This window comes from Pseudoalteromonas sp. T1lg122, assembly GCF_002964825.1.
Classification (GTDB): Bacteria; Pseudomonadota; Gammaproteobacteria; order Enterobacterales; family Alteromonadaceae; genus Pseudoalteromonas; species Pseudoalteromonas gelatinilytica.
In genome coordinates, this window is the sequence record NZ_PQCG01000007.1 from 610,934 (window position 1) to 668,604 (window position 57,671).

At 41.0% G+C, this 57,671-nt stretch carries 52 protein-coding genes and 3 pseudogenes (1 of these 55 cut by a window edge); 32 read left to right on the forward strand and 23 right to left on the reverse strand.

The window, feature by feature from the left end; genetic code table 11:
* Window positions 1-318: pseudogene (locus C2M33_RS08210) on the forward strand (ribonuclease E); the annotation flags it as partial.
* 58 nt (window positions 319-376) lie between these two features.
* Here C2M33_RS08210 and C2M33_RS08215 read toward each other — a convergent pair.
* From C2M33_RS08215 to yejK, 12 genes are all read right to left on the reverse strand, one after another.
* Window positions 377-1,243, reverse strand: a complete 867-nt coding sequence (locus C2M33_RS08215) for a PhzF family phenazine biosynthesis protein (RefSeq protein WP_105174219.1) — start codon at window positions 1,241-1,243, stop codon at window positions 377-379.
* On the reverse strand, window positions 1,243-1,545 hold the full coding sequence (locus C2M33_RS21180; RefSeq protein WP_199776354.1) for a GNAT family N-acetyltransferase: 303 nt from the start codon (window positions 1,543-1,545) through the stop codon (window positions 1,243-1,245). Before C2M33_RS21180 ends, C2M33_RS08215 begins: the two co-directional genes overlap by 1 nt.
* On the reverse strand, window positions 1,545-1,754 hold the full coding sequence (locus C2M33_RS21185) for a hypothetical protein (RefSeq protein WP_199776355.1): 210 nt from the start codon (window positions 1,752-1,754) through the stop codon (window positions 1,545-1,547). Before C2M33_RS21185 ends, C2M33_RS21180 begins: the two co-directional genes overlap by 1 nt.
* A 21-nt stretch (window positions 1,755-1,775) precedes the next feature.
* Entirely contained in the window at window positions 1,776-1,940 is a 165-nt protein-coding gene (locus tag C2M33_RS21115; RefSeq protein WP_156503645.1) for a hypothetical protein, read from the reverse strand.
* Between the two features lie 105 nt (window positions 1,941-2,045).
* Window positions 2,046-2,498, reverse strand: coding sequence for a hypothetical protein (locus tag C2M33_RS08225; RefSeq protein WP_105174220.1), 453 nt, complete (start codon window positions 2,496-2,498; stop codon window positions 2,046-2,048).
* Between the two features lie 27 nt (window positions 2,499-2,525).
* The gene (locus C2M33_RS08230; RefSeq protein ID WP_105174221.1) at window positions 2,526-3,254 is read right to left on the reverse strand and encodes a hypothetical protein; all 729 of its coding nucleotides are present in this window, start codon (window positions 3,252-3,254) and stop codon (window positions 2,526-2,528) included.
* A 135-nt stretch (window positions 3,255-3,389) separates the two neighbouring features.
* Window positions 3,390-3,917: a tellurite resistance TerB family protein gene (locus C2M33_RS08235; RefSeq protein ID WP_105174222.1), complete on the reverse strand. Its 528-nt coding sequence runs from the start codon at window positions 3,915-3,917 to the stop codon at window positions 3,390-3,392.
* Between the two features lie 31 nt (window positions 3,918-3,948).
* Window positions 3,949-4,404 carry a DUF3291 domain-containing protein gene (locus C2M33_RS08240; RefSeq protein WP_105174223.1) on the reverse strand — a complete coding sequence of 152 codons (456 nt, stop codon included), beginning with the start codon at window positions 4,402-4,404 and terminating at the stop codon, window positions 3,949-3,951.
* Between the two features lie 179 nt (window positions 4,405-4,583).
* Entirely contained in the window at window positions 4,584-4,808 is a 225-nt protein-coding gene (locus C2M33_RS08245; protein ID WP_062565251.1) for a hypothetical protein, read from the reverse strand.
* Between the two features lie 87 nt (window positions 4,809-4,895).
* The gene (locus C2M33_RS08250) at window positions 4,896-5,240 is read right to left on the reverse strand and encodes a hypothetical protein (RefSeq protein ID WP_105174224.1); all 345 of its coding nucleotides are present in this window, start codon (window positions 5,238-5,240) and stop codon (window positions 4,896-4,898) included.
* A 138-nt stretch (window positions 5,241-5,378) separates the two neighbouring features.
* A complete protein-coding gene (locus tag C2M33_RS08255; RefSeq protein ID WP_105174225.1) occupies window positions 5,379-5,756 on the reverse strand; it encodes a hypothetical protein in 378 nt (125 codons plus the stop codon).
* Window positions 5,757-5,885: 129 nt separating this feature from the next.
* Window positions 5,886-6,902: a nucleoid-associated protein YejK gene (gene yejK, locus C2M33_RS08260; protein WP_063704888.1), complete on the reverse strand. Its 1,017-nt coding sequence runs from the start codon at window positions 6,900-6,902 to the stop codon at window positions 5,886-5,888.
* Window positions 6,903-6,965: 63 nt separating this feature from the next.
* On the opposite strand from yejK, the gene C2M33_RS08265 reads away from it, so the two are divergent.
* The 6 genes and pseudogenes from C2M33_RS08265 (at window position 6,966) to C2M33_RS08290 (ending at window position 12,636) form a co-directional block, all read left to right on the forward strand.
* Complete coding sequence (locus C2M33_RS08265; protein ID WP_036967930.1) at window positions 6,966-7,178, forward strand: DUF1414 domain-containing protein; 213 nt, start codon at window positions 6,966-6,968, stop codon at window positions 7,176-7,178.
* A 5-nt stretch (window positions 7,179-7,183) separates the two neighbouring features.
* Complete coding sequence (locus C2M33_RS08270; RefSeq protein WP_105174226.1) at window positions 7,184-8,677, forward strand: DUF3413 domain-containing protein; 1,494 nt, start codon at window positions 7,184-7,186, stop codon at window positions 8,675-8,677.
* 75 nt (window positions 8,678-8,752) lie between these two features.
* Window positions 8,753-9,232, forward strand: coding sequence for a DUF4124 domain-containing protein (locus C2M33_RS08275; protein ID WP_105174227.1), 480 nt, complete (start codon window positions 8,753-8,755; stop codon window positions 9,230-9,232).
* A gap of 96 nt (window positions 9,233-9,328) precedes the next feature.
* Window positions 9,329-11,053 carry a bifunctional isocitrate dehydrogenase kinase/phosphatase gene (gene aceK, locus C2M33_RS08280; RefSeq protein WP_105174228.1) on the forward strand — a complete coding sequence of 575 codons (1,725 nt, stop codon included), beginning with the start codon at window positions 9,329-9,331 and terminating at the stop codon, window positions 11,051-11,053.
* Between the two features lie 16 nt (window positions 11,054-11,069).
* Window positions 11,070-12,007, forward strand: a pseudogene (locus C2M33_RS08285) (LysR family transcriptional regulator).
* Between the two features lie 185 nt (window positions 12,008-12,192).
* Window positions 12,193-12,636 carry a ferritin-like domain-containing protein gene (locus tag C2M33_RS08290; RefSeq protein ID WP_063704876.1) on the forward strand — a complete coding sequence of 148 codons (444 nt, stop codon included), beginning with the start codon at window positions 12,193-12,195 and terminating at the stop codon, window positions 12,634-12,636.
* A 310-nt stretch (window positions 12,637-12,946) separates the two neighbouring features.
* Here C2M33_RS08290 and C2M33_RS08295 read toward each other — a convergent pair whose 3' ends face one another.
* The 3 genes from C2M33_RS08295 to C2M33_RS08305 form a co-directional block, all read right to left on the reverse strand.
* Window positions 12,947-13,576: an HNH endonuclease gene (locus C2M33_RS08295; protein WP_063704874.1), complete on the reverse strand. Its 630-nt coding sequence runs from the start codon at window positions 13,574-13,576 to the stop codon at window positions 12,947-12,949.
* Window positions 13,573-14,997, reverse strand: coding sequence for an AAA family ATPase (locus C2M33_RS08300; protein ID WP_063704871.1), 1,425 nt, complete (start codon window positions 14,995-14,997; stop codon window positions 13,573-13,575). Before C2M33_RS08300 ends, C2M33_RS08295 begins: the two co-directional genes overlap by 4 nt.
* Window positions 14,998-15,250: 253 nt before the next feature.
* Complete coding sequence (locus tag C2M33_RS08305) at window positions 15,251-16,228, reverse strand: catalase family peroxidase (protein WP_105174229.1); 978 nt, start codon at window positions 16,226-16,228, stop codon at window positions 15,251-15,253.
* 290 nt (window positions 16,229-16,518) lie between these two features.
* Between C2M33_RS08305 and C2M33_RS08310 the strand changes: the two genes are divergently transcribed.
* From C2M33_RS08310 to C2M33_RS08340, 7 genes are all read left to right on the forward strand, one after another.
* A complete protein-coding gene (locus C2M33_RS08310; protein WP_055021032.1) occupies window positions 16,519-16,917 on the forward strand; it encodes an ExbD/TolR family protein in 399 nt (132 codons plus the stop codon).
* Window positions 16,918-17,056: 139 nt separating this feature from the next.
* Window positions 17,057-19,870, forward strand: a complete 2,814-nt coding sequence (locus tag C2M33_RS08315; protein ID WP_105174230.1) for a TonB-dependent receptor — start codon at window positions 17,057-17,059, stop codon at window positions 19,868-19,870.
* A gap of 48 nt (window positions 19,871-19,918) precedes the next feature.
* On the forward strand, window positions 19,919-21,232 hold the full coding sequence (locus tag C2M33_RS08320) for a DUF5690 family protein (protein ID WP_105174231.1): 1,314 nt from the start codon (window positions 19,919-19,921) through the stop codon (window positions 21,230-21,232).
* Between the two features lie 11 nt (window positions 21,233-21,243).
* Window positions 21,244-22,053 carry a phosphonoacetaldehyde hydrolase gene (gene phnX, locus C2M33_RS08325; protein WP_105174232.1) on the forward strand — a complete coding sequence of 270 codons (810 nt, stop codon included), beginning with the start codon at window positions 21,244-21,246 and terminating at the stop codon, window positions 22,051-22,053.
* Window positions 22,053-23,447, forward strand: coding sequence for an FAD-dependent oxidoreductase (locus C2M33_RS08330; RefSeq protein WP_105174233.1), 1,395 nt, complete (start codon window positions 22,053-22,055; stop codon window positions 23,445-23,447). Before phnX ends, C2M33_RS08330 begins: the two co-directional genes overlap by 1 nt.
* A 10-nt stretch (window positions 23,448-23,457) precedes the next feature.
* Complete coding sequence (locus C2M33_RS08335) at window positions 23,458-24,018, forward strand: HD domain-containing protein (RefSeq protein ID WP_105174234.1); 561 nt, start codon at window positions 23,458-23,460, stop codon at window positions 24,016-24,018.
* A gap of 64 nt (window positions 24,019-24,082) precedes the next feature.
* Complete coding sequence (locus C2M33_RS08340; RefSeq protein WP_105174235.1) at window positions 24,083-24,769, forward strand: UTRA domain-containing protein; 687 nt, start codon at window positions 24,083-24,085, stop codon at window positions 24,767-24,769.
* A gap of 56 nt (window positions 24,770-24,825) precedes the next feature.
* On the opposite strand, the gene phnW is transcribed toward C2M33_RS08340, so the two are convergent.
* The 5 genes from phnW to C2M33_RS08365 form a co-directional block, all read right to left on the reverse strand.
* Entirely contained in the window at window positions 24,826-25,920 is a 1,095-nt protein-coding gene (gene phnW / locus C2M33_RS08345; RefSeq protein ID WP_105174236.1) for a 2-aminoethylphosphonate--pyruvate transaminase, read from the reverse strand.
* A 140-nt stretch (window positions 25,921-26,060) separates the two neighbouring features.
* Window positions 26,061-29,084 (reverse strand): TonB-dependent receptor plug domain-containing protein, encoded by a 3,024-nt coding sequence (locus C2M33_RS08350; RefSeq protein ID WP_063704853.1) that lies wholly within the window; start codon window positions 29,082-29,084, stop codon window positions 26,061-26,063.
* Between the two features lie 8 nt (window positions 29,085-29,092).
* Window positions 29,093-30,163, reverse strand: a complete 1,071-nt coding sequence (locus C2M33_RS08355; protein ID WP_105174237.1) for a FecR family protein — start codon at window positions 30,161-30,163, stop codon at window positions 29,093-29,095.
* Complete coding sequence (locus C2M33_RS08360) at window positions 30,160-30,714, reverse strand: RNA polymerase sigma factor (RefSeq protein WP_105174238.1); 555 nt, start codon at window positions 30,712-30,714, stop codon at window positions 30,160-30,162. The genes C2M33_RS08355 and C2M33_RS08360 overlap by 4 nt, the downstream gene beginning before the upstream one ends.
* 77 nt (window positions 30,715-30,791) lie before the next feature.
* Window positions 30,792-31,682: a LysR family transcriptional regulator gene (locus C2M33_RS08365; protein WP_105174239.1), complete on the reverse strand. Its 891-nt coding sequence runs from the start codon at window positions 31,680-31,682 to the stop codon at window positions 30,792-30,794.
* Window positions 31,683-31,786: 104 nt separating this feature from the next.
* Here C2M33_RS08365 and C2M33_RS08370 point away from each other — a divergent pair, with 104 nt between their 5' ends.
* From C2M33_RS08370 to C2M33_RS08415, 10 genes and pseudogenes are all read left to right on the forward strand, one after another.
* Window positions 31,787-32,440, forward strand: a complete 654-nt coding sequence (locus tag C2M33_RS08370) for a peroxiredoxin-like family protein (protein ID WP_105174240.1) — start codon at window positions 31,787-31,789, stop codon at window positions 32,438-32,440.
* A gap of 55 nt (window positions 32,441-32,495) precedes the next feature.
* A complete protein-coding gene (locus C2M33_RS08375; protein ID WP_105174354.1) occupies window positions 32,496-33,188 on the forward strand; it encodes a haloacid dehalogenase type II in 693 nt (230 codons plus the stop codon).
* Window positions 33,189-33,389: 201 nt separating this feature from the next.
* On the forward strand, window positions 33,390-34,595 hold the full coding sequence (locus C2M33_RS08380; RefSeq protein WP_063704843.1) for an efflux RND transporter periplasmic adaptor subunit: 1,206 nt from the start codon (window positions 33,390-33,392) through the stop codon (window positions 34,593-34,595).
* Window positions 34,596-34,609: 14 nt separating this feature from the next.
* Entirely contained in the window at window positions 34,610-37,783 is a 3,174-nt protein-coding gene (locus C2M33_RS08385) for an efflux RND transporter permease subunit (protein ID WP_063704841.1), read from the forward strand.
* A 105-nt stretch (window positions 37,784-37,888) separates the two neighbouring features.
* Complete coding sequence (locus C2M33_RS08390; protein WP_063704838.1) at window positions 37,889-38,482, forward strand: hypothetical protein; 594 nt, start codon at window positions 37,889-37,891, stop codon at window positions 38,480-38,482.
* A gap of 84 nt (window positions 38,483-38,566) precedes the next feature.
* A complete protein-coding gene (locus C2M33_RS08395; protein ID WP_105174241.1) occupies window positions 38,567-39,625 on the forward strand; it encodes an agmatine deiminase family protein in 1,059 nt (352 codons plus the stop codon).
* Window positions 39,618-40,511, forward strand: a complete 894-nt coding sequence (locus C2M33_RS08400) for a carbon-nitrogen hydrolase (protein ID WP_054553061.1) — start codon at window positions 39,618-39,620, stop codon at window positions 40,509-40,511. Before C2M33_RS08395 ends, C2M33_RS08400 begins: the two co-directional genes overlap by 8 nt.
* 29 nt (window positions 40,512-40,540) lie before the next feature.
* Window positions 40,541-44,014, forward strand: coding sequence for a transcription-repair coupling factor (gene mfd, locus C2M33_RS08405; RefSeq protein WP_105174242.1), 3,474 nt, complete (start codon window positions 40,541-40,543; stop codon window positions 44,012-44,014).
* Window positions 44,014-44,846: pseudogene (locus C2M33_RS08410) on the forward strand (CsiV family protein). The gene mfd and the pseudogene C2M33_RS08410 overlap by 1 nt, the downstream one beginning before the upstream one ends.
* A gap of 11 nt (window positions 44,847-44,857) precedes the next feature.
* On the forward strand, window positions 44,858-45,121 hold the full coding sequence (locus C2M33_RS08415) for a DUF3862 domain-containing protein (protein WP_063706142.1): 264 nt from the start codon (window positions 44,858-44,860) through the stop codon (window positions 45,119-45,121).
* Between the two features lie 98 nt (window positions 45,122-45,219).
* On the opposite strand, the gene C2M33_RS08420 is transcribed toward C2M33_RS08415, so the two are convergent.
* From C2M33_RS08420 to C2M33_RS08430, 3 genes are all read right to left on the reverse strand, one after another.
* Window positions 45,220-46,596: a hypothetical protein gene (locus C2M33_RS08420; RefSeq protein ID WP_105174243.1), complete on the reverse strand. Its 1,377-nt coding sequence runs from the start codon at window positions 46,594-46,596 to the stop codon at window positions 45,220-45,222.
* 108 nt (window positions 46,597-46,704) lie between these two features.
* Window positions 46,705-49,296 carry a TonB-dependent receptor plug domain-containing protein gene (locus C2M33_RS08425; RefSeq protein ID WP_105174244.1) on the reverse strand — a complete coding sequence of 864 codons (2,592 nt, stop codon included), beginning with the start codon at window positions 49,294-49,296 and terminating at the stop codon, window positions 46,705-46,707.
* Window positions 49,297-49,882: 586 nt separating this feature from the next.
* Entirely contained in the window at window positions 49,883-50,302 is a 420-nt protein-coding gene (locus C2M33_RS08430; RefSeq protein WP_105174245.1) for a hypothetical protein, read from the reverse strand.
* 345 nt (window positions 50,303-50,647) lie between these two features.
* Here C2M33_RS08430 and ccoN point away from each other — a divergent pair, with 345 nt between their 5' ends.
* From ccoN to C2M33_RS08470, 8 genes are all read left to right on the forward strand, one after another.
* On the forward strand, window positions 50,648-52,081 hold the full coding sequence (gene ccoN / locus C2M33_RS08435) for a cytochrome-c oxidase, cbb3-type subunit I (protein WP_063704817.1): 1,434 nt from the start codon (window positions 50,648-50,650) through the stop codon (window positions 52,079-52,081).
* A 12-nt stretch (window positions 52,082-52,093) separates the two neighbouring features.
* A complete protein-coding gene (ccoO, locus tag C2M33_RS08440) occupies window positions 52,094-52,768 on the forward strand; it encodes a cytochrome-c oxidase, cbb3-type subunit II (protein WP_105174246.1) in 675 nt (224 codons plus the stop codon).
* A 5-nt stretch (window positions 52,769-52,773) separates the two neighbouring features.
* Window positions 52,774-52,959: a cbb3-type cytochrome oxidase subunit 3 gene (locus C2M33_RS08445; protein ID WP_054561331.1), complete on the forward strand. Its 186-nt coding sequence runs from the start codon at window positions 52,774-52,776 to the stop codon at window positions 52,957-52,959.
* Window positions 52,956-53,921 (forward strand): cytochrome-c oxidase, cbb3-type subunit III, encoded by a 966-nt coding sequence (gene ccoP / locus C2M33_RS08450; protein ID WP_105174247.1) that lies wholly within the window; start codon window positions 52,956-52,958, stop codon window positions 53,919-53,921. The genes C2M33_RS08445 and ccoP overlap by 4 nt, the downstream gene beginning before the upstream one ends.
* A gap of 148 nt (window positions 53,922-54,069) precedes the next feature.
* Window positions 54,070-54,561: a FixH family protein gene (locus tag C2M33_RS08455; RefSeq protein WP_063704811.1), complete on the forward strand. Its 492-nt coding sequence runs from the start codon at window positions 54,070-54,072 to the stop codon at window positions 54,559-54,561.
* A gap of 9 nt (window positions 54,562-54,570) precedes the next feature.
* Window positions 54,571-56,946 carry a heavy metal translocating P-type ATPase gene (locus C2M33_RS08460; RefSeq protein ID WP_105174248.1) on the forward strand — a complete coding sequence of 792 codons (2,376 nt, stop codon included), beginning with the start codon at window positions 54,571-54,573 and terminating at the stop codon, window positions 56,944-56,946.
* A complete protein-coding gene (ccoS, locus tag C2M33_RS08465; RefSeq protein WP_054553052.1) occupies window positions 56,943-57,110 on the forward strand; it encodes a cbb3-type cytochrome oxidase assembly protein CcoS in 168 nt (55 codons plus the stop codon). The genes C2M33_RS08460 and ccoS overlap by 4 nt, the downstream gene beginning before the upstream one ends.
* Window positions 57,103-57,671, forward strand: partial view of a sulfite exporter TauE/SafE family protein gene (locus tag C2M33_RS08470; RefSeq protein ID WP_105174249.1) — the 5' portion only. It continues 103 nt past the right edge of the window; only the first 569 of its 672 coding nucleotides appear in the window; the start codon lies at window positions 57,103-57,105; the stop codon falls past the right edge of the window. Before ccoS ends, C2M33_RS08470 begins: the two co-directional genes overlap by 8 nt.

Consider the following 57,671-nt stretch of genomic DNA (forward strand, 5'->3'; position numbering starts at 1 on the left):
CAAGCTGAAGAGCCAGTGCAAGCTGAAGAGCCAGTGCAAGCTGAAGAGCCAGTGCAAGCTGAAGAGCCAGTGCAAGCTGAAAAGCCTGTTGCCGCTGTAGAACCTGCTAAAAATGAAAAAACAGTTTTAGTAAAAGGTTCAGCAAGCGCTGCGATGGCAAAACCAGCACCGGTTGCAGACAGTGAGCCAGAGCCAACACCAGCGGCTATGGCGCATGACAAGCGTACAGCTATTCCAGATAGCGGCCTTCGTGCAGGTTCAATTAAACCTGCTGGCAGAGCCCGTGCTGATATGGCAAAAACCTTAGCGGCTGATTAATTTAGTCGCTTAATAAAAAAGCCGCGTTTATAACGCGGCTTTTTTGTGTGTAATGCTTTTAAATAACAACCTGTTGAGTACCTAGGTGATTGGCATAGCCGCCCACAAGAACCTTATAAACACCCTGCTCATCCGAATAAACACTGGCAGAAATATGTGAACTGCATCCCATTGCTCGGCCTTGTTCAAACTTGAAATGTTTTTCTTGCTGTACAAATACGTGTTTTGATAAATAGCATGCAAGCGCACCACTGGCACTACCGGTTGCTGATTCTTCAGGTATTCCAACCAAAGGCGCAAAGTTACGACAACTCGCAGTAAGCTCACTTTGCTCTTCACATAATTCGAAGGCATGCACACCTATCACGTTATGCTGTAGGCAGAACTCGCTAAGCGCCACTTCATCGATAGTGATTTTATCTAAGTAGCCATTCGGCACAGCAACAATAATATCCGGCAATCCTGTAGTTATTACATCGATTGGCAAGCCTGTTTTTGCCAGTGTTGTTTCATCAAGCCCTAGTAAGCCTGCAAGGTCGTCATAAGCAAAGTTGCCAAGGTACTTTGGCAAGGCTTGCTCCATGGTAACTTGCCCATCTGCGGCAATTGTTACGCCTAACAAGCCCGCTTTTGTTCGCTGAGTGTAATAACCAGGGTTTAAGAAGCCCTGTTCAAAGAGCGTAGCAAACACCGCTAGGGTTGCGTGGCCACAAAAATCAACTTCTTCAGTTGTCGTAAAAAATGACACAGCAAAATCAACTTCATGATCTTGCGCAACAAATGCGGTTTCTGAAAAGCCAATTTCTTTTGCAATCGTCAGTTTTTCTGCGTTTGTGAGTTTATCTGCATTCAAAACGACACCTGCTGGGTTGCCCCCTGTATTATTTGCACTAAACGAGTTAACTAAAAATGCGGTTATTGTCATTATTGTATGCCTTGGTTTAAGTTAAATTTATAAAACAACATGCCATTTTCTTTAGATGCTTGCTCTTCAAAAGCTAACTTTTTTAAAAGCTTAATTGATGGTGTATTTGACTCATCAACACCTGCGATGAGCTTATGCCACTGTGACGAAGCGCCAACCAGATTGATAAAACCCTGCAATAACTCAAATGCAAGACCCTGCCCCCAATATTCCTCAGCTAACAAATAACCGATATGTGCATCATGCTTTTCGGTATAGATAAATAAAAGGCCAACAACTTCTTGTTGTTGAGATTGCAGCATTAGTAAACGGCACTCGTTAAGCATGTTAGCCAGCCACTTTTCGCAGCAGCAATAGAATCTATCCCCTGAAAATAACCAGGTAAGTTTGCAACTACAGCAGGGGTTAATATCGTTGGCAAGGCAATCGTTAATTGATGATGCTCAACCATTGACGAGCTTGCGTCTATTTCAATCACATTTAATCTTTTCGTAGTGAAAGATAAATTCATTTTTCATCACCCAGAAAAGCATTAGTTAAGCCATTTATTTGAAACAATTAAGATTGCAACACTAACGCTTATTACAGCAAATAAAAGACCGATAATCAGTTGCTGATATGCAATGAAAATCGAAAATCCAATAGCAGCACCGATACAAAAAATTAGCCCAGTATTAGCTTTGTTACGTTTTATCATGGTCGTGTCCCTTATTTAGCTGTTGCTTTATTCCTAGTACTCATTTTTTACATTACTTCTGCCCTGAATATCCATGTTGCTGCAAGGCAAAATTATTAAATGAAGTTACTTTTCTATGACCTCTAGTTCATCGTATTCATATTTAGAAATCTTTATTGCATAGGCTTTACTGCGCCACTTACTTCTCGACTCAGCGGATACATTTGCATGATCTAGCGTTGTTTTAATCATAAGTAAGAATGAATCATCATGTTCTACAAAACTAACGTATTGCCAGCCTTTGGATTTTGGTAATTCAAATAAGGCTGGAACTTCGTAAAGATCGCCTGTATTTACTGATATGAATAACCTAGCATTTGGGCAAGTTTGATATTCACCATCACATTCAGTCTGCGACTCCCAGCTTTGAATGACCCTAATTTGCGGGAAAGATTTATTCTTATAAAGCACTTCCATAGAAGAAAATATAAAGCTAAGTTCAGTATTAGACAGCTTCTGAACCGATTTAGCCTGACAGCTTGACGCAAGCATTAACAACACTAGAATCTTGTACTTCATATAATCAACCTTGTTATTCGGTATTCATTACTGTTTCGGTAAGTCAGGGTCGAGCTTCCCGCCTTCGTTGATATAAACGCTGTCCTTTATCAATTCCGACAAGTACTCAGCATAACCTTTTAACTCAGGATCAGTCACCGATTTCAATGCTGTTTCCAAATCGGCCCAGTAACTTACAGTTTTATTTTGCTCTGCAAACTGCTTTGAGTAGTTCGTCGCCAAATAAAGGTATTCAAGTCGTTTATATCCATCTAAATCTCCATTTAGGGCATGTTGAATCTCTTGAAATGCTCTAGCTCGATAGCTATTTGCCTTATTAAGGTTACCTAAAGACTGCTGCCAACGAGCAAGGATTCTTAGCAACTTATTTTTAAAAAATTCATCTTTTTCGCGAAGTGCGTATGTTTGCTCGAGCAAAGCTAACTTTTGCTCGAGAGTTGGCTTCGAAATGTGTTGAGACGCAAGAAATTCCGTTATTCTCTCAATTTCTGCGGGTTTAAGTTCGTCAAAATCACCAATTAAAGCTATAAAACCCGATGTCTCGCAAAACCAAATGCCATTTCTATCCGTATGCGGCCAAAACACCTGATCGTATTTTGATGGCCAGCTGTAAATATAACCACCATAGCTTGCAGGCTCAGCAACCGCACATTTTGCACCTTTAACGATTGGGTCATCTACTTCTACCTCTCCCCACGTTGTTGAGTTAGCAAAAGATGATAAAACCAATAAAGCCACTGATAACTTTTTTTTCATAAAAACTCTCTTATAAACATCTTTAAAAATTAGATATGTTGTTACATCTTCACGATATTCACTAGAACGTTTCAAAATCAGTTAAGGGGTTATAATTGTCATTTTAATTTTCTGCTGGTTGGTTTTATGGATGAATTACCACTTGCCTACGGCCTCCCGAGGACATGCATTTTTTATCTCTGTGACAAGTTTTCTTTGCTGAGCCGTCGGTTCACCTTCAACATTCGCTACCTCATCGACGAGATAACAAATTGAAGCTGCTTGCTCTTTTGTTACTTTATCTAAGCATCGCTCAATTACTTTGTGAGGTTTATCGTAAACGTCGCTAGTATGCCCTAATAAATGCGCACTTGAGCGTAATAAATCAGTTGCTTCTTTCATAGTTAAATGAAATTCGCTATTAAAAAGCGATAGGATTTTTTCTTTTTGTTCTTTACTCATTTCACCGTCTATTTTAGCCACTGCGACCATATATAACGCAGCTACATCCATGGGTGAATCTAACTTAAATGCAGGATTTAAATCATGGTGTTTTCTGAACTTGCGACGTCGGTGCCAGCTAAAAGGATTCAACCAACCAATATCTACCCCCCCTTCTTGAAGTCGATTCAGTAACACCAAAATGGTCACAACAATACCTAAAACACCTAATACAACATGCATAATTTTTCCTTATTTTTATTGCAGTCTATTGTTATTTATATTTTTTAAATTCTTCAACCGTAAAATTACTTTTAAATGTAAAAGCATAGGGTGTGTCGCCGTTATCTCGCAGATATTGCAACCTTTCTAATGCCTCTTGAGGTGTTGGAATATGGTTATCTTCAACCCACCATAAAACATAGCTATCTTCTGATAAGCGCTGAAACCATTCACCTTTCCTGCGCATGAAATCTCTGTGATGTGTGCGAAACATAAAATTTTTAAGATCTTCAACGCTTTCCCACACCGACATATTGATTATTATATTCGGATCATCAAACAATTTAATATTGGTGGCATCGCCTGATTCGTCTTTTAATCGCCATACAAAACCTACACTGTTTTCAGCAACGCCATTTATTAAATCAAGATTATCAACAAAATCTTTTATTTCTGGGGCATCTAATGGATATTTAGCAAGAGCGATATTCAGTTGGGCAAGTTTCATTTATGACTCTCCTTAGCCATCGGGGGAATTTGTACCTTTAATGTTTTAAAACTAAGCGATACTGAAGGAAAAGAAAAGCATTTTTACGCCTTCCACTATTCGAATTTTTATATTAACCATGCTTAAAACCATCAGTAGATGTTTTACTAAATCAATGATGGCAAATGGAACTACTTTATCTAATCTCCGCCACCGCAATCACCGCCGCCGTCAGAACATGAACTGTCTGATAAACTAAAGCTACTCCCAGTAGAGGAGCTTCCACTTGATGGCGATTTTCTAGAAATGCCTATCCCTAATAACAAAATACCCACGACCAAGGCTGGCCATGCAAAAGCTAAATGATGATCATTAAAAATATTAACAATACCAATCACAATTAAAAATATGGCTAAAACAATCATACTGAATATCCTTTTTCTATTTTGAAGCTAAGAAAACATCGTTGCTAATTTCTCTATAAAAGCAAAGAAAATATTAGAAGTAAATTTTTACTTTAGCTTAGGTAAATCGATTTGAAATTCTAAAGCTGTAAATTCATCTCTAGTGTAAGGCCCAAAAACAAACTCATTATGTTCTGCATATTTATGATCGTTCACTTTATCAATATAAAAGTAAGAACAGATATTTTCAGGGCAAGCCAAAACCGAAATGTATTTATCGTTTGACGCAATCAATTTAGGTTCATCTATACGTCCAATGAATGCACCTTCACCAAGCGAGTAGCCTAACTTTTTTGAGTTATCAGTAAAATAGACTTGATATGGAGGCTCTTCCCAAAGCGGTGAACAACCAAGAACAAGCAGTGATATGAATAATAGAAGTTTCTTTGTCATTATTATGCGAGCTAATTTTTGTTGTTATTTAACCAATCAAAAGACTTCTCTAAGAACGAATGAGCATCATCCAACACCAGTGTACCATGTGTTACAAGCTTCTTAGCGTGCCAACCTAACATGGTATTAAGATGGCTTTTAATCCGTAATCTCTTGGCATATAAGTTTGAACTTTGCTTTTTTAAAGCGACTCATAAAAGAGAATAAATAAATTAACTGACCATATTCATCCATTGTTGATTCTCTGTTAGATACACCAAGCCAATGCTGGTAAAAACCATCGAAGTCAGAATAAGCAATTTCTTTTGAGAACCCTTCTACTAGCCAACAATGAGCTACATCGACTAAATCAAGATTAATTGTTTGCCTTATACCTAAACCGAGCATTGCAAGCAATAATTTGAGCTCTTCTAAATTATTCAGGCATACAGATTCTTGCAACTCAAGCCGTGACTCTAAGTTATTTAACATATTAATATCTAAACTATTTGCCGCTACAAAACTATAGTAATGCAATGTTTCTTCCTTGTAGTAGTAATAATGTTTTAAAGTACCTAAAACTAAAAAGCCCAGCAACTGCTGGGCTATAAAAAGAGTATTTATCAGCTTATCGCTTAAAACTTAGAGCTTTAAGCTTAAGCAAGATTAACTTTCTTCTTGCTCCATAAAGCGCTGTAGCTGATCTTTAAGATTAGGTGGAATACCTTTGATCACAAGGGTATCGGTTGCTTCGTTATACATTACGCGCTCACCTAAGTGTTTACGTTCAAAGCTCACGCTAACACCGCCGCCCATACCTGAGAACTTCACCATGCTGGTAACTGTTTTCTTATCAACCGGGAACGACTCTTCTAAATCGTAGTTTTGTTCTTGGCAAAAACTTTCAAATGGGCTGTCGTCATTTTTCGATAAGGTTGCAGAAAGTTCTTTCACGTTGGCATCTTCGCCTGTAGTTACGCAATCATTACAATAATCAAATACTTGCTTACGTAGCTCGTCTTTCTCTGACTTGTCGTATTGTTGCTCAGATAAGTAGTCTTCTACGGCATTCAGCATAACTTGGCTTTGCTGTTTAGGGTCAATACCCTCTTCGCAGCCTAAAAAGTCTAAAAAGAAGTCTGCTACTTTACGACCCGCACGGCCTTTTATAAACGACACATAGCGATTATCTTCTGGTTGTGCATCCCACGCTGTTAAATCAACTCGTGCTGCTAATTGCATACGCGAAATATCTAAGTGACGTGATGACGCTAAATCAAGCTCAGAAGTAATAGAGTAATGCTCTTTAATATTGATCATTGCGATTAATAAATAGTCGCTGGCAACATATTGATAATGGCAAAAAACTAAATAACCCGTTTCGTTAAAGGCATACTTATTTAACTCTTCTTTTAATACATTCGTTGCTTGCTCTGTCATGTGCCAAAAGCCAAGTTCGTCGTTACGGTAGCTTTGCATAGCCGAAGCAACGATGCTGTTTTTCTCGCCGTTGAAAGCACAGTAACCTTTACCCGGTTTACCATTATAAGCATGGTGTAACTGCTCGATAAAAACGGCTACTTTATCATTAACAACCATCTCATCATTGCGTAAATGAATTTCTGTATCGTCATCTTTTTTGTCTACATAATGAACGACTAATTTTTTAACATCTATTGTCATCTTTGTTTTTCACGCCTCTGGTGTTAAAATACGGGAATATAACTCTTTTTATTGAACCAACTGATGCCTATCATATCAAAATATTCTAATGAGCAAGTAGAACAAATCGTTGATCAGCTGATTGATGTACTAACAGAGCACAAAGCGCCTGTTGATTTAAGCCTTATGTGTTTAGGAAATTCTATCACGCATATTTTAAAAGAGCATGTACCATCAGAGAAAAGACAAGCTGTTGCCGACAACTTTGCAAAAGCATTAGCACAGTCGGTTAAATAAGATTTATGAATTTATCGCAACAAAGTCAGTTTTCTTCAAAAGTAAGTCAGCTTTTAAGTTGGGGCCATTGGTTCACCTTTGCAAACATAGGTTTAGTGCTATTTATTAGCTTAAGCTACTTGGTTGCAGACAGTGCACCGACTACCTTCATGGGCTATGTATACATGCTCGTGACTTGGTTAAGTCACACCAGTTTTATTACTTTTATTGCCTTTGTTTTAACGATATTTCCATTAAGCTTAGTGTTTCCATACCCTCGGCACATCCGAGGGATGGCAGCTATAATCGCCACCCTTGGGGCGTCATTGTTAACACTTGATGCCTATGTGTATTTCAACTTGGGTTATCACTTAAATACATCTGCCCTGCCCGAAATTGTTTCTTTGTTATGGCATCGCTTAACAAGCTCACCTGCATTAACAACGATTTTAGCGGGCGGTATTGTGCTGCTAATTTTAGCGTTCCAATTATTAGTCAGTAATTACACGTGGCACCACCTAGCGCGCTTAAAGCAATATAAGTTCCCGCGTTATGCAACTAGCACTATTTTAGTGTGCTTTGCACTTAGCCACAGTATTCATATTTGGGCTGATGCGAATTTAAAATTTGATATCACAAAACAAGATAACGTTCTGCCTTTGTCATACCCTACAACGGCAAAAAGCTTATTAGCTAAAAACGATTTGCTTGATATCGAAAGTTATAAAGAAGCACACGATGTGAGGCTTGACCCACATAATATTGATTACTTAGCTCCCACTCCACTTGCTGAATGTAAAGCAGAGTCGAGTGCCACGATTGATATTTTAGTGTTTGAAAACAATGCAGCTCTTGAGCAATTTGTTGCTACTGAACCTGCGCTACGTAAAACTGATTTGTTCTTACAACCGGTTGAAGCCGAAGACACCTTATTTAGCATAGTGTATGGCCTACCAGCATTTTACAAAGCACCTATTTTAGATAAGCAGCAACTGCCTGTTTGGCTTGCAGATAATCGTTCAATTCAAATTAATGGCTTTGAACAATTTGAATTTATAAATAACGACGACGCAAATCCTGCTGTACGTCTTGTACGTGCAGACGCAACAACAAAAGCGCGCGGATCTGCCAATGCCGTGTTTGCCTTTAGCCTTGCTAAACAAAGCAACGGCATTGTTACAGCCTCGCGTTTATACAGCTCAGATAAAAAAGTTGTGCAAACCGAAGGCCTTATTCAGCCAAGCGATATTATCGCCACCAGCGTTGGCCATTATTTAGGCTGCAAAACCCTTGCTAAACAAAGCATGTTAGGCAGTAACTTATACAAGCGCCACGACGACACAGGTGTTAATTACTCGCAAAATGTGTTCATCGCATTTAAAAAAGACAGAATTACCCTGATTGATTCAGATGGTAACTTTAAAAACATTTCAGCAGCACAAGGCTTTGCCATTGAACAAGGGCTCGATATTCCGTTCTTAGTGCAAAGCATTAAAAAGCTGAAGCGATATACGCCCTAGCTCTTATTGATAAATCATTATTTCGAGCTAGCTTTAGATATTAGACACCTTATTTGATTAGGAGACACGGACGTCATGAAAGCCATAATCATTTATCTAATATCAATAGTTCTACTTTGTTTTACTAACACCTTAAACGCTGCCAGCACAGAATACTATAAATGTGTCACAGACAGAGGCACGGTATTTAGTGAGTTCCCCTGTGGTAGCCGTGCTACCAAACATAAAATTCAAGTAACCGACCCTGACTTACAAGCACCACAAAACTTTGTTAAAGAGCTCAACGAGCTTGAGCGTCAGCAAATTATCAGAAACCTCGAAGCTGAAATACGCAGCTATAAGTATCGTTTAGATATTTTAAGCCGCGAACGCGATAGAGCCCAATATCAACAAGAACAGCGCTTAAATCGAATTTTATCTGACAAAGAAGCTAAGCAAATTAGTAAAGACATCAACAAGCAACTTAAAGCGATTAATAAGCAATACGGGCGCGACGTTAAAAGCGTTAATAAAAAACTCGCAAATCTTGAGAAAAAACTCGCTCGCTATAATTAAATGCATTTTACTATTGGGTTTGAAGAATAAATAACATATTCTTAACACCAATAGAGTTATTGCTCTATGCCGTTATGATTGGCAGAAGGAGTTTATATGCAGCCACAACACATTGCAGAGTTAATTTTATCTGGGTTTCGCAATCACTATAAACTCTTTCAAGCGATTACCGCCAAAGCCCCCTCAGCGTTTGCACAGCGTGATTGGCAAAAGATTAATGAGATAAGTAAGCTAAGAATTAGCCATTACGATGATCGGGTTAACGAAACAATTGCCAAGCTCAAATCGCTCAACGAACAGCAAATTATTACCTTAGATCAAACCTGCTGGCTCGAAACCAAACAGCTCTATCAGCAATTTTTGCGTTTTCACCCTCAAGCAGAACTTGCCGAAACCTTTTACAACTCTGTTTTTTGTCGTTTATTCCACCGTCGCTATTTTCACAATGACTTTATCTTTGTCAAAGCCACACTTGCAGATGCGCCTGCACTGCCTATGGAGGCAGAGTACCGCAGTTATCACCCCGTTGTTGATGGTTTAAGACCGACCATACGCAAAATTATTAATCAGTTTGATTTTAAAGCGCCCTTTGTTGATTTAGAACGCGATATTCGTTTACTTGTTAAGGCGTTTTATAAACAAGCCCCCGACACACACCATCAAGCGTGGCAAATGCGCTTTGATATACTGCAAGCGCCGTTTTACCGTAACAAAGCCGCCTATATCGTTGGCCGCGTGGTGTCAGAAAGTGGCGTACAACCATTTATTATTGCGGTGTTACACCATGAAGACAAAGGGCTATACCTTGATGCCCTACTTACCAAATCATCGCAAATGCGGGTTATCTTTGGTTTTGCGCGTGCTTACTTCATGGTTGAAACCCATGCGCCATCTGCGTTAGTGCGCTTTTTAAATCAACTTATGCCAAATAAAACACTGGCTGAGCTATACAACGCAATAGGCTTTCATAAACAGGGTAAGACCGAGTTTTACCGAGAGTTTTTAAGTCATTTAGATCATTCAAACGATCAGCTCGTAATTGCCCCTGGTACACCGGGGATGGTGATGATGGTATTTACCCTGCCTTCGTTTGGCTATGTATTTAAAGTGATTAAAGACACCTTTGGTGAAAGCAAACCCTTTGGCCGTGATACCGTATTAAAACGCTACCAATTAGTAAAAAGCCATGACCGTGTTGGCCGCATGGCCGATACCATAGAGTATTCGAACGTCGTATTTCCACTGGCTCGATTTGATAGTAAATTGCTTGCAGAGTTACATAAAACGATTGGCTCTTCGATGATTATTGAAGGCGAATGGCTAATCATTAAGCATTTGTATATTGAAAGACGCATGACACCGTTAAATCTGTATCTTGAAAATGCCAGTGAGCAACAAGCGTTTGAGGCGATAGAAGAATACGGCCAAGCATTAAAAGAAATGATCGCCGTTAATATTTTCCCAGGCGACATGCTGTTAAAAAACTTTGGGGTAAGTAAACACAATCGCGTTATCTTTTATGACTATGATGAGGTTCAATACCTAACCGACATGAACTTTCGTGCCTTACCAAAAGCCAAGTCGTACGATGATTACTTAACCAATGAGCAAAGCTACTCTGTGGCACCACAAGATGTGTTTCCAGAGCAATTATGTACCTTTGTGACAGCAAACCCGGTGTATAAACAATATTTATTGAGTACACACCCAGAGCTTGAAGATCCAGCCTATTGGCGACAAGCACAATACAATTATAAGCAAGGTGTAGTTAGCCATATTTATCCATACCCTGCTGCACAACGATTTATCCATTATTGGTAAACACCAAGGACACACAATGAATATAAGTAAAATAGATTTAAACTTACTTGTTTACCTAGATACTTTACTAAGGGAATGTAATGTCACTAAAGCTGCTAACCAGCTAAGCATTACCCAACCTGCCATGAGTAATGGCCTAAAAAGACTCCGTAATTTATTTAACGACCCTATTTTAGTGCGTACCAGTGAAGGTATGGTACCAACGGAGCGTGCAAAAGAGCTTCAGCCGGTGATCCGCGGCATTTTAATGACCCTTGAAGAAACACTTGCCCCAAATCGCGAGTTTGAAGCATCACAAAGTAAACGTGTTTTTCGTATCATGGCCAGTGACTATGCAGCAAGTACCCTTGCCCCACGCTTGTTAAGTAAATTACACGAAGAAGCCCCCGATACCACACTCGATATTTTGACCCCCAGTGATGTCACCTTCCACGAGTTGAAAACGGTAAAGTGGATATGGCTATCAACCGCTTCGAAAACTTACCGCAATCGTTTCACTACAAACAGATTTGGAAAGACAGCTTTTGTTGCCTAGTAAAAGCAGATAACCCAATCATCAAAGAATTTAGCCTAGATAGCTATTTAAAAGCGCGCCATATTTGGGTAAGTAAAACCGGGTTTGGTGTAGGTGTGGGCATGGACCCTAAAGATGTGCAAAAACTAGGTTGGGTCGATGAGGCGCTCGCTCACTTTGGCAAACACCGTAATATTGCCACGTTTACTCGTAATTACCACGTAGCCATTCACTTAGCGAAAGAGCAAAACTTGGTTGCAACGCTGCCTTCAAAAGCGGCGAATATTTATTTAGACGATCCAGGCCTTAAAATTCTTGAGCCGCCATTCCCTATTCCGCCATTTGAGCTAGATATGATTTGGAGCCCGCTATTACATCGTGATGCAAGCCATATTTGGTTACGCCAAAAGGTTGCTGAAGTAGCCGAAGAGCTTAAGTAAGATTTTACCAACCAGATTGTAATTATTGCTGATAGGCCAAGCGTTAACTTAGCTTATCAGCATCCCCCTCCGGTTAAAAATCCATAACCGCATGAAATATAATAACTTTATATTTAAGTAATGAACTGGAATATGCTTTGCAAGTAACTTATTGCATTGTTTTTAATATTCAAAAAGAGGTCATTATGAATACTCATCAAGGACACGACGTTCATCATATTGCAGATATCATTCAAGTTATGAATAGCGGTATCGATTTTTATGAAAAAGCTCAGGAAAAAGTAACCGACCCAAGCATTATTGCCTTATTTCAACGCATGATAGATGCCCGCAAAGTCAGTATCGAGCGCTTACAGCCCTATGCTATTAATGAAACAGGCCACAGAGAAAATGGCTCTGATTTTGCTGTAGAAGCGCGTAAAGCCTATACATCGCTAATTACCAAACTCGGTGCCGACAAAAACGCCACCTATGTTAGCGAACTTGAAGAAGTTGAAGATAAAACACTAGCAGAAATCAAACATGCGCTAAAAAAACCACAACCCCATGATTGTGAAGCCGCGTTATCAAAAACCCTGCTGACAATTCAAAGTTGTCATGCTGAAATGAGTAAAATGAAAAAGCATTAAATTGTGAGAGTGCAAAGCCCAGTTAAGCTGGGCTTTTATCTGTTTATATGAACTGTTTATTTTTTATCTAGATTTAGCCTCTTGGTTGTAACTTCATTAGACATACAACTAGGAATTAATTTACCATTCGAAGTACGTTCTTTGCCGAAGTTCGGCTAAGTGCCAATTACTGTCCATCAAGCACAACTCGTTTTTGCCCCATTTCGTGCTGGAGAAAGTAAATGCGCCCCGTTTAACTTCAAGAGTTTTTCATAGATTTTTTAATACCAAACAACTTTTCGGATACAATCAGTTAAGAGTGCAACTCAGACTAACTTAGTGCGTTGATTTTGCCTTGTAACATTTCGATGGCAAGCTGTAAGTTTTCTTGTCTCTGGTCATCAGCAGCTAAACGCAATACAGCTTGGATGATTGGGTCAACCTGTGTTCGGCCTCCCTCTTCGTGGTAGCGTAACAACCCACACACTTCGATGGTTTTCCATCCTTTACCATGCTTGTCCCCCTTATACCTATAGGTTATTCCAGGCACCAGTGCGGTGATGTGGTCTTCGTACCTATCGTAGTGTGCATGGACGATAGTGTAATTCGATGACCGAGTGGGGAATTTGTTATAAGTAGGGGATTTGGTAATTAACGATGTACCTTTGTATCCATTACATTCTTTACAGGAGACACAGAGGTTCTCTGGGTGAAACATCCACTTATCAAAATTGTTTTTGTGCATGATATGTTCTAAATCCCAATCCCCACCATGCAAGGAAGGTTTGTGAACCTTACAATAAGCACAGCAATATTCTTGCTGTTCGATGTAATGTCGTTTCATTCTAGTTTTGAGTTCTGTCACCGCAGGATCCGCCCATTTTTCATTAGGGGATAAGTTTTTTTCCAACACGCTTGTGATGATCGCTTCGTCATCTTCGTTCAGAACAAAAGGGGTCATAGATACCCTCCTGCCAACAAAGTTGAGCGCATAATTCCCAGTAAGACTCTGACTTTATCGTGTTCTTCCAATTGAGATTCAAAGCTCAATAGCCAATTCGCAGTTATTAACGCTTCTTCGGAAGGGTTTTCTGTCTTACAGACAGAATCCAAGACCTCAATAATTTGAGTAATCAAATATTCATTGTTATTGCCTGGATTATGGAACAACGTCGCCAACTGATAATCTGCAGAGCGCTCTTTATGAGGGCGAGCATCAATTAACTTGCGATTAACCATATCGTACACGCAACTATTTGAAGCGGAGATGTCTGATACAATTAAGGGAGAGTGCGTTGCGATAAGAAAATGGCACCCTTGATAGCCTGAAAATGAGTCCCTAAGAATTTCTACAAACTTCTCTTGCCATTGCGGATGAAGGCTGATTTCAGGTTCATCGATGCAGATCAGTGCATCATCTTCTATAGAAGAAATAATACCCAAAAAGAGCAGGAACAAGCATTGCTCGCCAGAACTACGCTTAGCTAAGCCCGTCAGAGGTACATCTGATATATCAAGATCGTCTACATAATTTGAGGGACTTTTTGTGTGACGAACTGTCTCAAGATTTTCTAGCTCAATAAGTCCAGCCCTAAGCAGCGTTGAAACCACATGACGATCAATGTCAACGCCAGAAAAGATCTCTTCGTGTTTTCTTAAGTGTTTTAATGTAAAAACATTGCGATCTAAAGAAAGAAGGAATTCTGGTTCTTTGTAGATTTCTTCACAATATTGGATTAGCCCAAGGATTTCTTCTTGTTCATATTCTTCTAGGGCTTCCTTCAGTATCAGAGCTGTTTTTGGCTGTAATTGTTGGCCATTTTGCAAATTTGTAAAGTCATCGCTAGAAATAGCCACATTAAAACGCAAACGCAATAAACCACCAAAATCGAACTTATGCAGGAAATTTGTTAACGCAACAAGTTTTCTCGTTTCAAATTTTTCATTGCCCAATAATTGTTGAATTGCTTTCGACGCGATACGTGTTGAAGGTGCTTGAAATGGTGAATAAGGTTTAGAACCTACGTAGGCATAAAACCCGTTTTGTTGAATGTCCTTTTTGTTCTTCCATCTTTGTTGGAACTTTTCAAATTGACTCGTTGACGCTGCAATCAATTTTTTTGGTAAAGGAAGGCCGAACCTTTCTCCTAATAGACTCCACTGAGCAGAATATTCATTTACATCACGGACTGCTGTAGCTACGTTAGGCTTGTCGCTATTGAGCAACTGAGAGTACATTTCTTGATAATAAGCACAAGTATCAACTAATAGCTGCGTTTTTCCACACCCATTATTTCCTATTATTACAGTAAAAGCGTTCTCTTCAGTTGAGCCCAAATGCCAAAGCTCATGATTTGCGATGGTATTAACTCTGAATCCCATGTGATTATCCACACTATCCGATTGTATTAATATGGAATTTCTCACATATAAGTTAGTAAGTATAGTTGTTGAGGCATGTTGGCAGTCAATTTTACGTTAGCCATACTTCTAGTTATTCGTCATGAACTAAACTAGTAAAGTCGCTAACACGCTTTTGTCCAAAAACGAGTTTATCTTTCAGTCTGCTTCTCGCTCGTACACACCTGTCAGGTTTATTAATTCCTTTTAATCAGACCTGACAGATACTTAAGATTTATTGCCCCGTTAAACGCTTCGCAAATGAAATTGCATAGGCTGTTGAGCGTAATTTAAGTACTTTGTCATCACTTGGCATAAAGCCTTTAGACAACAGGTTTGGGTCATAATTTGTGAGGTCGCAACCTGATTCACCTGTCGATTCTATGGTGAGCTTTCCTAATTCAATTGTTTTGCGATCCGCAGGCCAGCGAACTGAAGGGTCAGTTAATGTATCACCCGGCTCAGCTAATTCAGCTTGAAAACGATAATGCACCTTCCCTTTTGCTAAATCTTCTTCAAGTCGCTTAGCCAGAAAAGATTTAGGGAAGGTTTTCATTTGCTCTTCTGTTAGCACCTGTTCTGGCTCTTCTGGCACCATGGTCCATCTAAAGGCATGTTTAGCGCCCTTTTCATCAACCATGTAAAAGGTATGCACACCAAAATAACGCGAAGACACATACGATGCTGGCGGGTTATGGCTTTGTAGCCAATTAAATTGCCCTAAGGTACTCGGGTTTTGCTCTCTGTATGCTTTTACTTTTGCAAAATCGATTTGCCCTGTTTTCTCGTCCGGTAATAAGGTACTTAGTAAACCGAAAAACGCTTCTGGGCTGTTGCCTGCAAATACTGGCGTACTTAGCCCTGCAATATTGTGTACATCACCATTTTCTAGCACAAACTGCACCCCCATTCCGCGTGGAGAACGTGATGTTTCATCAGCATTAGGGTTACCCCCGCCCATAGAAAAGCGAATATTTGCTTTTGACGGTGCGTTAAATAAAGGGCTAATTGAATACTGCTTTGCTGCTTGATTAGGTGTAAATGTGCCGACAGCGCACACCCCTTTGGCGTGACCTTTTCTGTAGCCTGGTTGTTTTCCTGACAGCTTTTCAAATAAATTAATAAAATCTTGCCCGTTTACTGATTGCTCAGCAAAACTTGCTGTCGGTAAAACAAGACACATTGCACAAACTAAAGACGTAACTTTTTTCATTTATCCATCCTTTAAACTTAGTTCCAACAAAAGTGACCAGATACACTTCGAAATGATTTCATCAAAGCTAATAAATATTTTTTACCAACAAAAACGCTACAAACATTTAATAAACTTAGAATATTTATTTAACTACCATTTTTTTAAAAGCTGCTAACTTTAAATTTAGGATCCTAAAAACTGCTGTGGCGCCCAGCATTTTAAAAATAATCCGTGGTATTAATCACGACTATGGCTAGTCCACTTAATCGTAAATTTTGTGGCTTGGTCAAAACAACAAGGACCTAATTATGGTGAAACAACATAAAAAAACCACTGCAAACGCTGATGTAGATATGACCCCTATGCTTGATATTGTGTTTATCTTGCTTATATTCTTTATCGTCACAACCTCGTTTGTTAAAGAGCGCGCTATTGAAGTGAATCGCCCTTTAGCAAAACCAAGCCTTGAAAACCCTAAAAAACAAGCGCAATTCACTATCACTGAAAACGACAGTATTTATTTTGCAAACCGGCTTATCACACCAGAGCAGATAATCGCTAACCTTGCGTTATTTGCCGCACAATTTGAAATGACCAATGTGCAAGTAACCGCAAGTGAGCAAAGCAGCCACAAAACCTTGGTCACCTTGCTTGATAAAATAAAACAATATCAAGATGTGCCAATTTCTATAAGCACGTCTTTATAACTTATCTCAAAGGGTCATTTGACCCTTTTTTAATATTAAAAATAAAAAACCGTCACATCTTTGTAAAAAAGCCTCTCTATGATTGTCTGCAGCAAATCTGGTCTAGTCCAGATTAATTTAAAAATAAGAGGCTCAACAGATGATTAAACGACGTACACTCAGCACAGCTGTTTTTTTGTGCAGCTACCCATTTTTATCAGCGCATAGCGCTTTTGCCACTGATGCAAAAATTAAAGGCTCTATCACAGATCATAGTAATCGCTTGCCAGGTGCTTTGGTTAAAGTCGTTGGCACAAATCAATCTACGGTGACTGATTATGACGGTAAGTTTGAGCTTGCTAAATTAGATGCAGGTCACTACCAACTTGAAGTTTCGTATATGGGTTATAGCAGCCAGATTGTTGATGTTGAGATAAGCAACAATGAGGTTAAATTACTCTCTCCTATTGTGATGGATAATTCAGCTAACACCATTGAAGAAGTCGTTGCTGTTGGTCAAATTCAACGTGGTGAAATGGCTGCGGCCAATAGCCAAAAAAATGCTAAAAATATTAAAAATGTAATTTCGGCTGATGGCATTGGTAAGTTGCCAGACCGTAACGCAGCTGAAGCAGTTCAACGCATTCCTGGTGTTTCTATAGAGCGCGATCAAGGCGAAGGCCGATTTGTTGCTGTTCGCGGCTTACCTGCCCAGTGGAGCTCTGCAACAATCAATGGCAACCGATTACCAACTGCAGAAGAAGAAACCACCAGCCGCGCCACTGCGTTTGACTTTTTCCCGAGTGAGCTTATTGAATTTGTTGAGGTATCAAAAGCATTAACGCCAGAAATGGAGGGAGATGCTATTGGTGGTAACGTTAACTTTATAACCAAAAAAGCACCTGATGATTTTGTATTTAATGCCAATTTAGCACTCGGTCAAAATGAACTAGCTGATGGAAATAACTACTCTGCCAACTTACTTTATGGCGATCGCATCTTAGATGACAAATTAGGTTTTTTAATTAACGCAACAGCTTGGCAACGGGACTGGGCAACAGATAACTTTGAGCCTCGTAGAGGAAATGATGGTTTAGGAATTTATCGTTTAGAGCTAAGAGATTACACCGGAACTCGTGAAACTTACGGTTTAAATGGTTCTGTTGAATACCAGCTAGAACAAGGCAGTATTAGTGCGAGTGCCATGTACGGCACACTAATCGACGATGAAACGCACTATAAGCATCGTATGCGTTTTGATAAAGACAGAGCAGAGCTACAACATATAAGAAATGAGCTCATAACAGAAATGACTGGCTTTGAGTTTGCTGGTGAGCATTTCTTTGGTTACGACAAAACATTAAATTGGTCTTTATCTAGCTATGAAAACGAATTTAGGTATGGCAACACGCCTAACAGCGAAGATAACAGTTATTTTGTAGTTCGATTTGACCAAAAAAATGTCGGTTACGAAGGCCTTGAAGACAGAGATACAGGCAAAAACTACGCTTATAACACGATTGATGGTGGCTCAGATCCATGGGACCAAATCAGCACTCATCTACCAAGTGGCTTTTCGTTTGATCCAAGCCAAATGGGCTTATCGTGGGTCGAACTATATAAAATTAAGGTGAATGAAAAAGATAAAATTGTTGCCGCTTTAGACTTTGAGTGGCAACTCAACAGCGACCTTATTGTTAAAGTAGGTGCAAAATACCGCGATAAAGAACGCGTTGCTAGGTTCAGCGATGAATTTTATGCATGGGATACTGAAAACTATGGCGCAGCCCCTACTCTGAGTGATTTTACATTAGCGGACCAACCGGGCCGAAGTGACTATTTAAGCGAGCTTTCTTACGATTATCAAAGTCAGTTTTCGCAAGTTGCAAGTACTGATGACTTAGCAAATTTTTGGAATAACAATAAAGGCAAGTTTGTCCTTGATAAGAGTGAATCTGCTTTAATCGAAAATGGTGGAGCACTTGGCAGAAACTTTGATGTTAATGAACAACATGCATCTTTATATGGTATGGCAACATATACCATTAACGCTAATTGGGAAATGCTAACAGGTCTTCGTTTAACTCAAACAGACACCGAAGTTGACGGTTATATTTACCTTGCAGATGAAGATAAAGTCGAAAGCGTTAAAGCAAACAATGACTACTTGTCTGTGTTACCTGCATTGCATTTAACCTACCACCCTAACAGCCAAACCAATTATCGACTTGCATTAACTCGCTCTTTTGCTCGTCCTGACTTTGGCTCATTAACGCCAGGGGCGACTTACTTAGAAGCAGACAACGAATTAACTTCTGGTAACCCAAATTTAGAGCCGACTTATTCAAATAATGTCGACTTAATGGCTGAATACTTCTTTGACCGCTTAGGGTTAGTTTCTCTGGGGGTATTTTATAAAGATATTACCGATCCTATTTTTCAAAGTAGCTCTATAGGAGAGTTCGGCAATAATACTGGGGTTAATATTATTCGCCCTGAAAATGGCGATAGTGCATGGCTTGCAGGCCTCGAGGTCGCGTTCAATCGTGATTTAGGGTTTATTACACCTGAACTAAATAACTTTGGCATCATGGCTAATGCAACATTCATGGATTCAGAAATGACGATTCCTGGTCGCGCAGACAAAGTCTCAATTCCTCGCCAAGCAGATAGTCTCTACAACTTTACGGTGTATTACGATAACACACATTTTGCAGCTCGATTAGCCGTTAACTTCAAAGGTGAATACATTGAAGAGCATGGCAGCAGCAAACAATTTGACAGCTATTATGGCGACAATACAAGCGTTGATTTTACGACGTCATATCAGCTTAACGAAAACGCATTAGTCTACCTCGAACTGAATAACTTAACCAACGAGCCTCTTAAATACTACCTAGGCGATGAAAGCCGTCCTCTACAAGTAGAGTACTACGGTGTACGCGGCATGGTTGGCTTTAATTATCAGTTCTAATCAGTCTTTGAGTTGTATGCGGGGCCATTGCCCCGCAAAGGATACCTAATGTTTTCACACCCTAATTGGCTTAAACGTGCCCAAGGAACCGGTTTTGTGTTATTTGCAGCCAGTGCTGCATTTCTCACTTACTTTTCTATGTACGCATTTCGTAAGCCATTCACTGCAAATAGTTACACTGAATTCGACGATCCGAGTTGGCAGGTAAGCTTTAAAATTGCACTGATTTTGGCGCAAGTTTTTGGCTATTTATGCGCTAAATTTATTGGCATAAAAGTTATTTCAGAGATGCAGCATCAGCAACGAGGTTTAACAATTATTGGCCTTATTGCCGCTGCAGAAATATCGCTGGTGTTATTTGCTATCACTCCGATTGGGTTAAATGTTATTTGGCTATTTTTTAATGGCCTCTCACTAGGCATGATTTGGGGACTTGTTTTTAGCTTTCTTGAAGGAAGAAAAACCAGTGAAATTCTAGGCGCAATTTTGAGTGTCACATTTATATTGGCATCAGGCCTTGTTCGCAGTGTAGGCAAATGGCTTATTGATACACTAAATGTACCTGAGCTATGGATGCCTGCAGCGACAGGTGCGCTATTTTTCCCGCTGCTATTGTTTAGTGTTAAATGCTTAACCCTAATTCCAGAACCAACAGCAGAGGACGAACAAGCAAGACAAAAACGCTTACCTATGGATGGCAAAGCACGTTGGCAATTTTTTAAACAATATTGGTTTGGTATTAGCTGCCTCATTTTAAGCTTTATGCTGTTTACTGGTTTCCGTGATTTCCGTGACAATTTTGCAGCTGAAATTTGGCAAGCTCTTGGCCATGGTGAAGAACCTGCCATTTTCGCCTACGCTGGGATAAGAATGTCATTTATTGTCCTTATCGCATTAGGTGCGATGGTTTTGGAAAAAAACAACAAAACCGCATTTTATGTCAATCACGGCTTTATTTTATTCGGTGCCGCTTTGTTATTGTCGAGTACCTTTGCTTTTGAAGCTAACTTGATATCCGCAAAAGCGTGGATGGTATTACTTGGTTCAGGTCTCTATATCAGTTACATCCCGTATAACTGTTTTCTATTTGACCGAATGATTTCAGCCGTTGGCTCCGTCGCTAATGCTGGTTTTTTAATTTATCTTGCTGATTCTGCAGGCTACCTTGGCTCTGTCAGTATTTTACTGTACAGAACATTTGCGATGCCTGAGCTCAGTTGGCTTAACTTCTTTATTAACGCTTGTTACTTAGTTGGCATTGTAGCCGCCGCTTTAGTTGCATGTTCACTGTGTTATTTCACAGTACGTTTGTCCCCTATTCGAACTCATCACTCAAAACAGGTTGTGACCTGTAACAATTAAAAGAGAATCTTATGAAAAACATAGAAGCTATCATTTTAGATTGGGCTGGAACTGTCGTAGATTATGGCTCAGTTGCACCCACCACCATTTTTGTTGAAGCATTTAAACAAGCTTATGAGTTTGAGATTTCACTTTCAGAAGCGCGTATTCCAATGGGTATGGGAAAATGGGATCACATTGCCACACTTGGAAAGTTGGAGTCAGTTGCTTCACGCTGGCACTCTCAGTTTGGCCGAGCAATGTCAGAAGCAGATATTGATCACATCTATCAAACTTTTATGCCATTGCAAAAAGCAAAAGTAGCAGACAGAGCAATCCCTATTCCTGGTGCGCTTGAAGTGATCAATCGCTTAAAACAGCAAAACATCAAAGTAGGCAGTTGTTCGGGATACCCTCGCCAAGTTATGGAAGTGTTAGTCAGTGCCGCTGCAGACTATGGTTATCAACCGGATCATTGGGTAGCAAGTGATGACCTTAAAGCCGGCTCTCGCCCTGGCCCTTGGATGGCTCTTGAAAATGTAAATGCTTTAGGCATTAAAAAAGTCGCTAACTGTATAAAAATTGATGACTCTGCCCCCGGCATCGAAGAAGGTTTGAATGCCGGAATGTGGACAATTGGCCTCGCATTAAGCGGTAATGCGGTTGGCTTAACAGAGCAAGAGTGGCAAGCTTGTAGTGCTGAACAAAAGCAACAACTGACACGCCAAGCATACCAAAGCTTGTACTCTGCAGGTGCACATTTCGTGGTCGACTCACTGGCTGATATTGAAACTGTTCTAATGCAGATTGATGCCAAACTAAGCCGAGGGGAGCGCCCATAATGCAGTTTCAACCTTTTTGGTTTGATAACGCAATGCAAGAGGAAGCCTATGCGCTTCCTCTTTCATTACCCACAAAGCACCATTGCGATGTATGTATCATAGGTGGGGGTTTTACTGGTCTTTGGACTGCTATCAAACTCAAGCAGCAACAAGCTAATTTAAAAGTTACCATCATTGAAAAAGGCTTTTGCGGGCAAGGTGCATCAGGGAGAAATGGCGGTGCAATGTTAACTTGGTCAACTAAGCTGCCCAGTTTAAGTAAGTTAGTTGGTCTCGAAAAGGCACTGTTTTTAGTCAAAGAGTCTGAGTCAGCGGTTCATCAAATTGCAGAGTTTGTTCGTCAGCACGGTATTGACTGCGATTGTCGAATTGATGGCTGTTATTACACCGCCTCAAATGAAGCACAAAAGCACTTGTTAACCCCCGCAATTAAAATGCTTGAGGATAATAATCTTAATGCGTGGCAACACCGTGATACTCAAACACTCATCAATACAGGATCAGCCGCCAATATTAGCGGTCATTATTCACCTCATGGTGGTAGTATTCAGCCGGCAAAATTAGTTCGTGGTTTAAAAAAGGTCGCTGAAAGTTTAGGCGTTAAAATTATTGAACAGTGCCAGTACAAAGCACATAGTGGACAGTCCCCTCTAAATGTTGAAACAAACCAAGGTAATATTTGTGCTAATCATCTTGTATTTGCCGTTAATGCGTGGCTCCCTAACCTAAAACCGCAGTTTCAACGCAATATCGTGCTGGTTTCAAGCGATATGGCAATTACTAAACCGATGCCTGAAACCCTTGCGCATTTAAGTCTCAATCATGGCGCTGCAATAATAGACTCCCGTATTTTTGTAAACTATTACCGCACCACTACTGATGGTCGATTAATGCTAGGCAAAGGCGGAAATTATTTTAGCTTCGCAAACAGAATGAGTGATAAATTTGAGCAGCCGAGTCGCTATCAAACGCTAATAAATAACTCTTTATCACACTTTTTCCCTAACCATAATTTTGAAATTGATCGAACTTGGACAGGCCCTTCTGACCGAAGTGTCACTGGCTTCCCGTTTTTTGGACATTTGAATAATCAAGCAAACGTTATCTACGCCGGGGGTTATTCTGGTAATGGCGTCGTACAGTCTTTTTTAGGGGCAAATATTCTGTCTGCTTTAATCTTAAAAAATGAACCTGTTTGGCAACACTGTGGCCTTGTAAATCAAACATTAGACAACTTTGTGGTTGAACCATTTCGAACTGTCGGCGCTTACCTAATTCGTAATGCAATTCGTCGTAAAGAACGAGCAGAAGACAATAACACGCATGTAAATCCAATAGATACGTATCTTGCCAGTCTCATAGGCAGTGCAGGAAAAGTTGATATGAAATCGTAGAGCTTTTTAGATGACCATTACACACCAACAAACAATCACACGGATCCGTTATTTATTTGAGCAGTTTGGCTATCAACACTATGACGAAATTTGTACCCAGTATTCTCATGCAGCCCAGTGCGCTGGGCTTGCATTGCGGCAAAAATTAAGCGCCGATACTGTCGTTGCTGCATTTTTACATGATATTGGACATTTAATCGCACAGCAGCAAAATCTCACGATGACCAAGCAAGGATATGTGAATCACTGTGAGCTTGGCGCAATTTTTTTAAAAGAAAATAACTTTAATGATGCTGTTGTTGCCATGGTTTCTCAACATGTTCAAGCTAAACGCTATTTAGTCGCAAAGAATACAGGTTATGAGCAGACACTTTCGCCTGCCAGTACACTCACCTTGCAACAACAAGGTGGCCCTTTGTCGTTACAACAAGCTAATCAATTTGCAGCTCAGCCATATTTTGAAGAAATTTTACAATTAAGAGAACTTGACGACTGCGCAAAAGATCCAAATATGCACATTGAACCACTTTCTTTTTGGCTAAATTACTTAGATAACTATTTAATTTCATAATCAAACGTTATAAATCCCTTTATTATCAGTTAAGCTAAAGCTGTATTTAGCAAAAAGGCACGGTATGCTTTTATATCAACAAATCAGAAATTACATACATCAATTACTAAGCGAAGGGACTCTGAACACGGGTGACAAACTCCCTTCTGAGCGTTTGTTACAAGAACAATTTAACTCGACCCGTATTACAGTCCGTGAGGCACTACTTCGTTTAGAAGCTGAAGGATTGATCTATAGCCAAACGCGCCGTGGTTGGTTTGTAACACCAACAAAACTTAAGTGGAATCCTGCCACTAAAGTAAATTTTTATGAACTTGCAAAACAGCAAGGCTTTGTTGCTGATACCCAAGTGATTAGCCATCAAGAAATTAGCAATCATGATTTAAAAGCAGAATTTTCTGCATCAACTTTACATCATTTGCAACGTGCCCGCAGCCTTGATGAGCGCTTAGTAATGTTTGAAGATATTTTTTGTGATGCTGTGCGTTTTGATGGCCTTGCTGAACACAACCTAAATGGCTCGATAACACAAATAATGGCAAATCAATACGCAACAAATGTAGTCAATGAGCAGTGCGCTATAAGTGTTACTGTCCTTCCTGACGATGTAGCACAGGTATTGCAAAAAAATAGTGGTACACCCTGCTTAAAAGTAATTCGTAAACGCTTTGATGAGCTTGGCAGTTTAGTGGATTACAATATTGAGTATTGGTTGCATAATGCCATTGAGATGACTGTTGAAGGTCACTAAGGTAATAAATGAAAAAAGGCTTTGTTAAACAAAGCCTTTACACGGGTGAACATTCTTTATAACCAATATCTGCTGTTTGATATTACCTCAATTAAACGTGTAATATCGTTTTCGAAGACATGACCAATATTGCCAATTCTAAAGCAGTCAGCATCTGACACCTTACCCGGGTAAATAACAAACCCTTGTTTTTTAAGCAAAAAGTAAAACTCTTTAAAGTCATACCCATTCGCTGTTGGAGAATAAAATGAGGTGATAATCGGTGAATGTAAGCTCTCATCTAAGAGTGTTTGAAAACCTAAATCTCTCATCGCAGCCACTAAAAGTTGCTGATTATTTTTATAACGCTTATGACGTGCTGCAACACCACCCTCTTGTTCTAATTCAGTAAGAGCTTGATGAAATGCGCGTACAACATGTGTAGGAGATGTGAAACGCCATTTACCTTGGTTGTTCTCCATACACTGCCACTGTGCATATAAATCAAGTGACAACGAACGTGCAACCCCTTGTGATTCTTCAATTAAGTCTCGCTTGCAAATAACAAAGCCAAAACCTGGAACACCTTGAATACACTTATTAGATGAGCTAATCATTACATCAATGTGCCAATCTGCTAAGTCAAACGGTACGCCACCAAAGCTACTCATTGCGTCTAAAATATAAACTTTGTTATGGCGTGATAATAGTTCACCCACTTGCTTTGCTGGGTTTAGCATGCCAGTCGTCGTTTCGCAGTGCACCATAGCAACATGACTAATTTTTTCATCACTCAAGAGTGTTTTTTCTATGTCGTCACAGCTTGGTAGCTGAGTTTCAGTGTAATTTAAAACACAATGGTCAATGCCTAAATACTCAGCAATTTCAGCCATCCGTTTTCCATATGCGCCATTGTTTATTATCAATAACTTATGCTCTTTTGCGACTAAACTACCTAAAGCACTTTCTACACTCGCAGTGCCACTGCCCTGCATTAATGTACACGTATAATCAGTACTTTTTGTGGCCAAAGTTACAAGTTTGCTGCGAATAGCCTGTACAACACCTAAGTTATAATCGTCATCCCATGTACACCAATCCTTTAACATCGCTTGTTTTACCGTATCCGATGTTGTTAATGGGCCAGGAGTTAACAGTAAGTATTCATTCATTTTAATATCGCCTAAATCTGGTCTAGTCCAGATATTATTAGGGATTTAGCTTGATAAAAAAAGTGAAGTTTTTATGACTGCATTAAAAAAGGGCCTAACGGCCCTTTGCAAGTTAAATAATAAAGGAATCTAAAGGGAGTTTAGAACTTGTACTCTGCACCTACGTAGTAGTACGCACCGTTAAAACCAAATGGTGCTGAACGACGTGAGTAAGTGAATACACCTGGGCTTGAAACAATTGTGTTGCCGCTTGCATCAACAATCGTACCCGAGCGTGAATTACCAATGGTGTTCTTATCTGGGTAAACATCAAATAAGTTATTTGCACCAATGTTAAATGACAGATTTTCGTTAAAGAAGTAGTTAACTTTTACATCAGTTAATATTTCAGCACCGTATGTTTGACGGCCACCATCTTCAACTGTGTATTCGCCGTAACGGTTTAGAGAAAGGTTTACTGTCCAATCTTCTAAACGGTAAAGCGCACTTAAGTTAATGCGATCTTCAGGTTGCCATTCTTCAATAATTGATGTTTCTTGAGCAGAAAACACATCTTCTACCGGAATAGTCTCAAGGCCACTGCCTGATGGCGTAAATAAATCAACTACATCAGTTTTAGTGAAGTTAGCAGCAAAGGTGAAATCTAGCGTACCGCCAAGGCCTTCTGTGTTCCATGTGGCAACTAAATCAACACCTTCGGTTTCGGTGTCTGCACCATTTAAGAAGAACTGACCCGCACCTGCGCCTGAGCTTTCAAGTGCAGCATCTAGCGTATCTGATAAACCTTTACCTAAACGGTTTGAAATAACGATACGGTCGTCGATATCAATCGAGTAGTAGTCAATGGTTAAATTGATATTGTCGGTAACGTTATACACAATACCTAAACTACGGTTTTGTGACTTCTCTTCTTTTAACTTAGGAATACCTATTGATTGCGCTAAGGTACTGTCGTTTCTGAATGTACCTACTTGCTCAGCCACTAAGCTGCCATCATCACCTACAACGAACTGTGTACTTACGTTATTAAAGTAAAGTTGTTGCATCGAAGGCGCTCTAAAGCCTGTGCTTAGTGCACCACGTAAAGATACATCTTCAGTAATTGACCAATTACCCGCTAACTTAAAGTTAACTGTATCGCCAAAACCTTTGTAGTTATCGTAACGTACCGCACCTGAGATAATTACATCATCAATAACATAGGTTTCTGCATCCATGTAGAATGAGATCACATCGCGCGACTCATCAACTGATGATGCCGGATCTGAACCACCAAAACCTTGCGTACCGCTTGCAGCATCAACACTGCCTACCCCGCCATTTAAACCAGAATAGATGCTCACACCATCAACTGTGTCGTAATCACGATAAGCATATTCGCTACCTTCAAGAATACGGAACTCATCAGTACGAAGCTCAGCACCTAGTGCTAATGAGAAGTTATCGTAATCTTTGGTGTAATCAAGGTTGATTGTTTGAAGTGATAATTCAAGGCCATATGCATACGCTGAACGTGGAATCGTGGCACGAATTTCATCAGCCGTTAAACCTTGGTCATAACGAAGATAGTTAGCGTATGAGCCATTGATAGTGTCACTCGTTGTGTAATCAATGCTGTTTTCACCGTAGGTGTACGATAAATCAATGCTTGAATCATTGTCGAACGACTTTTTAAAGCCCACGTTGTAAGACACGTCATCAATAATAGTATTAATTTTCGGTAAGAAACCCATTGGAATGGTCGCATCACCATCTTGCAATACAGGGTTACCTGTAGCATTTGCGTTATGACGGAAAAACGCTGCAGATTCATTTTCACGATTCGAATAAGTGATAAAGCCATATAGCTCACCACCAGCAAGCTCATAGCCAGTGTTAATAGTTAAAGCAAATTGCTGTGAATCTGCATCACCAATTCTAAACGTATCACGAGGTGCCGTTAACTCACGCGGATCACCTGCTAATAGCGTACCGTCATCAAGTTCAGTACAGCCGTAAAATTGACACGAACCATGCAGGCCTGCACGGTTAGTCGGTGCACGGTCACGGTAGTTGATTGTAGTATTTAAATAACCATCATCACCAAGGGCAAAACCAGTGTTGAAATCAACATTGACTGTTTCACCATCACCTTCTGAATATTCACCGTAGTTAATCGCCGCTTTACCACCTTCTTCAGCGTCTTTTAATACGATATTAATTACACCCGCAATCGCATCTGAACCATATTGCGCAGCAGCACCATCACGTAATACTTCAATACGTTTGATTGCAGCAGCAGGAATAGCGTTCATGTCGGTACCTGCGGTACCACGACCTACTGACGTATTAATATGGATAAGGCTCGCTTGGTGACGACGCTTACCATTGATAAGAACTAAGGTTTGATCTGGCCCTAAACCACGTAATGTTGCAGGGCGAAGCGCGTCAGTACCATCACTGATAGACGAGCTTGAAAAGTTAAAAGACGGTGCGATAGCCTGAAGCATACGGCCTACTTCTGTTTGACCTGTATTCTCAAGTGCTTCGGCACTTAAAATATCAACCGGAACCGGTAAATCTTCAACCGAGCGACCTGCTACACGGCTACCGACAACGGCAATTTTTTCGATGTTTTTTTCTGCTGATTGATCTTCTGCGAACGCTTGCGTATTGGCGGCAAGCAGTAATGGCACGACTGCAGCGCTGACCCCTGATACTTTGATCATGTTATTATCTATCCTATCTACTTGTTTGAGTTTTATACTCAGCAAGCCTTGTTGATCAACAACCGCATCGAGCTCAGTGCCTTCTAACATCGCATTCAGTGCATCCAATTTGGTATAAAAACCAAATACAGATTGCGCTTGATATTGCTTTGCTAATTCGAAAGAAAAAATGACAGTTTGATCTGTTTGCTTTGCAAATTCGATTAACGCCAAATCAGCTCGTTGCGCTTTGATATCAAATTGCAGCATTTGTTTTTCAGCTGCTATTGCTATTTGGCCTGCTGTGAGGCCATAAATGACAATAGACGCTGGTAACAAAGGCAATTGCTTACTGCGCAATTTATACAAACAAGTGAGGAAGAAAAATCCGCTATGTAAATTTAACTTTTTTTTAATTAATTTTTTGTGACGAGAAGGTGGCGCACAATTAACATCATTACATTGGCGTATTCTCATAGGCAAAACTAACCTTTTGCAGCGATAGTTAAGCTAACACGATGTTCACCTAAACGTTGATGTTCTACACCTAAGTTGGCCTGTAAAGAATCAAGTAACCCCTTTATGTCGCCTGTTTTAAATACACCAGCCACTTTCAATGAAGCAAGTTTTGGGTCATTCAATTCAAAACGTGTAGCGGTATAACGACTCACTTCTTGCAAAGCTTCTCCAAGCGGTTCGCCGTTAAAGATTAACATTTCTTGTTGCCAAGCTAAGTCACGCTGTACGTCATCAACAGATAACTGTTTAATCGGCTCAGTTTTACTTTGTTTTATCAGTGCTTTCTCGCCTGAAACAACAACATTCGCGCGAAGTGCTTTGATATCAGCACTGTTATCCGAGGCATCTTTTAAACGATTAAAATCACTGGCATCAACCTGCGTACTCGGATCAGCAATCATCACCTTGCCCTCGGTCACCACTAACTCTAAGTCTGAAGCTGTATTTCGCTGCACATTAAACACGGTACCAAGAGCAGTAAATGATTTATCACCGGCAATAACAGTGAATGGACGACTTGCATCTTTAGCAACATTGAAGCGGCCTTCACCACGGCTCAAGATCAACTGACGGCGATCGCCGGTATAAGCAACTTCAAGTTTAGTATTGGTATTAAGCTGCACAATCGTGCTGTCGGGCAATACAAACGTGGCTTGCTCGCCCACTTTAGTGCGGTAAATTTTGCTAAACTTTGCGTAGTCGTTTTCTTCGTTCTGCCAATAGCTTGAATAAATGAGCATGATACAACCAAGCAGCATCGCCACTAAAAAGCTAGCCGCCGTTGCCATACCAAATACAGCGGGTTGTTTTTGCGGGGCTTTATAAGGAAATAAGCTACTTAACTCGTTAAGCACACTCATTTCATCCCATAATGTCGCAAGTTCAAATAAGGCCTCTTGATGAGCCGCACTTTGATGAGCCCATAAATGTATTTGGCTCACTTCATCTTTCGATAAACCACGATCAATTGCACTGATCCATTGGCTCGCTTGCTCTTGAATCATTTCTTTTGATGAAAATGGGTGAACATTACTCATTTGTTCACCTCTTTTGCAGTGAACTCTGTGGTAGGGCTATATGCCTGAGGTTGTACATCGTGTGATTTCATTGCTCGGTGAACATGTAATAAGCCTTTGGCTATGTGTTTTTCAACAGTACTTTCGCTGAGTTCCATTTTAGCAGCAATTTCCTTTTGGCTTAAGCCATAGACTTTTTTTAATATAAAACATTTTTTTACTTGCGGGCTTAATTCGTTAGTTACTCGGCAAAAAAACAAAAAGCGCTCTTTAGAGGTTACTTCATCTTCAAGTGCCATAGAACGCATGTGATGTTCAACTTGTTGTTGTTCATCTAACGATTCTTTGTATTTATTGTCCCATTTAGCAATGTGATTGAGTGCTAAATGTTTAGCCGTTTTCAGCATATAACTGTGAGTGTATTCGATATTTTGTTTAAGATCTGCTTCATAACTTTTTATAAACGTCTCTTGCACAATATCTTCTACATCATCAGGGCTGACGATACGTGATACAAAGCGCCTAAGTTTGCTCGATATCTCGGTAAAAGCGGTGATAACCCCCAGTTTGATCTGTCATCCTTAACTCACCTTTATTATATTTTTATTGCTTTAGGGTACGAGATTTCAGTTTAATTACAAGCCATTTGTTAAGTTTTTGTACCTTCGGTAAACAAAGATTTCATAAACTCATAAAAAACCTCTGTTTTGCGCGTCACTAGGCTGTTTTGTGGTTTTAAAAACCATACAGGCGCGTCAGCATCAACAAGGCTATTAGGGAGTATTTCGATTAACCGCCCTTCTGCTAAATCATCTTTAATTGCAATATATGATTTAATGGCTATGCCATGACCTGCAATCGCAGCCTGCGTCATGTTATCTGAGTTAGATACGGTAAAACGCGTTCTCGCATTATAATTAACTATTTGGCCACCCTCGTTAAGTTTAAGCTGTCGCTGCCATGGCAAGCATACCCAGTAATGCGCTTTAAGATCAGAGACCGTTTTTGGTAGCCCATATTTTTCAATATAGCTTGGGGCTGCACACAAAATACGAGAGTTACTAACAAGCTTGCGTGAAAGCAGGTTTGAATCTGCCAACTGACCTACTCGAATAGCTACATCTTGGGCATCATCCACAATATTCACAAATTGGTCTGTGATCATAAAATCGAGTTTCAAGTCAGGATATTGCTGTTCAAAATGACCAAGCTCTGGCATCACAAATTTTGAGAAGACCCAAGGCGGCATAGTGACTCGTAAAAGCCCTGTCACCGCCGAACCTCGTGCGCCAATTTGATGCTCAGCATCATACAGAGCCTCTAAAATGGCCCCAGCACGTTGGTAAAACAGCTCTCCTGCTGGTGATAAGCGTATTCGCCTACTATCACGAAACAGCAACACAGTACTTAATGCTTTTTCTAATTTACTTAAGCGATGACTAACCGTAGCGGGTGAAAGGCCTTGTGCTTTAGCGGCGGCAACCACCCCTTGGTTTTCAACTATGGCAATAAAGGTTTCTAAATCACATAAACTGTACATGGCTTGATTCAATATTTTCGAATTTAGGTTTCAGTTTTGCATTGTATATATAAAAATTTAAAACTCTATACTTACTACAAATAATCAAAATGATTGGAGTATGTATGTCTTTAAAAACCCAAATCGATGCATTTGAAGTGCAAAAGAAAGCCAATGTCCCTGCTGATATCCTAAATTTGATGGATGTCACGACTGAAAAGCTGATTGCTGAACAATTAAGTGAACATGCTTTAAGAGTGGGTGATAAGTTTCCAGCATTTGAATTACCCGATAGCAAGGGTAAACAAATTAGCTCAACAGAATTGTTATCGAAAGGCTCGCTGGTGCTGAGCTTTTACCGTGGTGGTTGGTGCCCATATTGTAATTTAGAGCTTCGCGCACTTAATAACATGCAGCAAGCATTTGCAGATCAACATGCCCAATTAGTTGCTGTTTCTCCTCAACTACCCGATGAATCACTGTCGACTCAACAGCAAAACGAGCTGGCATATACGGTGCTTTCTGATATGGCTAACTCATTGGCTAAAAAGTGTGGTTTGGTTTTCACGTTAGATGAGCGCTTGATCCCTATTTATGATCAGCTAGGCTTAGATATTCCTAAAGCCAATGGTGACGATAGCTACGAATTACCATTACCGGCAACTTACGTAATTGATAGCCAAGGGGTGATTCAATTTGCATTTGCTCATGAAGATTACACACTAAGAGCGGAGCCTTTAGATGTTCTTAACGCAGTTAAAGCAATTAACCGTGTTTAGTAAAGCCCTTTTTAGTCTCGTTTTATTGCTAACCTTAACTTTCTCGGGAGGCACAATGGCAGCGTCGCAAATCCAAGCAAAACCAAAGGTAATTGTGTTTGATGTCAATGAGACCTTGCTTGATCTTGAACAAATGCAAAGTTCAGTCGCTAAAGCACTCGATGGTAATACCCAGTTATTGCCGCTTTGGTTTTCGACCATGCTGCATCACTCATTAGTGAGTACGGTATCGAATGATTATCATGACTTTGCTGACATAGGCGTTGCCGCGCTGATGATGGTCGCAAGTAATAATCAAATTTCGTTAACCAAAGAGCAAGCTAAGCAAGCGATTGTGCCGCCGCTTTTATCTTTACCTGCGCATAGCGATGTTAAACCCGCATTGGCACAATTAAAGCAAGATTATAAACTAGTCAGCTTTACCAATTCGTCAAATAATGGTGTCAAAGCGCAGTTTCAACATGCTGGCTTAACAGATTACTTTACTCACCGTTATAGTGTTGAAGATATTAAAGTATATAAACCCGATCTGCGCGCTTACAAGTGGTTGCTTGAACAATTAAATGTAGCGCCTCACGAAGCTTTAATGGTTGCAGCACATGGCTGGGATGTGGCAGGCGCTAAAGAAGCAGGAATGCAAACAGCGTTTATCGCAAGACCCGGTAAAGCCCTTTACCCATTGGCTAAGCAACCAGACTACATCGTTAAAAATCTTGAAGAGTTAGTCCTATTGCTTACTCAAAAGTAAGAAGCGATTTAATCTGTCTATCAACGCAAAGCGAAAATGCTTTGCGTTTTTTTGTGTCCAATAAAAAAGTAAACTACAGGGTGTACCTTTCTCTTTTTTGGGTATAAACTAGACGACAAATGAATATACATAGTTACGTCTGTCATGTTGATAGACTACTTTTTATGTATACCTACTTAACAATTGGACTGTGGAGTAAACATGCGTCTGCCTTTCGCACCTGCCAAATTATCATTATCTGCGTTGTTATTAGTTTCTGCTCCTTTGCTATTGCAAGGTTGTTCTGAAGCGCCACAGCAACAACAGGGTCAAATGCACCCCGCTGCTGTCGCGACTATGACAATGGAAACACACGATGCACCTTTTACTATTGAGCTGCCAGCGACGCTGTCTGGTTCAAAAGAAGTTGAAGTTCGTGCCCGTGTCACCGGTATTCTTGAATCACGCAACTTTGAAGAAGGTCAGCGTGTAGAGCAAGGCCAATCATTATTTACAATTGACCTAGAACCTTATCAACTTGCAGTTGATCGTGCGCAAGCTGCACTTGATGGTGCAAAAGCAGCGCTTGTTCAAGCTGATCGTGACGTTAAACGATTAGCTAAACTACGTGCCGAAAAGTCCGTTTCACAACGTGACTACGATAACGCAAGCTCAGCCAATGATATTGCAAAAACTGATTTAGCCGCAGCAAAAGTTGCCTTAAAAGAAGCGCAACTAAACCTTGAATATGCGCAAGTAAAAGCCCCTGTCGCAGGAGTAATGGGACGTGAGTTTGTCTCTGAAGGAACGTATGTTTCTGGTCCAGATTTATTACTGACTCAAATGACTCAGTTTGATCCTATTCGTATTCGTTTTGGCTTATCAGAGCGTGAACAACTGCAAATGCGTCAAGATGTTAAAAATGGCTCACTGACGTTACCAGAGCAAGGCCACTGGCAAACACAAATTAAACTTCAAGACGGTTCTTTATATGGACAAACCGGTGAAGTTAACTTCTCTGATGTGCGTATTAATCCAAACACAGGTACCAGTGAGTTTCAGGCAATTATTCCTAACCCTGATTTTCAGCTTCGCCCGGGCCAATTCGTTCGCGTTGAGTTAAGTGGTGCAGTACGTAAAAACGCTTTCATCGTGCCGCAACGTGCGGTCCTTGATAACGGCACTGGTAAGTTTGTTTATGTTGTAAGTAAAAACGAGCAAGGTATGGATGTCGCTTTACCTGCCCCTGTTACTGTAGGTGAGTGGATCAAAAAACCAGAAAATGAGCAATACCAAAACTTTTGGTTAATTCGCAGTGGTTTAAAAGAAGGCGACCAAGTTATTGTTGATGGCATGGCACGTATTTTCTTCCCGGGTATGCCAGTCAATGTTGGCAAACCTGCCGCTAACCCAAGCCACGCAGAATAAGCACAGGGAGTCTTATGTTTTCTCGTTACTTTATAGACAGACCCATTTTTGCGTTTGTTATATCTATTGTTATTGTGCTTGCGGGCCTTGCTGCGATGCGCAGCTTACCTGTGGCGCAATATCCTGAAATAGCACCTCCGGTTGTACAGGTAACCGCAGCCTACCCAGGTGCATCAGCTGATGTACTTGAGCAAACGGTTGCCACACCAATAGAAAATGCTATTACCGGTGTTGAAGGTATGATGTATATGTCATCAACGTCAACCAGTGCAGGTTCAACGACCATCGAAGTTACTTTTGAAATTGGTACTGATGTTGACCAAGCAGCCGTTAACGTAAACAACCGTGTTAAGCAGGTTGAAGCCCGTTTACCTGAAGAAACACGCCGCCAAGGTGTGGTTGTTCAAAAAGGTTCTTCTAGCTTTTTACAAGTTCATGCCTTCTACTCACCAGATGGAACACGTTCAAGTTTATGGACATCAAACTATGTCACTATGAACGTCCTTGACCGTGTTAAGCGTATACCTGGCACCACCAGTGTACAAATTTTTGGTGCCAAAGATTACGCAATGCGCATTTGGCTGCGCCCTGATGTAATGAGCCAGTTAGGCGTCACTGTTGAAGAAATTGCAGGGGCAATTCGTGTACAAAACTCGCAATACGCGGCAGGTAAAATTGGTGCCACACCTACTACGCAATCTCCACAAGAGCTTGTTTATAGTGTGACTGCACAAGGGCGTTTGTCTGAGCCTGAGCAGTTTGAAAATATCATTATTCGTTCAAACACAGACGGCAGTAGCTTACGCTTAAAAGACGTTGCCCGCGTTGAACTTGGCTCAAAAGATTATAACTTCAAAGGGACGATTAACGGTAAAGAAGCGGTACTGTTAGGTATCTTCTTGCAACCTGGTGCTAACGCCCTTGATGTAGCCGAAGAAGTAAACAGTGTTATTGAAGAAATGAAAAGCCAGTTCCCTACCGGTCTTGCTCATTTAACGTCATACGACACAACCCGCTTTGTTGAAGTATCAATTCGTGAAGTTGTAAAAACACTGCTTGAAGCCATGGTATTGGTATTCTTAGTGGTGTATTTATTCTTACAAAACTGGCGCGCGACCCTAATACCGACCCTTGCAGTGCCAGTATCACTACTAGGCACATTTGCCGGCATGTATATGCTGGGATACTCAATTAACTCACTCACCTTATTCGGCATGGTGTTGTCGATTGGTATTGTTGTTGATGATGCCATCGTGGTTCTCGAAAACGTTGAGCGTATCATGCACGAAGAAGGCCTAGGTGCCAGAGACGCCGCCGTTAAAGCGATGGGCGAAGTAAGTGGCCCTGTAGTAGCCATTGTTTTAGTACTTTGTTCAGTGTTTGTGCCAATTGCGTTTTTAGGTGGCTTAACCGGTGAGTTATTCCGTCAGTTCGCTATTACTATTTCGATTGCTGTGAGTTTATCGGGTATCGTTGCGTTAACGATGACGCCAGCGCTTTGTGTGCTTATTTTAAAGCAAGAACACAAGCAAACTGCCCGCTTCTTCCTATGGTTCAACAACATGTTTACCAAGATCACAGGCCGTTATGTCGGTGCTGTTGGCTTTATGGTGCGCCGTGGCCTGTTAGGACTGATCTTAATGACGGGTATGATTGCCGCTACAATAGGCCTTTGGCAAAACACCCCTGGTTCGCTTGTGCCAGATGAAGACCAAGGTTATTACATCTCTGCAATTTTCTTACCTGACGGTTCATCACTTGAGCGCACAGAGCAAGTCACACAGCAAGTTGTAGAGGCCGTGCAATCAAACCCAGCGAACGAAAACGTGGTGGCGTTTACCGGTTTTGACTTTATTGGTGGTGGTTACAAAAACAGTGCTGCAACCTTATTCGTAACTCAAAAGCACTGGGATGAACGTGAAGTTGATACCAAGGCGCTGGTGCAAGAGCTATTCATGAAAACAGCGGGTATTAAAGAGGCACTCGTGCTTGCCTTTAATCCGCCTGCAATTTTTGGTTTAGGTAACACCGGTGGTTTTGAGTTCTACATTCAAAACAAAGGTGATAGCGACCCAGACAAACTTCAACATGCAATGCAGTTGATGACAGCTGAAGCACAAAAGAGCCCTATCATTAGTGGCCTGCAAACACTTTGGCGCCCTGATGCACCGCAGCTACGTGTTGATGTTGACCGTGAACAAGCACGTGCTATGGGTGTCGAAATTGATGATGCGTTCACTGCCCTTGCGGGTAACTTAGGGACTTATTACGTTAACGACTTCAATAAATTTGGTCGCGCATGGCAAGTACTGATGTCTGCAGATGCTGAATTTAGAATGAAGCCTGACGACATTGGTCGTATCTATGTTAAAAACAACCAAGGTACTATGGTGCCACTTTCAGCCTTTACTACTATCGAGTATAGCCGTGGGCCTGAAAACCTAAATCGTTATAACAACTTACCTGCGGTTAAACTGATGGGTAATGCAGCACCGGGTTACAGTTCGGGTCAAGCTATTGCTGAGGTTGAGCGTATTGCGCAAGCCGTTTTACCACCTAATATGACTTACGAATGGACAGGTTCTGCATTCCAAGAAAAACGTAGTTCGGGCACCACTGGGATTGCCTTAGGCCTTGCTGTGATCATGGTATTTTTGATTCTAGCAGCGCTATATGAGCGTTGGTCACTGCCGCTTTCAGTCATGCTTGCCCTGCCATTTGGTACCTTTGGTGCGCTTATAGCGGTTTGGGTCGTTGGAATGACAAACGATGTGTATTTCCAAATTGGTCTGGTAACACTTCTTGGTCTTGCTAGTAAAAACGCGATTCTTATCGTTGAATACGCCTTGATGAAACATCAACAAGGCTGGAGCGCAAGTACTGCTGCACTAGAGGCTGCACGGTTACGTTTTAGACCTATCATTATGACTTCACTTGCATTCATTTTAGGCGTAGTACCTCTAGTATTGAGTTCTGGCGCAGGTGCAGGTGCACGTCATAGTGTTGGTACCGGTGTAATGGGCGGTATGATGGCCGCAACATTCCTGGCCGTATTCTTTGTGCCACTGTTCTTTTATTGGTTAACGGCGCGTAAGTTAACTGAAAAACGTTCAAGACAAGAGCTTGCTGATGAGATAGCGAAACATCATCAACAAGAACATGTCAAAACCCAAGAGGGTAACCTGTAAAAAATGAAGGGCAAACAATGAGTTTGCCCTTTTTTTTGATTATTTGATTACTAGCAATTTACTGCTTCGAACGCTAGTATTAAGGAAAGATGTGTGGAGTGCAGCATGAATAATCAAAAATTAGCCGAATTTGAACAGTTTTTTCAAATCAATGAGAGCAATCGCGTCAACTTATACGCCGTTGAACCTGAAGCTGTGCCAAAAACCAATGCTGAACTCGAAGCTGATATCCCTGCTTTATTTAAACTTGCTAACGAAGTAAACGAACTTGAGCAAACCACCTTACGCCCTCTTCGTAACCTAGGTGATGTAGCTCAAGAGTTAGCGGTGTTCTTACAAGCCCAGTCACGCAAAATTGATTTAATTATGAGCCACATTCTAGCCTCTGAGCAGCCTGAAGATAACGCTAACTATTGCGATAGCTACGGTGGTGGCGGTGTAAAACTAACTTCAACAGAAGTGTATGAATTGGGTCAAACATTTCGTACTAAGTTGTTCTTGCAGCACGAAGCATCTGCCATTTATTGCTATACCGAATTAGTCGCCATTGAAAAGTGTGATGATGATAAATACCAATACACATTATTGTTTACAGCGATTCGAGATGCTGACCAAGATTTAGTCGTAAGAGCTGCGTTGCATGCTCAAACGCGCCAACTAAAAAAACGTCAACAAGAAAACAAGCAACAAGACAGTTAAAAATCACGCTTTATCGCGTACAAAAAGCTGACATCTATGGCTAAAATGCTAAACTAGCCCCACCTTAGTTTGTTTATTACCTTCATGAAATTTAGACTTTTACCTGAATGGGCTGAGCAAGATGCCGTCATGCTTACTTGGCCACACCAAGATACTGATTGGGCAGCAAATTTAACTGCTGTTGAGCCTGTGTATGTAGCACTTTGCCAAGCAATAAGCCAACAACAAGATGTTGTTATTGTGGCTCATGATAATGCGCTTAAAGCACATATTGAGACATTACTTGAAAACGCAGAAGTTGATGCTAAACGCATTCACTTTGTGGTGACACCGTGTAACGATACTTGGGCACGCGACCATGGTCCATTAACCTGTGCGAATATTGATGACGCAACAGAATTAAAAGTAATGGATTTTATTTTTAATGGTTGGGGCAATAAATTTGCAAGTGAACTTGATAACCAAATTAATCAAGTGCTTGTAAAACAAGTCGCTAATCCTAAAAATGGTTATCAGCAAAGTGAACTGGTTCTTGAAGGCGGTGGCGTTGAAATCAACGAACACGGTGTGCTACTCACAACGAGCGAGTGCTTGTTAAACCCAAATCGTAACCCAGAACTTACAAAAGCAGATATAGAAAAAACGCTGGTTGAGCAACTAGGCGCTACGTCGTTTCTTTGGGTTGATCACGGTTACCTTGCGGGTGATGATACCGACAGCCATATTGATACGCTGGTACGTTTTGCTCCAAACAACACCCTCGTTTATGTACAGTGTGATGATAAAGATGATGAGCACTTTGCAGCCCTTGATGCAATGGAAAAGCAACTGCAATCATTTAAAACAGCTGAGGGTGAAAACTACTCACTGATTGCCTTACCTTGGCCAAAAGCAGTGTTCAATGAAGATGGTGACAGACTACCTGCCACATACGCTAATTATTTAATTATCAATAAAACCGTTTTAGTACCAATTTATGGTGATGAAAACGACCAACTTGCGCTTGGTCAGGTTGCCAAAGCATACCCAGATCACACTGTGGTGGGTATTAATTGTGTGCCAATTATTCACCAATTTGGCAGCTTACACTGTATTACAATGCAATTACCGCGCGGCTTTTTAGCAGGAACAAACAATGACTAAACCAACGCATTTAAAGGTTGCTCTTGTTCAGCAATCAAACACCGATAATGCTCAAGACAATATGGCAAAATCTATTGCTGGTATTCGTGATGCAGCAAGCCAAGGCGCTAAGCTTATTGTTCTTCAAGAGCTACACCGCAGTTTATATTTTTGCCAAACCGAAGATGTAGACGTTTTTGATTTAGCAGAAACAATTCCAGGTCCAAGTACAGACACCTTAGGCGCACTTGCCAAAGAACTCAATGTGGTGATCGTGTCATCATTATTCGAAAAGCGCGCTACAGGGCTTTATCACAATACTGCTGTGGTACTTGAAACTGACGGGAGCATTGCCGGTAAATACCGTAAAATGCATATTCCTGATGACCCAGGTTTTTACGAGAAGTTTTACTTCACACCGGGTGATTTAGGTTTTGAGCCTATTCAAACCTCTGTCGGTAAATTAGGCGTATTAGTGTGTTGGGATCAATGGTTCCCAGAGGCGGCACGCTTAATGGCAATGGCTGGTGCTGAAATTTTAATTTACCCAACAGCCATAGGTTGGGACCCGCGTGATGAAAAAGACGAACAAACTCGTCAAAAAGACGCGTGGGTTATTTCACAACGCGCTCATGCAGTTGCCAATGGCGTACCGGTGATCAGCTGTAACCGTGTTGGCCACGAAAGTGATCCAAGCGGTCAAAGTGAAGGTATTCAGTTCTGGGGTAACTCGTTTATCGCGGGCCCTCAAGGTGAAATTTTAGCCGAAGCAAACAACAGCGATGAGCAATTATTGGTTGTAGAATTAGACCAAGCACGTAGTGAAAACATACGTCGAATTTGGCCTTACCTTCGTGATCGTCGTATCGATCACTATCAGGACTTAACCAAGATTTATCGAGACTAAGCAGTAAAAACAGTTTAAAGGAGTAGTAAATGGCGTTTGCGCAATGGGCAGCATTGCCTTGGGTAAAATCTGAAAAAGATAAAATTCAATGGGGACAACTTACCGGTAGCGGGCTTAGCATCGCTATCGCAGAAGGTGTAAAACAACACAACGAGCTGGTTGTGATTGTCACCCCAGATACGCCGAGCGCCCTACGCCTTGAAACTGAACTCGAATTTCTATTGCCTAAAAACCCAGTCATGGTCTTCCCTGACTGGGAAACGCTACCTTATGATCATTTTTCGCCGCATCAAGATATTATTTCAGCGCGCTTAGCCACCTTAAATACCTTAAAAAAAGAACAACAAAGCGTATTAATCGTGCCAGTGTCGACCTTAATGCTGCGTACAGCCCCTGCTTCGTTTATTTATGGTTCAACCCTTAACTTTAAAGTGGGTGATACCCTAGATACGCACACCCTACGTGAAAACCTTGAACAAGCGGGCTATTTACATGTACAACAAGTGATGGAGCATGGTGAATACGCGATTCGCGGCTCTATCGTTGACTTATACCCTATGGGTAGCCCTCACCCATTTCGTTTAGACTTTTTTGATGATGAGCTCGACAGCATTCGTTTATTTGATGTTGAAAGCCAACGTTCAGATGAAAAGGTCGACAAAATTGAGTTACTACCAGCTCACGAATTCCCAACTAACGACGCTGACATTGAGCGTTTTCGTATCAATTATCGTGAACAATTTGGCGCAAGCTCAGAGCAAGACTCAATTTATATGCAGGTGACTAAAGGAACCTGGCCTGCCGGTATCGAATATTATATGCCACTTTTTTTTGATGGATTGGCAACCATCTTCGATTACTTACCAAGCAATACGACGTTTATGCATTATGGCGATATTGAACATGCTGCTGATCAGTTTTGGCACGATGTAAATGTTCGCTACGAAAACCGCCGTGTTGATCCACTCAGACCACTTCTTGAGCCAATTAAGCTATATCAAAGCGTTAATGAGCTGTTTGGTGAATTTGCTAAATACGCACGTATTCGTTTATCGCAAGCCAAGTTAGGCACCAAAGCGGGTCATACAAACCTGGCTAGTAAAGAGCTGCCCAATGTTCGTATTGATCATAAGTTACATGAACCGTATCAAGGCTTAATAAACTACGTTACTAGCGAGAAAAAACAAAAAGGACGTGTACTGCTCTCGGTTGAATCGGACGGCCGCCGCGAATCATTACTCACCTTATTAAAACCAAGTGGTTTAAAGCTCAAAGAATTTGAATCGTTTAGCGATTTTACCAACAGTTCGAGTGATGTTGGCCTTATCGTTTCGCCACTAGAGCAAAGTGTGGTGTTAGACGGCAAACCGCGTTTAACTATAATCACAGAGCAAGAATTATTAGGCATTAAGGTCTCGCAACGTCGACGCCGTAAACACAAATACGAAGCCAGCCAAGATGCGCTGATTCGTAACCTTGCTGAGCTACGCGAAGGCCAACCGATTGTGCACCTTGATCATGGTGTAGGCCGCTACCAAGGCCTTGAAACTATCGATGCTGCCGGTGTGATCACTGAATTTGTTACGATAATCTACGCTAACGAGGCAAAGCTATACGTGCCCGTTTCTGCATTACATATGCTTAGCCGCTATTCTGGTGGCGAAGAGGCCTCTGCCCCGCTCCATAAATTGGGCTCCGATGCATGGGAAAAAGCCAAGAAACGTGCCGCTGAAAAAGTCCGTGATGTGGCTGCTGAACTGTTAGATATTTACGCAAAACGCCAAGCTAAACCGGGCAACCAATTTAAGCTTGATGGCAGTGCTTATCGTCAGTTTAGCGACAGCTTCCCATTTGAAGAAACTGACGATCAACGCAACGCCATTGAGTCTGTGCTCGGTGATATGCAAAGTAAGCAAGCGATGGACCGTCTAGTGTGTGGTGACGTTGGCTTTGGTAAAACTGAAGTGGCAATGCGTGCAGCTTTTGTGGCCGTAAACGATAACAAGCAGGTTGCGGTACTTGTACCCACCACACTGCTTGCACAGCAACACTATGAGAACTTTAAAGACCGTTTTGCTGATTTACCAATTGAGGTCGGTGTTTTATCACGCTTTAACTCAACCAAAGAGCAAAAAGACACCCTCGATAAAATGGCTGAGGGTAAAATAGATATCGTTATCGGTACTCACAAGCTAATTCAACAAGATATTCAATTTAAAGATTTGGGCTTATTGATTGTTGACGAAGAGCACCGTTTTGGGGTGCGTCAAAAAGAAAAAATCAAAGCATTACGTGCCGATGTCGATATTTTAACGCTCACAGCAACCCCTATCCCACGTACATTAAATATGGCAATGAGTGGCATGCGTGATCTATCAATTATTGCCACACCGCCTGCGAAACGTTTAGCGGTTAAAACCTTTGTTAGACAAAGAGATGCAGAGCTTATTCGTGAAGCAATTCTGCGTGAAATTAAACGCGGTGGTCAGGTGTATTTCTTACATAATAATGTTGAAACCATAGACCGAGTTGCTGAAGAAATCAGTGAATGGGTCCCTGAAGCCAGCGTAACAACCGCACATGGTCAAATGCGAGAGCGCGAGCTTGAGCAAATTATGAGTGATTTTTATCACCAGAAATATAACGTGATTGTGTGTACCACCATCATCGAAACTGGTATTGATGTACCGACTGCCAACACCATTATTATGGATAGAGCAGATAAACTCGGTCTGGCACAACTGCATCAATTGCGTGGTCGTGTTGGCCGAAGCCATCACCAAGCGTATGCCTACCTTCTCACTGGTAACCCAAAATCACTTAGTAAAGATGCGGTTAAACGCCTTGAAGCGATTGAATCGCTGGAAGACTTGGGTGCAGGTTTTGCGCTCGCAACTCATGACTTAGAAATTCGTGGTGCCGGTGAGCTGCTTGGTGATGACCAATCAGGTCAAATGCAAACCATAGGTTTTAGTTTGTATATGGAAATGCTTGAGCAAGCGGTCAACTCGCTCAAAGAAGGTAAAGAGCCAACCCTTGAGAACCTACTCGGTCAGCAAACCGAAGTGGACTTAAAGCTGCCAGCGTTATTGCCTGATGATTATATTCATGATGTCAACGTACGTTTAGGTATCTATAAACGCATTGCAAGCTGTGCTAACCTCAATGATATGGACGAGTTACAGGTAGAGCTGATTGACCGTTTTGGTCTGCTGCCTGACGCCACTAAAAACTTATTCAGTTTGCAGCAATTAAAACTGCAAGCCAGTCATATTGGCATTAAAAAGATTGAAGCAAACCCGAAAGGCGGCTATTTTGAGTTTAGCCAGCATACAAAGGTTAACCCTAGCTTCATTATAGGTTTGATACAAAGTGCACCGCAGGTGTATAAAATGGATGGCGCAAATAAACTGCGCTTTGCAATTAGCGAAGCCAACGCTCGCGAACGCTTAAAAATGGTCACTGCAATGATTGCAGATTTCGAGAAAAAGGTTAGCCATTAATGTTGTTTAGAAATAGTTTACTACTGCTTTGTTGCTTATTTACAAGCTCGTCATTTGCAGCACGTTGGTTCGAAATAGAAGTTCTTATTTATAAACAGCGCCCGGCCCCCTATTTACAGGAAGATTTCAGTTTAAAACACGATGAAATCAACGCTAAGCGTAGCAAAGATCTATTAACTCCTGCATACACAGCGCAAGCGAAACAAGCATGTATTGAGGGTGATAGCCGCTTTGCAGTGATTCTTTCACGGATTCTTTAGTGAATAGCAATCCTCACTCAAACGTGTGTGATGACAGTGTTGATTTTTTAGCAAGCTATAATCAACTGCCTGTTACACCTGTTGTTGAACCCCGTGAAGACACAGACGAAATATATTTAATTGCACCAGAACAATTACAGTTTGTTGAGCAAAAAAATCAGCTTGATAGAAAAGGCTTAACGCCCATTTTGCACACAGGCTGGCGTTTTCCTGAAATGAGTGAAAAAAGAGCACCGAGTATTCGCCTATTTGCCGGCGATCACTTAGCAAAACACGCAAGTCCAGTAGAGAGTGAAAATAACGATTTTATTAGTTTAGTCGGCCCTACTGAACGCTATATTCCTGAACAATTACAACATGTACCTGAGTGGGAATTAGACGGTTTAATGAAGATTTATGTTCGTCATTACCTATTCATCAATGCTGATTTTGATATTAGTCAGCGTTTAGAAAACGGTGATTACGAAAAGGCACGTTTTTCACAATTTAAACGTGTGATCAGTAACGAGATACATTATTTTGATCACCCACGAATGGGAATGATCCTTCAAATAAGACGCTACAACCATTAATGGATACAATTATGAAAAAATATATGGCAATTGCAGCAGCGGCTGCAGCACTTACTTTAGCGGGTTGCTCAAAAGTAAATTTAGAGAACTACGAAAAAATTGAAATTGGCATGGATAAAGCTGAAGTAGAAGCGATTTTAGGCTCTGCAGATAAGTGTGAAGAAAAAACACTACACACTAACTGTATCTGGGGTAACAAAGATAAAAATATCGAAATTACGCTAGTATCAGACAAAGTATCGCTTTACAGCAAAACGGGTTTAGACGCTAAATAAATCCGAGTGGGTGGCTAAAGCCACCCTTTCATCTTTCATCTTTCATCTTTCATCTTTCATCTTTCATCTTTCATCTTTCATCTTTCATCTTTCATCTTTCATCTTTCATCTTTCAAAATGTCTGTTTGCGAGTAAATACGCTCAATATTGATGATCTTGCTGCGATTTAACGTAATCTTGTAACGCTGATACAAAGTCTCTTCTTCACTTTGCGTGAACACTAAAACCACATTTAACTGATAGCGCCTCTCAACAGCCTGCTTAGATATTTTGTTACTATCAAGATGATAAAGCTTACCTTCACCGCGTTTTAAATAACGAGCAAAGGGTGCCAAGCTAAATTGCATGGTTTGTTGCAAGGTGTCGTAGCCAGGTAAAAACTCTTTGGCGTTAACTTGTGTTTCGCTTGCAAAATGCAGCCACTGAGCAGCTTGTTTATTTTGATGACGACGCTTTGAAAAAATTCTTCTGACTGCTTTAGGAATACGTTTAAAGGTGGTGTATTCAAGCCAAATGTATTGGCTGGCTATTTTGTCTTTAGTTATGCTGTTTTTAAACTGAAAACGCCATTTTGGCCGCCCTCTAACGATAGCCCGCCAGATCACCCGTGTGATATCTTCTTTAAATATCTCACGAAGACCGTAAATAACGCCTAAGATCAAAATCAAGGTTGCTGTCACTTCGGTAAAGTTTGAACGTGCATTCAGCACGACAAGCATCACAAAGGCCATAATCACAGCCGTCACCGTGCCCTTCACCATGCGCTTTAAGTAACTGTTTAAATGCCGTGTAGTGCGATTGAGTACCACCCCATGCTCAATTAAACGTTGTAATAGGCGCATTTTATTGGTGATACGGTTGGCATCTTCGAGTGTAGATTGCGAGTTATACTCTTGCTCTTCTCGGTAACTGTTTTCTGCTTTACAAAACTCTAATAGCTCACTACGTTCTTTCGCAAAATCACTGCTGCGCGGCCCTTCATCTAATAACTTCAAAAAAGACTGCTCGACATGCCAGCTTAAGTAGTTATCCGCGTTTTTATAAAAAGGAAGAAGCTTTTCATCATCAGGTGTATAGCGTCTTAGTTTTTTCAGCAAGCCTTTTGTTTGCTCGCACAATTCGATAGCGGCAGGATAAAAATCATCGGCTTCTTGGTACTTTAAAGTGTCTTTGATATCTGCATTGAGCGCGAGTCGCACTTGATAACAATACAAGTTTAAGTTTTGTCGATAATCTTGTTGTTCACCTTTGTTTTTACTAACAAAACGGCTTCTAACTAAGGGTAAGTGAATGTTGTTAGCGTTATACGCAAGGTGCGATTTAAAATTGTTGTTAAAGAAAGATTCTTCGCTCAGTGTTTGTGGGTTAACACTCATTTCATTCGGAATGGAAAAATACAGGTCGAGTCGTTGCTCTGTGCGTGGTTTAAGCTCAGGCTCAATAATAAAAGATAAGTTTTCGTCTTGTTTAAGCAATATCACCTCGTTTTTAACTAATGCTCCCTTAGTTTACGCGTTGATAGGCTTTCAGACAATAAAAAAGGCCCAGTAAAAACTGGGCCTTAGTAATCATTTCAAACTAGATTAGAACTTGATGTTCATACCAGCGAAGAAACGACGACCTAGTACATCGTATGTGTACGGGTCAGTGTTTGAGTCATTGTTACCTGAGTAGTAAGGTGCTTGCTTATCGAATAAGTTGTTAACACCTGCAGAGAATGACACTGTGTCGTTCATGATGTATGAACCACTGATGTCGTGGTATACAACAGTACCAACGCTTGGTACTAAACACTCGCTGTCGTCAGCAAGACAAGAGTAGCTGTCTAAGCCGTCGATCATACGTGCTTGGTATTGTGCATCCCAGTTGTCGCCAGACGCGTTAAGAGTGAAGTTAGACTTAACTTTCGCGTAGCTACCGATACCTGAAGTTACAAGACCTGTGTAATCGATTGTGCTTGTGCCTGAATCAACGATGTACTCATCAAGAATAGTTACATCAAGACCTGTACGCCAGTTAAGACCTGCAGCTTCAAATGCATACTTGAAGTTTACGTCGTAACCTTTAGTAGATTCATTACCAATGTTTTGTAATTGGTTGTTGAAGCTAATACGGCCAGTACTTTGGTTGAAGTTGATTGCAGAAGACTGACATAGTGCAGTATCTTGGTTCTTGTATGCACCAGTAGAAGCATCAAGACAGTTTTCAACGATGTATTGGTTGTTTACGCTTGAAATTGAGTTTTCGATTTCGATTTCATAGTAGTCAACAGTCATTGAGAAACCGTCGAACCACTCAGGAGCGTATACGAAACCAGCTGTTACTGTATCAGCAAGCTCTGGCGTTAATTGGTCGTTACCACCAACAGTTACTTCAGCTTGGTCTTGTGCACCAGGGAAGCTAACTTGTTCGAATGAAGGTGATTTACCTTGGTAAAGCTCAGATACTGTAGGAGCACGGAATGCAGTTGAACGAACAGCACGTAGCATTAATTCGTCGTTTACACGCCAAGTTAGACCTAGTTTCCAAGTCTCGTCTGAACCAAATGTGCTGTAATCGAATGCACGAACAGCAGCGCTTAAATCAACCATTTGTGCAAATGGTGCGTCAGCTAGTAGTGGAACAGCAAATTCAACGTACGCTTCGTTAACGTCGAAACGACCACCAGTTGGTTCAACACGTGGGTCATTTGCAAGACCTTGTGAAGTTAGTGAATCTGGAACGTACCATGCTTTTTCTTCACGACGCTCGATACCCGCTGCGAAACCAACGTAACCTGCAGGAAGTTCCATTACTTCACCGTTAAGGCCAGCAGAGATCACTAGTAATTGGCTACCACCTGAGTTGTTTTCAGTGTAGTTGTATTGTGCAAGGTTGCTACCTGACCAATCAGATTGGTTTAGTGGGTTGAAGTCACCCGCTTCGATTGCGTCTTGGATTGAACCCATGTTAAGTAGGTTAGTTGCGCGGTCAACTGAGTCGTTACGACCGAATACTACTGAAGTATCCCAGCCCCAACCGTTGTCGAATGCACCGTCAAGACCAACTACTGCACGTACTGTGTCAACTACTTGCTCATAACCACGAGGACCTACGTCAGTCATACGACGACCGTAAGAGATTTCTTCACCATCAGCTACGCCGTGAGAAAGAAGTGAATCACCCATAGTTGCTGCATCGTAAGTGAAGTCAAACCATACTGGCTGTGGAGCCATTTGTTGAGTTGACCAACGCTTAGAGTAAGTGAATTCTGACACTAAACGAGTATCGTCAGTTAAATCAAAGTGACCAATACCTGTTAGGTTTAAACGACGCATTGGTGTGTAAAGGTAGCTAGTTGCTGAGTAGTTGTATGCATCACCAGCTGAAGTGAAGTCGTGCCACTCGCCGTCAGCTTGACCTTGTAAGCTTGCATTTTCAGCCCAAACGTGACCGAAAGGCGTGTAAGAAGAACCACCACAGTAGAAGCTACCGTTTTCGTAATCTTCTTCGATTGGACAATCAGAGAAATCACGGTCTGCTTGTGAAGCATCGCCACGGTCAGTGTATTGTAAACCAATAACAACGTTACCACGGTCAAAGCTTGAACCCATTGTGATATCGAAAGACGTTTCGTCTGCATCGCCTTCACCAGTGATAGCACCGTTAAGGTTCATGTCTAAACCTTCGAAGTCGTCTTTTAAGATGATGTTAACAACACCAGCTACCGCGTCAGTACCGTATACAGCAGATGCGCCGTCTTTTAGTACTTCAACTTGCTTGATCATTGATACTGGGATTGTGTTTAAGTCAACAGTTGATGCTGCGCCAGTACCAGAGTTGATCATACGACGACCGTTTACTAGTACTAGAGTACGTTGTGCACCTAAACCACGTAGGTCAACACGTGCGTTACCGCCTGAACCGTTGTTAACAGCAGGGTTAGTCATCGCACCGCTTGCTGCAGTCATTTTTTGTAGAACGCCATCGATGCTTGATGCACCCATTGCTTTGATGTCATCTGCGCCGATTAAAGTTACAGGACTAGACGTCTCCATATCGGTACGCTTAATGCGAGAACCTGTAACTTGAATTTTTTCAATAGACTCTGCTGCATCATCAGCAGCTAAAACTTGCATGCTTGAGAACATTGGGATTGCTGATACAACAGCTAAACCAAGAATTGATTTTTTCATGTGAAAACCCTACTTGTTGGAAATTTACCTTTAGTCAGGTAGCGCTCGTTATTATTAGAATCACGAGTCAGCGGAGGGCAACTTAGGCGCAGTTAACTGAACGAAAACTGAATGATAGATCAAATAAAAAACAGCAATAAATTACAGTTTCCATTTTAGGGAAAAAGGTTTCACCATGTATCAATGTTAACAGAAAAAAACACTAGAAAATCAGGCAAGTAATAAACTTAAGAACCAAAAAAAACACGATTGAAATCAATTGCACGCACTTTGTAATCAAGTGTAACTAACACCTAATTAGTGCTACAAATGAAATTTTTACAAGTTGATCACACAACGTTATAAAAACCGTAAAGGCTTAGTAAGACTGCTAACCATAGTTATTCACTAAAATTAACTAAATAGACAAAGTTAGCCTGTTTAACAGTGCATTAGAGGATGATTTTTAGGTTTTGTTCCGATTGTTTGTAATTTCACACAAACAAACGACCAATGAAGAGAATTTAAATAGAAAAAGATGACCGGGTCATGACATTGCTCACAGTGTTAATTAAGTTTGTAACACGGTGAGCAAGCAAAAATTGGCTTAGTGAGACTGCAGAGAATCGAAATAATAAAATAGTGTTTGCGGCTGATCGTCTGCATTAATATAAGTAACAGTCATTTTCCAAGTCATTACTGACTCAGAACACGCCCCTACCATAGTATCAGCAGCCCAAAGTTGACCTGATTTTTTAAACTGCAGTGGAATAAACCCCATGTACATAGTGACACCTTCGAGTTTTGCAGAAAGGTTATTTGCATTACTTGGCAGCTTTAGGTTAATTGTAAACGGCGTTTCTGGGCTTATATCAGAATTGCTTAGCCAGATTTCATCATTATTAGGGTAATGACAATGGCTGTTATTTTCGCAACTTGTACTTGTGCTGCCCTCTTCTATACTTTGGCTATCACATGCAGCTAAAAATACACTGAAAAGGAAAATGGGTAATAAACTAGTTCGCACTCTATTTGCCTGTATAAAATAAAAGCGGATACTAGTGAGCTACCCGCGAAAAGACAACCATGCTAAATGGAATAAGCTAATAAAAATACAATCTCTGACAAAAAATAACCAACAAAGCGTTAAAATTTGATTGATGTCATAATTTTATGCAATTGACCTATCTTTTTAAGGTCAAAAATTTTATCATTTCCATCGCAAAAATAAGGGTTTCTCGAGTTTGTTTTCTGAAGCTAACATCTTTAGCTAGCTTTAGGTAACACGCTTGTGAAGTAATAGTAGGCCCCACTTTTTATGAAAGTGGGTAATTCATTTCTAAAACGCATTAATTGCAGCGGAAGCCAGAAAATGAGCCAAACAGTAGCATCACAAACTGAGTACAATTATAAAGTTGTACGCCAATTCGCTATTATGACAGTGATTTGGGGCATCGTTGGCATGAGTGTTGGGGTTCTGATTGCTGCCCAATTAGCTTGGCCAGCTCTTAACTTTGATACACCATGGTTAACTTACTCTCGACTACGTCCGTTACACACGAACGCAGTAATTTTCGCATTTGGTACAAGTGCACTTTTTGCGACGTCTTATTACGTCGTTCAACGTACATGTCAAACGCGCCTTTTCTCAGATAAACTAGCAGCCTTCACCTTCTGGGGTTGGCAACTAGTTATCGTACTAGCAGCGATTACCTTACCTTTAGGTATCACAAGCTCAAAAGAATACGCAGAACTTGAATGGCCAATCGATATTCTTATCGCGATTGTTTGGGTTACATACGCAGTTGTATTCTTTGGTACGTTAATCAAGCGTAAAGTATCGCACATCTACGTTGCGAACTGGTTCTACGCTGGTTTCATCATTACTGTTGCCGTTTTACACATTGTAAACAGCATGGCAATTCCAGTTTCACTTACTAAATCATACTCTATCTACGCAGGTGCTGTAGATGCAATGGTTCAGTGGTGGTACGGTCACAACGCTGTTGGTTTCTTATTAACTGCTGGTTTCTTAGGTATGATGTACTACTTCGTACCAAAACAAGCAGGTCGCCCTGTTTATTCTTACCGTTTATCGGTAGTTCACTTCTGGGCACTTGTTTCTTTATACATCTGGGCAGGTCCTCACCACCTACACTACACTGCGCTTCCAGACTGGACGCAAAGCTTAGGTATGGTTATGTCAGTTATCTTATTCGTTCCATCTTGGGGTGGTATGATCAACGGTATCATGACGTTATCAGGTGCTTGGCATAAACTACGTACTGACCCAGTATTACGTTTCTTAGTTGTTTCTCTATCATTCTACGGTATGTCTACGTTCGAAGGCCCTATGATGGCTATCAAGTCAGTTAACGCGCTTTCTCACTACACTGACTGGACTGTAGGTCACGTACACTCAGGTGCACTAGGTTGGGTTGCAATGATTTCTATCGGTGCTATCTACCACCTTATCCCTGCACTATTCTCACAAGGCCGTATGTTCAGTGTTAAATTAGTTAACACGCACTTCTGGTTACACACTGTGGGTGTTGTTCTATACATCGTAGCAATGTGGATCTCAGGTGTAATGCAAGGTCTAATGTGGCGTGCAGTAAACTCTGACGGTACGTTAATGTACAGCTTTGTACAATCGTTAGAAGCTTCTCACCCATTCTATATCATGCGTTTCCTAGGCGGTGTATTCATCGTAACTGGTATGCTAATTATGGCTTACAACGTTTATCGTACAGTGACAGCGAAAAAAGACTCGCTTCAACTAGACGCTGACGCACAATTGGCATAATGGAGTAGGACGATGAGCAATAATAATTCACAAAACAAACACGAAATAGTCGAAAAGAACGTTGGCCTTATGGCTATCTTGACTGTTTTTGCTATCAGCTTTGGTGCACTTGTTGAGATTACTCCACTAATGTTCCAAGACGATACGACTAAACCTGTTGACGGCTTACGCCCTCTTACAGCGTTAGAAATGGAAGGCCGCGATATCTATGTGCGTGAAGGTTGTTACAACTGTCACTCTCAAATGATTCGTCCTTTCCGTGATGAGGTTGAGCGTTACGGTCACTACTCTGTAGCTGGTGAAACAGTATGGGATCACCCATTCCAATGGGGTTCAAAACGTACTGGTCCTGACCTAGCTCGTGTTGGTGAGCGTTACTCAGACGATTGGCACCATGCTCACTTAATGGACCCACGTGCTGTGGTTCCTGAGTCAAACATGCCAGCGTTTCCTTGGTTAGACGAAAACAGAGTCGATACGACCCATACACTTAAAAAGCTTCAAGTATTCCGTGATAGCTTCGGAATCGACAAAGCAAGCGACCGTTACGACGGTAAAGGTTACGGAAGTGACGAAGAGCTACAAGCTGACATTGCGAAAATCGAAGCCATGAACGATGGTAAAGGCGCAACTGAAATGCAAGCTCTAATCGCTTACTTACAACAGCTTGGCACACACTTGAAGTAATTATTATGGATTACGGAACATACAGAGGCATTTTGACTCTGGTAATTTTAGTACTGTTTATTGTGATTGTTGTATGGGCATACAGCAAGCGTAGCAAAAGCCGATTTGATAACGCTGCTAATGCCATTTTTGAAGATGAAAAAAAACACAACAACACAATCTCTAACGAGGAAAAGGAGTCTGAGAAATGACTAGCTTTTGGAGTATTTGGGTTATCGTATTAACCCTTGCGTGTCTTGCTATCATCTTCGGCCTACTTCTGTGGAACTTAAAAAACTACACAGGTGTGAAAGAAGGCGAGAGCTGTGGTCACGAGTTTGACGGCATTGAAGAACTAAACAATCCACTTCCAAAGTGGTGGACATACATGTTCTTCGCAACATTCATTTGGTCTGTCTATTACCTTGCAGCTTACCCAGGTTTAGGTAACTGGGAAGGTTTAGGTAAATGGACAAGTTCTAACCAAGGTATTACTTCTTTAGCTGAGTCTAAAGAAGCAACTGAACAAGCATTAGCTAACGGTGAGAACGTTCAATTAGACCAAGAGTATATCGCTGCTGATGAGCGTTTTGGCCCAATCTTTGAATCATTTGCTAAGCAAGATATTGAATCACTAGTAAAAGATGAAAAAGCGCTTGAAATTGGTCAACGTTTATTCTCTCAAAACTGTGCACAGTGTCATGGTTCAGATGCACGTGGTGGTCAAGGCTTCCCTAACCTAACTGATAAAGATTGGTTATACGGCGGTACGCCAGACAAGATCAAAGAAACGCTTCTTTACGGTCGTGTTGCTGCGATGCCACCTTGGGGTGCTGCACTTGGCGAGCAAGGTGTTAAAGAAATGACAGCTCACGTACTTAGCCTTTCTGGCCGTACAGTTAACCAAAAAGACGCTGCTGCAGGTGCTGCTAAGTTTGCAATGTGTGCTGCGTGTCACGGTGCTGACGGTAAAGGTTCTGTTGCACATAACTTACCATTTGGTGCGCCTAACCTAACAGATAACATCTGGTTATACGGTGGTTCTAAACGTGCAGTTGAAGAAACACTTATGAATGGCCGCGCCGGTGTAATGCCAGCATGGAAAGACATTCTTGGTGAAGATAAAGTTCACCTATTAACAGCTTACGTTTACAGCTTATCGCAAGATAAATAACCACGCGGTTAATAAAATGTATAAACAATTAATCTTTTAATTCAATAGATTAATTAAGATCAAAAAAGCCTCCATCTGGAGGCTTTTTTTTAGTCTTTTGCTTTTAGATCCGATAAAATGCGTACAACGTTTTTAAAGGTATAAGTCTATGAAACCCACTCCTTGGTATAAAAACTTTTGGCCATGGTTTTTAATCTCTTTTCCACTTGCAGCTATCATCGGCTGTGCTGGTCTTATTTATATGGCAATTGGCAACGGCCCAGATATGGTTGTTGACGATTATTATAAAAAAGGCAAAGCAATCAACCTTGAACTCAGTAAATTTAATAAAGCTAAAGCGCTTTATTTACATGGCGATTTAGATATTACTAACGATAAAGTCACGTTCACTTTTACGAAAGGTGATGCTAGTAATGTTCATTCTTTAAAAATGTCATTTTATCATCGCACCATTAAAGCCAATGACTTTGATGTGAGCTTAATGAAAAACGCCCATGGTGATTTCACTGCCCTACTCGACACCCACGTTGATGGTGCATACACAGTGTTTATTGAACCAATCGATAACAGTTGGAAACTTAAAGAAGATGTAATTCTGCCAACTGAAAAAACGATTTCGATTAGCCCTGAATATAAGTAGTAAACTCTAATGTCCGATAATTGCTTTCATTGTCTTGAAAGTGTGCCAAAAGGCTTTAATGCGACTGTCGAAATAGACGGTAAGGCACAACCTATGTGTTGTATTGGTTGCCAAACGGTTGCTGAGAATATCGTCGCCCAAGGCATGACCGATTACTATAAATTTAGAACTGTACGCTCTGGAAAGGTTGAACAACTAGTTCCAGAGCAGCTTGAATTGATTAAAAGTTACGATAACGAAGATATTCAAGATGAGTTTATTTCTGCCACAAATGACTTATCAGAAGTACTTCTTACCGTCGAAGGTATCACCTGTGCTGCCTGCGCTTGGTTAATCGAGAAACAATTACTTAATTTAAAAGCAATTAAGCGCGTGGATGTAAATACATCAACTAATCGTGCCATGATCCAGTGGGATAAATCGGTCACACCGCTTAGCCAAATTATCACCTCATTACACGAAATCGGCTATAAAGCGTACCCATTTCAAGCAGATCTTGAAGCGAGTCAAAAACAACAAGCCGCAAAAGCGTACATCCGCCGTTTAGGGGTTGCGGGTCTGATGACCATGCAAGTTATGATGTTCGCCTTTGCCATGTATTTTGGCATGTTTTCGGGCATGGAAGAGAACTTCGAGCAGTATTTTCGCTGGATAAGCTTGGTCCTTGCGTCACCGGTAATTCTTTACAGTGCCCTGCCATTCTTAACCAATGCCATTAATGGTTTAAAAGCCAAACAGCTGAATATGGACTTACCTGTTTCATTAGCGATCTTTGGTGCCTATGGAGCTAGCTGTTATGCCACGTTAATGTCGGTTGGCGAAGTATATTTTGAATCTATCTGTATGTTTACCTTCTTATTACTATTGGGTAAATATTTAGAATTTAGAGCTCGTTTAAAAGCCAGTGAGTTTACCGCTAACTTGCAAAAGTTATTGCCTCTTACTGCTCGTATTATCGATGAGAATAATCAAGAATCAATTATTGCGGCTAAAAAACTAAAACTGGGTGATGTTGTGTTGATCAAAGCAGGTGAAACCATTCCTGCTGATGGTGTTGTTACAAAAGGCAAAACCACGGTTGATGAAGCCATGATGACAGGTGAGCATCAACCCGTTAATAAGTTTATCAGCCATCAAGTTTACGCAGGCACTATTAACCATGATGGTGTGATCAGTATAGAGATCAACAAAATAGGTCAAAATACGCTGCTTAATCAAATTATTAAGTTACAACACACCGCGTTAACTAAGCGTCCGCGATTAGTCGAAATCACGGATAAAGTCGCGCAGTGGTTTGTTGCTTGTTTATTACTGTTCGCCTCAATTACAGCAATTGGTTGGTATCAAATAGACCCCGAACATGCCTTTTGGGTCACTATTTCGGTGCTTGTTGCAACCTGTCCTTGTGCACTGAGCTTAGCGATCCCTACTGCCCTTACCTGTGCAGTAGCGAGCTTAACAAAGCGTGGAATTTTAATTAAGCAAGCCCACGTATTAGAAACGCTACCGCAACTAACCGATATTGCCTTTGATAAAACAGGCACCCTGACCCAAGGTCGTTTCACTATAGAGCGTGTTGAACTAGTAAATAGCCAGTACAGTGAAGCAGATGCATTACGACTAGCAGCACAACTTGAAAGCTTCTCTGAGCACCCTATTGCTAATGCATTTGCAACTTACAATGACTCAGTTAATCCGATTGAGAATGTCACAATCGAACCAGGTAAAGGCATCACCGCAGAACTCAACGAACAACATATCGCGATAGGTAAAAGCGGTTGGTTCGATACCGAAAAAGCAGATGCTCAAGCAACCTTGTATATCGATAAACAAATTGTGGCGCGCTTTTACTTAGCTGATAGCCTTCGCGGTAATGCAGATAAATTGATCGCTGAATTACATTCGCAACAGATAAAATGCCATATGTTAACGGGTGATGCGTCGAACAGTGGTGAGCGAATTGCAAAACAATTAAATTTAGATACCGTGCATGCAGCATGTAGCCCACGTGACAAACAAACCCATGTCGAAGCACTTGCCAGTAAAGGTGCCATTGTTGCTATGGTGGGTGATGGCGTGAATGACAGCCCTGTATTTGCCAGTGCGCATTTATCGATTGCGATGGAAACCGGCGCTGATATTTCCAAAAACAGTGCCGATGTGGTATTACTCAATAGTGATCTAACCGCCATAGAGCATTTGCTCACAGTGTCGAAAAAGACGCGCCGTATTGTTAAGCAAAACTTGGCATTATCACTTATTTACAATGGTTCGATTTTACCATTGGCAGCCCTTGGCCTTGTTGCTCCTTGGATGGCTGTAATTGGTATGTCTGCAAGCTCCATTTTGGTTATTACCAACTCATTAAGGTTATTAAAACTATGAGTATCATCTACATGCTTATCCCGATCGCCATTTTATTTGTGCTAATTGCCATTGGGGTATTCTTTTGGGCTGTAAAAAGCGAACAATTTTCTGATTTAAACAAACAGGGCCACAGTATCCTGTTCGAAGACGATAAAGAGCAGCACAACAAAAGTAATGATTGATCCGCTGTTTATTAGTGCATTTGTAATGGGGTTGTTAGGCAGTGGTCATTGCCTAGCGATGTGTGGTGGCATTGCCAGTAGTTTACAGCTTGCCGCTAATAAAAACCGTGCTGTCAGTTTTTCTGTTGCTTATAACCTTGGCCGTGCGCTTAGTTACATGCTTGCTGGCGCGCTAGTCGCTGGAATTAGCAGCCGTTTTGCAGCGCAAAATACTACGATTTCAATAGCCTTGTCGTTTTTAAGTGGTATTTTTATGCTCCTTGTTGGGGTTTATATTATGCGCTTAGCAGCAACCCTACAGTGGCTAGAAAAGCTTGGTAAAACCTTAATATGGCAGCATCTAGCGAAGCTCAATCGTTATTTGTTACCGGTTGATACAACCCCAAAAGCCCTGCTGTATGGCGCTTTATGGGGCTGGTTGCCCTGTGGTTTAGTTTATTCAGCGCTAACCTGGGCACTCACTAGCCCATCAGCCTTACATGGTGCAGGTGTTATGTTATTTTTCGCGTTAGGAACCTTTCCTGCGATGATAAGCGTAGGTCTAGTCAGCCAGAAAATAAA

Excerpts from the sequence above, each read along its gene's own strand:
- C2M33_RS08215 (WP_105174219.1), bottom strand. The coding sequence starts at position 1,243 with ATGACAATAACCGCATTTTTAGTTAACTCGTTTAGTGCAAATAATACA.
- C2M33_RS21180 (WP_199776354.1), bottom strand. The coding sequence starts at position 1,545 with ATGCTGCAATCTCAACAACAAGAAGTTGTTGGCCTTTTATTTATCTAT.
- C2M33_RS21185 (WP_199776355.1), bottom strand. The coding sequence starts at position 1,754 with ATGAATTTATCTTTCACTACGAAAAGATTAAATGTGATTGAAATAGAC.
- C2M33_RS21115 (WP_156503645.1), bottom strand. The coding sequence starts at position 1,940 with ATGATAAAACGTAACAAAGCTAATACTGGGCTAATTTTTTGTATCGGT.
- C2M33_RS08225 (WP_105174220.1), bottom strand. The coding sequence starts at position 2,498 with ATGAAGTACAAGATTCTAGTGTTGTTAATGCTTGCGTCAAGCTGTCAG.
- C2M33_RS08230 (WP_105174221.1), bottom strand. The coding sequence starts at position 3,254 with ATGAAAAAAAAGTTATCAGTGGCTTTATTGGTTTTATCATCTTTTGCT.
- C2M33_RS08235 (WP_105174222.1), bottom strand. The coding sequence starts at position 3,917 with ATGCATGTTGTATTAGGTGTTTTAGGTATTGTTGTGACCATTTTGGTG.
- C2M33_RS08240 (WP_105174223.1), bottom strand. The coding sequence starts at position 4,404 with ATGAAACTTGCCCAACTGAATATCGCTCTTGCTAAATATCCATTAGAT.
- C2M33_RS08245 (WP_062565251.1), bottom strand. The coding sequence starts at position 4,808 with ATGATTGTTTTAGCCATATTTTTAATTGTGATTGGTATTGTTAATATT.
- C2M33_RS08250 (WP_105174224.1), bottom strand. The coding sequence starts at position 5,240 with ATGACAAAGAAACTTCTATTATTCATATCACTGCTTGTTCTTGGTTGT.
- yejK (WP_063704888.1), bottom strand. The coding sequence starts at position 6,902 with ATGACAATAGATGTTAAAAAATTAGTCGTTCATTATGTAGACAAAAAA.
- C2M33_RS08265 (WP_036967930.1), top strand. The coding sequence starts at position 6,966 with ATGCCTATCATATCAAAATATTCTAATGAGCAAGTAGAACAAATCGTT.
- C2M33_RS08270 (WP_105174226.1), top strand. The coding sequence starts at position 7,184 with ATGAATTTATCGCAACAAAGTCAGTTTTCTTCAAAAGTAAGTCAGCTT.
- C2M33_RS08275 (WP_105174227.1), top strand. The coding sequence starts at position 8,753 with ATGAAAGCCATAATCATTTATCTAATATCAATAGTTCTACTTTGTTTT.
- aceK (WP_105174228.1), top strand. The coding sequence starts at position 9,329 with ATGCAGCCACAACACATTGCAGAGTTAATTTTATCTGGGTTTCGCAAT.
- C2M33_RS08290 (WP_063704876.1), top strand. The coding sequence starts at position 12,193 with ATGAATACTCATCAAGGACACGACGTTCATCATATTGCAGATATCATT.
- C2M33_RS08295 (WP_063704874.1), bottom strand. The coding sequence starts at position 13,576 with ATGACCCCTTTTGTTCTGAACGAAGATGACGAAGCGATCATCACAAGC.
- C2M33_RS08300 (WP_063704871.1), bottom strand. The coding sequence starts at position 14,997 with ATGGGATTCAGAGTTAATACCATCGCAAATCATGAGCTTTGGCATTTG.
- C2M33_RS08305 (WP_105174229.1), bottom strand. The coding sequence starts at position 16,228 with ATGAAAAAAGTTACGTCTTTAGTTTGTGCAATGTGTCTTGTTTTACCG.
- C2M33_RS08310 (WP_055021032.1), top strand. The coding sequence starts at position 16,519 with ATGGTGAAACAACATAAAAAAACCACTGCAAACGCTGATGTAGATATG.
- C2M33_RS08315 (WP_105174230.1), top strand. The coding sequence starts at position 17,057 with ATGATTAAACGACGTACACTCAGCACAGCTGTTTTTTTGTGCAGCTAC.
- C2M33_RS08320 (WP_105174231.1), top strand. The coding sequence starts at position 19,919 with ATGTTTTCACACCCTAATTGGCTTAAACGTGCCCAAGGAACCGGTTTT.
- phnX (WP_105174232.1), top strand. The coding sequence starts at position 21,244 with ATGAAAAACATAGAAGCTATCATTTTAGATTGGGCTGGAACTGTCGTA.
- C2M33_RS08330 (WP_105174233.1), top strand. The coding sequence starts at position 22,053 with ATGCAGTTTCAACCTTTTTGGTTTGATAACGCAATGCAAGAGGAAGCC.
- C2M33_RS08335 (WP_105174234.1), top strand. The coding sequence starts at position 23,458 with ATGACCATTACACACCAACAAACAATCACACGGATCCGTTATTTATTT.
- C2M33_RS08340 (WP_105174235.1), top strand. The coding sequence starts at position 24,083 with ATGCTTTTATATCAACAAATCAGAAATTACATACATCAATTACTAAGC.
- phnW (WP_105174236.1), bottom strand. The coding sequence starts at position 25,920 with ATGAATGAATACTTACTGTTAACTCCTGGCCCATTAACAACATCGGAT.
- C2M33_RS08350 (WP_063704853.1), bottom strand. The coding sequence starts at position 29,084 with ATGAGAATACGCCAATGTAATGATGTTAATTGTGCGCCACCTTCTCGT.
- C2M33_RS08355 (WP_105174237.1), bottom strand. The coding sequence starts at position 30,163 with ATGAGTAATGTTCACCCATTTTCATCAAAAGAAATGATTCAAGAGCAA.
- C2M33_RS08365 (WP_105174239.1), bottom strand. The coding sequence starts at position 31,682 with ATGTACAGTTTATGTGATTTAGAAACCTTTATTGCCATAGTTGAAAAC.
- C2M33_RS08370 (WP_105174240.1), top strand. The coding sequence starts at position 31,787 with ATGTCTTTAAAAACCCAAATCGATGCATTTGAAGTGCAAAAGAAAGCC.
- C2M33_RS08375 (WP_105174354.1), top strand. The coding sequence starts at position 32,496 with ATGGCAGCGTCGCAAATCCAAGCAAAACCAAAGGTAATTGTGTTTGAT.
- C2M33_RS08380 (WP_063704843.1), top strand. The coding sequence starts at position 33,390 with ATGCGTCTGCCTTTCGCACCTGCCAAATTATCATTATCTGCGTTGTTA.
- C2M33_RS08385 (WP_063704841.1), top strand. The coding sequence starts at position 34,610 with ATGTTTTCTCGTTACTTTATAGACAGACCCATTTTTGCGTTTGTTATA.
- C2M33_RS08390 (WP_063704838.1), top strand. The coding sequence starts at position 37,889 with ATGAATAATCAAAAATTAGCCGAATTTGAACAGTTTTTTCAAATCAAT.
- C2M33_RS08395 (WP_105174241.1), top strand. The coding sequence starts at position 38,567 with ATGAAATTTAGACTTTTACCTGAATGGGCTGAGCAAGATGCCGTCATG.
- C2M33_RS08400 (WP_054553061.1), top strand. The coding sequence starts at position 39,618 with ATGACTAAACCAACGCATTTAAAGGTTGCTCTTGTTCAGCAATCAAAC.
- mfd (WP_105174242.1), top strand. The coding sequence starts at position 40,541 with ATGGCGTTTGCGCAATGGGCAGCATTGCCTTGGGTAAAATCTGAAAAA.
- C2M33_RS08415 (WP_063706142.1), top strand. The coding sequence starts at position 44,858 with ATGAAAAAATATATGGCAATTGCAGCAGCGGCTGCAGCACTTACTTTA.
- C2M33_RS08425 (WP_105174244.1), bottom strand. The coding sequence starts at position 49,296 with ATGAAAAAATCAATTCTTGGTTTAGCTGTTGTATCAGCAATCCCAATG.
- ccoN (WP_063704817.1), top strand. The coding sequence starts at position 50,648 with ATGAGCCAAACAGTAGCATCACAAACTGAGTACAATTATAAAGTTGTA.
- ccoO (WP_105174246.1), top strand. The coding sequence starts at position 52,094 with ATGAGCAATAATAATTCACAAAACAAACACGAAATAGTCGAAAAGAAC.
- C2M33_RS08445 (WP_054561331.1), top strand. The coding sequence starts at position 52,774 with ATGGATTACGGAACATACAGAGGCATTTTGACTCTGGTAATTTTAGTA.
- ccoP (WP_105174247.1), top strand. The coding sequence starts at position 52,956 with ATGACTAGCTTTTGGAGTATTTGGGTTATCGTATTAACCCTTGCGTGT.
- C2M33_RS08455 (WP_063704811.1), top strand. The coding sequence starts at position 54,070 with ATGAAACCCACTCCTTGGTATAAAAACTTTTGGCCATGGTTTTTAATC.
- C2M33_RS08460 (WP_105174248.1), top strand. The coding sequence starts at position 54,571 with ATGTCCGATAATTGCTTTCATTGTCTTGAAAGTGTGCCAAAAGGCTTT.
- ccoS (WP_054553052.1), top strand. The coding sequence starts at position 56,943 with ATGAGTATCATCTACATGCTTATCCCGATCGCCATTTTATTTGTGCTA.